The organism is Bradyrhizobium sp. 33ap4 (assembly GCF_032654765.1).
GTDB classification, from domain to species: Bacteria; Pseudomonadota; Alphaproteobacteria; order Rhizobiales; family Xanthobacteraceae; genus Bradyrhizobium; species Bradyrhizobium australafricanum.
In genome coordinates this window covers 1-55,182 of sequence record NZ_JAUMTJ010000049.1, presented here as the reverse complement: position 1 = coordinate 55,182, position 55,182 = coordinate 1, and the positions used below count along the sequence as shown (strand labels likewise).

Annotated in this window: 53 protein-coding genes, 1 tRNA gene and 1 pseudogene (1 of these 55 only partly in view); 31 read left to right on the top strand and 24 right to left on the bottom strand. The window is 64.8% G+C overall.

Annotated features, from left to right (window positions below; translation table 11 throughout):
• Positions 1-616: the 5' portion of a methylated-DNA--[protein]-cysteine S-methyltransferase gene (locus tag Q2M23_RS31180; RefSeq protein WP_057020364.1), read on the bottom strand. 281 nt of this gene lie to the left of the window's left edge; only the first 616 of its 897 coding nucleotides appear in the window; the start codon lies at positions 614-616; its stop codon lies beyond the left edge, outside the window.
• A 273-nt stretch (positions 617-889) separates the two neighbouring features.
• Positions 890-1,450, bottom strand: coding sequence for a DUF2244 domain-containing protein (locus Q2M23_RS31175; RefSeq protein WP_316398093.1), 561 nt, complete (start codon positions 1,448-1,450; stop codon positions 890-892).
• A gap of 22 nt (positions 1,451-1,472) precedes the next feature.
• On the opposite strand from Q2M23_RS31175, the gene nth reads away from it, so the two are divergent.
• From nth to Q2M23_RS31145, 6 genes are all read left to right on the top strand, one after another.
• The gene (gene nth / locus Q2M23_RS31170; RefSeq protein WP_200844514.1) at positions 1,473-2,246 is read left to right on the top strand and encodes an endonuclease III; all 774 of its coding nucleotides are present in this window, start codon (positions 1,473-1,475) and stop codon (positions 2,244-2,246) included.
• 106 nt (positions 2,247-2,352) lie between these two features.
• Complete coding sequence (locus Q2M23_RS31165) at positions 2,353-3,498, top strand: HlyD family secretion protein (RefSeq protein WP_316398092.1); 1,146 nt, start codon at positions 2,353-2,355, stop codon at positions 3,496-3,498.
• Entirely contained in the window at positions 3,485-5,113 is a 1,629-nt protein-coding gene (locus Q2M23_RS31160; RefSeq protein ID WP_316398091.1) for an MFS transporter, read from the top strand. The genes Q2M23_RS31165 and Q2M23_RS31160 overlap by 14 nt, the downstream gene beginning before the upstream one ends.
• A 140-nt stretch (positions 5,114-5,253) precedes the next feature.
• A complete protein-coding gene (locus Q2M23_RS31155; RefSeq protein ID WP_316398101.1) occupies positions 5,254-6,306 on the top strand; it encodes a type III polyketide synthase in 1,053 nt (350 codons plus the stop codon).
• Positions 6,303-6,815, top strand: a complete 513-nt coding sequence (locus tag Q2M23_RS31150) for an isoprenylcysteine carboxyl methyltransferase family protein (RefSeq protein ID WP_283066211.1) — start codon at positions 6,303-6,305, stop codon at positions 6,813-6,815. The genes Q2M23_RS31155 and Q2M23_RS31150 overlap by 4 nt, the downstream gene beginning before the upstream one ends.
• Positions 6,812-8,377, top strand: coding sequence for a DHA2 family efflux MFS transporter permease subunit (locus tag Q2M23_RS31145; protein WP_410469795.1), 1,566 nt, complete (start codon positions 6,812-6,814; stop codon positions 8,375-8,377). The genes Q2M23_RS31150 and Q2M23_RS31145 overlap by 4 nt, the downstream gene beginning before the upstream one ends.
• On the opposite strand, the gene Q2M23_RS31140 is transcribed toward Q2M23_RS31145, so the two are convergent.
• The 3 genes from Q2M23_RS31140 to Q2M23_RS31130 all read right to left on the bottom strand — a co-directional run bounded on the left by Q2M23_RS31140 (position 8,374) and on the right by Q2M23_RS31130 (position 11,895).
• Positions 8,374-9,126, bottom strand: a complete 753-nt coding sequence (locus Q2M23_RS31140; protein WP_316398090.1) for a sulfate transporter family protein — start codon at positions 9,124-9,126, stop codon at positions 8,374-8,376. The genes Q2M23_RS31145 and Q2M23_RS31140 overlap by 4 nt on opposite strands.
• 104 nt (positions 9,127-9,230) lie before the next feature.
• Positions 9,231-10,643 (bottom strand): MFS transporter, encoded by a 1,413-nt coding sequence (locus Q2M23_RS31135; RefSeq protein ID WP_316398089.1) that lies wholly within the window; start codon positions 10,641-10,643, stop codon positions 9,231-9,233.
• A gap of 328 nt (positions 10,644-10,971) precedes the next feature.
• Entirely contained in the window at positions 10,972-11,895 is a 924-nt protein-coding gene (locus tag Q2M23_RS31130) for a LysR family transcriptional regulator (protein ID WP_076833738.1), read from the bottom strand.
• A gap of 170 nt (positions 11,896-12,065) precedes the next feature.
• On the opposite strand from Q2M23_RS31130, the gene Q2M23_RS31125 reads away from it, so the two are divergent.
• Together Q2M23_RS31125 and Q2M23_RS31120 are read left to right on the top strand one after the other, a co-directional pair.
• On the top strand, positions 12,066-13,235 hold the full coding sequence (locus Q2M23_RS31125) for a CoA transferase (protein WP_316398088.1): 1,170 nt from the start codon (positions 12,066-12,068) through the stop codon (positions 13,233-13,235).
• A gap of 7 nt (positions 13,236-13,242) precedes the next feature.
• Entirely contained in the window at positions 13,243-14,190 is a 948-nt protein-coding gene (locus tag Q2M23_RS31120) for a hydroxymethylglutaryl-CoA lyase (protein WP_316398087.1), read from the top strand.
• A gap of 112 nt (positions 14,191-14,302) precedes the next feature.
• On the opposite strand, the gene nikR is transcribed toward Q2M23_RS31120, so the two are convergent.
• Positions 14,303-14,740, bottom strand: coding sequence for a nickel-responsive transcriptional regulator NikR (gene nikR / locus Q2M23_RS31115; protein ID WP_076833744.1), 438 nt, complete (start codon positions 14,738-14,740; stop codon positions 14,303-14,305).
• Between the two features lie 147 nt (positions 14,741-14,887).
• Here nikR and Q2M23_RS31110 point away from each other — a divergent pair, with 147 nt between their 5' ends.
• The gene (locus tag Q2M23_RS31110; RefSeq protein WP_316398086.1) at positions 14,888-17,092 is read left to right on the top strand and encodes a TonB-dependent receptor; all 2,205 of its coding nucleotides are present in this window, start codon (positions 14,888-14,890) and stop codon (positions 17,090-17,092) included.
• A gap of 3 nt (positions 17,093-17,095) precedes the next feature.
• Here the strand turns inward: Q2M23_RS31110 and Q2M23_RS31105 are convergent, their stop codons facing one another.
• Positions 17,096-17,962 (bottom strand): YiiX/YebB-like N1pC/P60 family cysteine hydrolase, encoded by an 867-nt coding sequence (locus tag Q2M23_RS31105; protein WP_316398085.1) that lies wholly within the window; start codon positions 17,960-17,962, stop codon positions 17,096-17,098.
• Between the two features lie 199 nt (positions 17,963-18,161).
• Here Q2M23_RS31105 and Q2M23_RS31100 point away from each other — a divergent pair, with 199 nt between their 5' ends.
• Positions 18,162-19,574 carry an NAD(P)/FAD-dependent oxidoreductase gene (locus tag Q2M23_RS31100; RefSeq protein WP_316398084.1) on the top strand — a complete coding sequence of 471 codons (1,413 nt, stop codon included), beginning with the start codon at positions 18,162-18,164 and terminating at the stop codon, positions 19,572-19,574.
• 274 nt (positions 19,575-19,848) lie between these two features.
• On the opposite strand, the gene Q2M23_RS31095 is transcribed toward Q2M23_RS31100, so the two are convergent.
• From Q2M23_RS31095 to pheS, 4 genes are all read right to left on the bottom strand, one after another.
• Complete coding sequence (locus tag Q2M23_RS31095; protein WP_316398083.1) at positions 19,849-20,793, bottom strand: MBL fold metallo-hydrolase; 945 nt, start codon at positions 20,791-20,793, stop codon at positions 19,849-19,851.
• A gap of 35 nt (positions 20,794-20,828) precedes the next feature.
• Positions 20,829-21,605: a sulfite exporter TauE/SafE family protein gene (locus Q2M23_RS31090; RefSeq protein WP_076833750.1), complete on the bottom strand. Its 777-nt coding sequence runs from the start codon at positions 21,603-21,605 to the stop codon at positions 20,829-20,831.
• A 215-nt stretch (positions 21,606-21,820) separates the two neighbouring features.
• A complete protein-coding gene (gene pheT / locus Q2M23_RS31085) occupies positions 21,821-24,229 on the bottom strand; it encodes a phenylalanine--tRNA ligase subunit beta (protein WP_316398082.1) in 2,409 nt (802 codons plus the stop codon).
• 163 nt (positions 24,230-24,392) lie between these two features.
• On the bottom strand, positions 24,393-25,475 hold the full coding sequence (gene pheS, locus Q2M23_RS31080; RefSeq protein WP_316398081.1) for a phenylalanine--tRNA ligase subunit alpha: 1,083 nt from the start codon (positions 25,473-25,475) through the stop codon (positions 24,393-24,395).
• 207 nt (positions 25,476-25,682) lie between these two features.
• On the opposite strand from pheS, the gene Q2M23_RS31075 reads away from it, so the two are divergent.
• Positions 25,683-26,093: a hypothetical protein gene (locus tag Q2M23_RS31075; protein WP_057020377.1), complete on the top strand. Its 411-nt coding sequence runs from the start codon at positions 25,683-25,685 to the stop codon at positions 26,091-26,093.
• Between the two features lie 16 nt (positions 26,094-26,109).
• On the opposite strand, the gene rplT is transcribed toward Q2M23_RS31075, so the two are convergent.
• From rplT to infC, 3 genes are all read right to left on the bottom strand, one after another.
• Positions 26,110-26,469 (bottom strand): 50S ribosomal protein L20, encoded by a 360-nt coding sequence (rplT, locus tag Q2M23_RS31070; protein ID WP_018269297.1) that lies wholly within the window; start codon positions 26,467-26,469, stop codon positions 26,110-26,112.
• Positions 26,470-26,543: 74 nt separating this feature from the next.
• Complete coding sequence (gene rpmI / locus Q2M23_RS31065) at positions 26,544-26,744, bottom strand: 50S ribosomal protein L35 (protein WP_008539890.1); 201 nt, start codon at positions 26,742-26,744, stop codon at positions 26,544-26,546.
• Between the two features lie 432 nt (positions 26,745-27,176).
• The gene (infC, locus tag Q2M23_RS31060) at positions 27,177-27,716 is read right to left on the bottom strand and encodes a translation initiation factor IF-3 (protein ID WP_026192043.1); all 540 of its coding nucleotides are present in this window, start codon (positions 27,714-27,716) and stop codon (positions 27,177-27,179) included.
• A 228-nt stretch (positions 27,717-27,944) separates the two neighbouring features.
• Between infC and Q2M23_RS31055 the strand changes: the two genes are divergently transcribed.
• Positions 27,945-28,739 (top strand): alpha/beta hydrolase, encoded by a 795-nt coding sequence (locus tag Q2M23_RS31055; protein ID WP_168856194.1) that lies wholly within the window; start codon positions 27,945-27,947, stop codon positions 28,737-28,739.
• A gap of 178 nt (positions 28,740-28,917) precedes the next feature.
• Positions 28,918-29,385 (top strand): nuclear transport factor 2 family protein, encoded by a 468-nt coding sequence (locus Q2M23_RS31050; RefSeq protein WP_316398080.1) that lies wholly within the window; start codon positions 28,918-28,920, stop codon positions 29,383-29,385.
• A 106-nt stretch (positions 29,386-29,491) separates the two neighbouring features.
• Here Q2M23_RS31050 and Q2M23_RS31045 read toward each other — a convergent pair whose 3' ends face one another.
• Genes Q2M23_RS31045 through Q2M23_RS31035 form a run of 3 tightly spaced genes read right to left on the bottom strand, consistent with a single transcriptional unit; the run spans position 29,492 to position 32,155 of the window.
• Positions 29,492-30,289 carry an acyl-CoA thioesterase domain-containing protein gene (locus Q2M23_RS31045; RefSeq protein ID WP_168856196.1) on the bottom strand — a complete coding sequence of 266 codons (798 nt, stop codon included), beginning with the start codon at positions 30,287-30,289 and terminating at the stop codon, positions 29,492-29,494.
• 34 nt (positions 30,290-30,323) lie between these two features.
• Positions 30,324-31,514: a tRNA epoxyqueuosine(34) reductase QueG gene (gene queG / locus Q2M23_RS31040; protein WP_316398079.1), complete on the bottom strand. Its 1,191-nt coding sequence runs from the start codon at positions 31,512-31,514 to the stop codon at positions 30,324-30,326.
• Positions 31,463-32,155 carry a glutathione S-transferase family protein gene (locus tag Q2M23_RS31035; protein WP_057020382.1) on the bottom strand — a complete coding sequence of 231 codons (693 nt, stop codon included), beginning with the start codon at positions 32,153-32,155 and terminating at the stop codon, positions 31,463-31,465. The genes queG and Q2M23_RS31035 overlap by 52 nt, the downstream gene beginning before the upstream one ends.
• Positions 32,156-32,418: 263 nt before the next feature.
• Here Q2M23_RS31035 and Q2M23_RS31030 point away from each other — a divergent pair, with 263 nt between their 5' ends.
• Complete coding sequence (locus tag Q2M23_RS31030; protein ID WP_316398078.1) at positions 32,419-33,225, top strand: undecaprenyl-diphosphate phosphatase; 807 nt, start codon at positions 32,419-32,421, stop codon at positions 33,223-33,225.
• A gap of 299 nt (positions 33,226-33,524) precedes the next feature.
• On the opposite strand, the gene Q2M23_RS31025 is transcribed toward Q2M23_RS31030, so the two are convergent.
• Entirely contained in the window at positions 33,525-34,493 is a 969-nt protein-coding gene (locus Q2M23_RS31025; RefSeq protein ID WP_168856198.1) for a complex I NDUFA9 subunit family protein, read from the bottom strand.
• 146 nt (positions 34,494-34,639) lie between these two features.
• Between Q2M23_RS31025 and Q2M23_RS31020 the strand changes: the two genes are divergently transcribed.
• Positions 34,640-34,726, top strand: a tRNA-Leu gene (locus tag Q2M23_RS31020).
• Between the two features lie 118 nt (positions 34,727-34,844).
• Here Q2M23_RS31020 and Q2M23_RS31015 read toward each other — a convergent pair.
• The 3 genes from Q2M23_RS31015 to styA form a co-directional block, all read right to left on the bottom strand.
• Positions 34,845-35,033, bottom strand: coding sequence for a hypothetical protein (locus tag Q2M23_RS31015; protein WP_316398077.1), 189 nt, complete (start codon positions 35,031-35,033; stop codon positions 34,845-34,847).
• A 174-nt stretch (positions 35,034-35,207) separates the two neighbouring features.
• Positions 35,208-35,735, bottom strand: coding sequence for a flavin reductase family protein (locus tag Q2M23_RS31010; protein ID WP_316398076.1), 528 nt, complete (start codon positions 35,733-35,735; stop codon positions 35,208-35,210).
• Positions 35,736-35,864: 129 nt separating this feature from the next.
• Positions 35,865-37,115, bottom strand: coding sequence for a styrene monooxygenase subunit StyA (styA, locus tag Q2M23_RS31005; RefSeq protein WP_316398075.1), 1,251 nt, complete (start codon positions 37,113-37,115; stop codon positions 35,865-35,867).
• 93 nt (positions 37,116-37,208) lie between these two features.
• Here styA and Q2M23_RS31000 point away from each other — a divergent pair, with 93 nt between their 5' ends.
• Both Q2M23_RS31000 and Q2M23_RS30995 read left to right on the top strand, forming a co-directional pair.
• Positions 37,209-38,105: a LysR family transcriptional regulator gene (locus Q2M23_RS31000; protein WP_057020387.1), complete on the top strand. Its 897-nt coding sequence runs from the start codon at positions 37,209-37,211 to the stop codon at positions 38,103-38,105.
• A gap of 255 nt (positions 38,106-38,360) precedes the next feature.
• Positions 38,361-39,571 (top strand): annotated as a pseudogene (locus Q2M23_RS30995) (GNAT family N-acetyltransferase).
• A gap of 40 nt (positions 39,572-39,611) precedes the next feature.
• Here the strand turns inward: Q2M23_RS30995 and Q2M23_RS30990 are convergent.
• Entirely contained in the window at positions 39,612-40,877 is a 1,266-nt protein-coding gene (locus Q2M23_RS30990) for an MFS transporter (protein WP_057020388.1), read from the bottom strand.
• Positions 40,878-41,323: 446 nt separating this feature from the next.
• Between Q2M23_RS30990 and Q2M23_RS30985 the strand changes: the two genes are divergently transcribed.
• Entirely contained in the window at positions 41,324-41,836 is a 513-nt protein-coding gene (locus Q2M23_RS30985; protein ID WP_316398074.1) for a hypothetical protein, read from the top strand.
• A gap of 46 nt (positions 41,837-41,882) precedes the next feature.
• Here Q2M23_RS30985 and Q2M23_RS30980 read toward each other — a convergent pair whose 3' ends face one another.
• Entirely contained in the window at positions 41,883-42,044 is a 162-nt protein-coding gene (locus tag Q2M23_RS30980; RefSeq protein WP_316398073.1) for a hypothetical protein, read from the bottom strand.
• 9 nt (positions 42,045-42,053) lie between these two features.
• On the opposite strand from Q2M23_RS30980, the gene Q2M23_RS30975 reads away from it, so the two are divergent.
• The 11 genes from Q2M23_RS30975 to Q2M23_RS30925 all read left to right on the top strand — a co-directional run bounded on the left by Q2M23_RS30975 (position 42,054) and on the right by Q2M23_RS30925 (position 51,864).
• A complete protein-coding gene (locus tag Q2M23_RS30975; protein ID WP_316398072.1) occupies positions 42,054-42,797 on the top strand; it encodes a hypothetical protein in 744 nt (247 codons plus the stop codon).
• The gene (locus Q2M23_RS30970; protein ID WP_316398071.1) at positions 42,722-44,101 is read left to right on the top strand and encodes an autotransporter outer membrane beta-barrel domain-containing protein; all 1,380 of its coding nucleotides are present in this window, start codon (positions 42,722-42,724) and stop codon (positions 44,099-44,101) included. The genes Q2M23_RS30975 and Q2M23_RS30970 overlap by 76 nt, the downstream gene beginning before the upstream one ends.
• 232 nt (positions 44,102-44,333) lie before the next feature.
• The gene (locus tag Q2M23_RS30965; protein ID WP_057020390.1) at positions 44,334-44,948 is read left to right on the top strand and encodes a ribonuclease D; all 615 of its coding nucleotides are present in this window, start codon (positions 44,334-44,336) and stop codon (positions 44,946-44,948) included.
• A gap of 154 nt (positions 44,949-45,102) precedes the next feature.
• The gene (gene lptC / locus Q2M23_RS30960) at positions 45,103-45,828 is read left to right on the top strand and encodes an LPS export ABC transporter periplasmic protein LptC (protein ID WP_057020391.1); all 726 of its coding nucleotides are present in this window, start codon (positions 45,103-45,105) and stop codon (positions 45,826-45,828) included.
• Positions 45,829-45,833: 5 nt separating this feature from the next.
• Positions 45,834-46,556 carry an LptA/OstA family protein gene (locus Q2M23_RS30955; protein WP_229193451.1) on the top strand — a complete coding sequence of 241 codons (723 nt, stop codon included), beginning with the start codon at positions 45,834-45,836 and terminating at the stop codon, positions 46,554-46,556.
• A 341-nt stretch (positions 46,557-46,897) separates the two neighbouring features.
• Positions 46,898-47,878, top strand: a complete 981-nt coding sequence (gene lptB / locus Q2M23_RS30950; protein WP_028341724.1) for an LPS export ABC transporter ATP-binding protein — start codon at positions 46,898-46,900, stop codon at positions 47,876-47,878.
• Positions 47,879-48,084: 206 nt separating this feature from the next.
• Entirely contained in the window at positions 48,085-49,740 is a 1,656-nt protein-coding gene (rpoN, locus tag Q2M23_RS30945) for an RNA polymerase factor sigma-54 (RefSeq protein ID WP_316398070.1), read from the top strand.
• Positions 49,741-49,925: 185 nt separating this feature from the next.
• Positions 49,926-50,525, top strand: a complete 600-nt coding sequence (gene hpf / locus Q2M23_RS30940) for a ribosome hibernation-promoting factor, HPF/YfiA family (RefSeq protein ID WP_028337939.1) — start codon at positions 49,926-49,928, stop codon at positions 50,523-50,525.
• Positions 50,526-50,756: 231 nt separating this feature from the next.
• Positions 50,757-51,218, top strand: a complete 462-nt coding sequence (ptsN, locus tag Q2M23_RS30935) for a PTS IIA-like nitrogen regulatory protein PtsN (protein ID WP_016843543.1) — start codon at positions 50,757-50,759, stop codon at positions 51,216-51,218.
• Between the two features lie 55 nt (positions 51,219-51,273).
• Positions 51,274-51,570, top strand: a complete 297-nt coding sequence (locus Q2M23_RS30930; protein WP_057020394.1) for a nucleotidyltransferase family protein — start codon at positions 51,274-51,276, stop codon at positions 51,568-51,570.
• The gene (locus Q2M23_RS30925) at positions 51,571-51,864 is read left to right on the top strand and encodes a DUF86 domain-containing protein (RefSeq protein WP_057020395.1); all 294 of its coding nucleotides are present in this window, start codon (positions 51,571-51,573) and stop codon (positions 51,862-51,864) included.
• A 147-nt stretch (positions 51,865-52,011) separates the two neighbouring features.
• Here Q2M23_RS30925 and Q2M23_RS30920 read toward each other — a convergent pair whose 3' ends face one another.
• Entirely contained in the window at positions 52,012-52,617 is a 606-nt protein-coding gene (locus Q2M23_RS30920) for a TetR/AcrR family transcriptional regulator (RefSeq protein ID WP_026192040.1), read from the bottom strand.
• A 365-nt stretch (positions 52,618-52,982) separates the two neighbouring features.
• On the opposite strand from Q2M23_RS30920, the gene Q2M23_RS30915 reads away from it, so the two are divergent.
• Together Q2M23_RS30915 and Q2M23_RS30910 are read left to right on the top strand one after the other, a co-directional pair.
• A complete protein-coding gene (locus Q2M23_RS30915; protein ID WP_016843541.1) occupies positions 52,983-53,786 on the top strand; it encodes an SDR family NAD(P)-dependent oxidoreductase in 804 nt (267 codons plus the stop codon).
• A gap of 36 nt (positions 53,787-53,822) precedes the next feature.
• A complete protein-coding gene (locus Q2M23_RS30910) occupies positions 53,823-54,953 on the top strand; it encodes a DUF5938 domain-containing protein (RefSeq protein ID WP_057020397.1) in 1,131 nt (376 codons plus the stop codon).
• Positions 54,954-55,182: the final 229 nt, after the last annotated feature.

The following is a 55,182-nucleotide window of genomic DNA, read 5'->3' as shown; positions in this document are numbered from 1 at the left end:
GCAGCGGCTGGTCCGCCCGCCACAACCTTGTATCGAACACGCGCTGCGCCAGCGCGGCGGTGCCGTCGGTGTCCTCGACATAGGTCGCGTTCGGCCAGCGCCGCTTCATGTCGGCGAATGCGGTCTGCTCGTCGCCGTGATCGGCGAAGGCAAGCCCCGCAAGCCCGCGATCCGTTGCGATCACGATCGCGGTGCCGAACGGCGAGGGATGGAAGCCGTAGCGCAGCGTCATGCCGCCGGCGCCGGTCTTCCATTCGCCCGGCGACATCGCCTCATGCGTGACGAACAGGTCGTGCAGCCGTCCCGGCCCTGACAGGCCGGAGTCGAGTGCCGCGTCGAGCACGCTGGCGGAATCGCGCAGCAGGTTCTTGGCGTGGTCCAGGGTCAGCGCCTGCATGAAAGCCTTCGGCGTCAGCCCGGCCCAGCGGCGGAACAGATGGTGCAACTCATCCGGCGTGACGGCGGCGGCATCGGCCATCGCTTCGATGGTCGGCTGTGTGCGCCAATGCTCCGAGATGAACGCGATGGCGCGCCGAACCGAGTCATAGTCGCGCAGCGCGGCGCTCTGGAGGCCCGGCTTGGCCAGGCGCTGGTCGTGTATGGCGAGTGTCATCATGGTGTCTGATTTAGGAGCCATGGCGCGTCCAAACCACCCGATTTCTGACAAGCATGATCCGGAAAAGTGGGGACCGGTTTTCCGGCAAGATCATGCTCAAAAGTAAGCTCGACTAGTGTCCCGAATCCGAAGTTCGTATCATTTGCCGCACCTTCGGAGCGAACTTCGGATTCGATAAGGACACTAGCAAACCTTTGATTCTAGTGTGCTTTATGAATGCGAAGTTCGTGAAAGTGGTTGCCGCGAAATCGCACGAACTTCGCATTCAGCACACTAGTGGATGGGGTTGTAAGTCGGGCCGCGTTTTGCGGCGTTGAGCGCCGCCGTCAAGGCCTTGGAGAAGCTGGCCTTTTCGTCCGGTCCGAGGAAGCTGCCAACGCTGACCCGGCGGCCCCGGGAGACCAGATAGAGCCGCTCGATACCGAACTCCTCATGCGAGATCTGTTCGAACCGCACCCAGAGCGGATTGAGCACCCATTCGGCCACATGACCGCGATGGCTGATCCTGCGCACCCGCAGTTCCGACGCCGTGACGGTGATCTCCTCGCTCGCCTTGGCGGTGCGGAAATTGACCTTGAACGCCCAATAGATCACCAGCGCGTCGAGGCCGAAGAAGCCGAAGATCGGCCAGGCGCCCAGCCACCAGAACACCGCGCCGGCAATGAAGCTGACCACGGTGACGAACGACATCAGCACGATAAAGCCGGTGCGATTCAGCGAGCGGTGCGGCGTCAGCAATGCCGAGAACAGTTTGGGCTCGGCCTCAGCGGCCTCAGCCGCGAGATCATTGGCCCTGCGGTCTTCGCCCGGATCAAAGTCGTTGCCTGCGGTCATGGCGTATCAGTATATCCGGTTCATGGCCAAAATCATCCGCTCTCAACGCGCCAGCACATCAAGCGTTCGTTCCGCACCGAAGAAGAAGCCTGCGAATGCGGCAAGGCTGCTGCCCAAACGCGGGGCAAAGAAGGCCGCCAAGCGAACCGTAAAGTCAAAGCCATGGACATCGGAGGAGGTCTACGAGGCCTTCGACCGGTTCCGCAAAGCCAATCCCGAGCCCAAGGGCGAGCTCGAGCACCTCAATCCCTACACGCTGCTCGTTGCGGTGGTGCTGTCGGCGCAGGCGACCGACGCCGGCGTCAACAAGGCGACGCGAGCGCTGTTCGCGGTCGCCGACACGCCGGACAAGATGCTTGAGCTCGGCGAGGACAAAGTGCGCGACTACATCAAGACCATCGGGCTCTATCGCAACAAGGCGAAGAACGTCATCGCGCTCTCGCAGAAGCTGATCGCCGAGTTCGGCGGCGAGGTGCCGCGCACGCGTGCCGAGATCGAATCGCTGCCCGGCGCCGGCCGCAAGACCGCGAATGTCGTGCTCAACATGGCGTTCGGCGAGCACACGATGGCAGTCGACACCCATGTGTTTCGCGTCGGCAACCGCACCGGGCTCGCGCCCGGCAAGACGCCGCTCGAGGTCGAGCTGGGATTGGAAAAAGTGATCCCGACCGAGTTCATGCTGCACGCCCATCACTGGCTGATCCTGCATGGCCGCTACACCTGCCTCGCCCGCGGTCCACGTTGCGACGTGTGTCTGATCAATGATCTCTGCCGGTGGCCGGAAAAGACCGTCTGAGGCATGATCGTCGTCATGTGCTATCAGGGCGTTCTCGAGCGAAGTGGATGCCGGTCCGCGTGATAGGTTCGTCGGCTATTCCGGTGCGTGATTGAGGGAGTGCGGTGTGGCAGAGCAGGTTGAAGATGGTCCGTCACCCGCCAGCCAGACCGCGCCTGCTGCGGCACCTGCCAAGCCGCAACCTTCGGCAAGCGGCTTCTGGAGCCGTTTCGCGATTCCGCTGTTTGTCGTGCTCGTCGCGCTGGTGTTCGTCGCGGTGGCGACCAGCCGCTGGGATGCCTGGGTCGGCAGCGCCACGATCCAGACCACCAATGATGCCTATGTGCGCGCCGAATTGACCCAGCTCTCCAGCCGCGTGTCCGGCGAGGTGCTCACCGTCGCCGTCTCCGATTTCCAGCACGTCAAGGCCGGCGATCTCCTGGTGCAGATCGATCCGGCCGATTATCAGGCGCAGGTGGCGCAGGCCGAGGCCGGCGTGGTCGGTGCTCAGGCCGTGCTCGACAACCTCAACAACCAGGTCGAGCTGCAATACGCAACCATCGCGCAGGCCGAAGCTGCGCGGCTGTCCGCGGAGGCGCAGCAGACTCTGGCACGCCAGGAGGAAGAGCGTCAGCAGTCGCTGTCGCAAACCGACGCCGGCACGCGGCAGCGGCTCGAGCAGGCGACCGCATCCTACGCCAAGGCGGAGGCCGACGTGCGCGCCAGCCGCGCTGTCATCGCGGCACAGCGCCATCAGCTCGAGGTCCTGCAAGGCACCAAGAAGCAGCGTGCCGCCGACCTCGACGCCGCCAAGGCGCTATTGGCATCGGCCAAGCTCAAGCTTGGCTACACCAAGATCGTCGCGCCGTTCGACGGCGTCACCGGCGAGCGCCAGGTCCAGCCGGGCGACTACGTCAACATCGGCGCCAATCTGATCAACGTCGTGCCGCTGCCGAACGTCTATGTGATCGCCAACTACAAGGAGACCCAGCTGACCAACGTCAAGCCGGGCCAGCCGGTCGAGGTCACCGTGGATACGTTCGCGGGCCAGAAGCTGCGCGGCGTCGTCGAGCGCATCGCGCCGGCGAGCGGATCGCAGTTCGCGCTGCTGCCGCCCGACAACGCCACCGGCAATTTCACCAAGGTGGTGCAGCGCATTCCGGTGCGGATCCAGTTCGACAAGGGCCAGCCCTTGCTCGAGCGCCTGCTCCCGGGCATGTCGGTCGTCACGCGGATCGACACCGGCGAGGCGGTCGCCAATGGCGGAAAGTGACGACCGCGACCGTGGTCCGGTCTCGCGCGGCGACGTCGCGCGCTATCCGCTGTTCGCGGTCGTCGCCGTGCTGCTCGGCGCGTTCCTGGCGAATTTCGACAGCCGCCTGACCTCGGTCGGCTTGCCCGATCTGCGCGGCGCATTCTCGCTCAGCTTTGACGAGGGCGCCTGGCTCTCCACGGCTGCCATCGGCTCGCAGATCTTCGTTGCGCCTGCGGTGGCCTGGCTTGCCACCGTGTTCGGCCTGCGCCGGGTGCTCGGCATTCCGAGCCTGGTCTATGCCGTGGTCTCGCTGACCATCCCGTTCGTGCGCGACTACACGACGCTGATCGCGCTCAGCATCGCCCACGGCATGCTGCTCGGCACCTTCGTGCCGGCGACGCTGATGATCATCCTGCGCAATTTGCCGATCCGATGGTGGCTGCCGGCGATTGCGATGTACTCGATCCGCGTCGGCTTCGCGCTCGACTCGTCGAGCTCGCTGGTCGGTTTCTATGTCGAGCACCTCGGCTGGCAGTGGCTGTATTGGCAGGGCGTGGTGATCGCGCCGATGATGGGGCTGATGGTGTATCTCGGCACTCCGAAAGAACCCGTCAATCGCGACCTGCTGCACCATGCCGATTGGGGCGGCATGCTGCTGCTCGGCGCCGGGGTGTCGATGGTCTATGCCGGGCTCGATCAGGGCAACCGGCTGGACTGGCTGTCGTCGGGCACGGTGATGGCGCTCTTGATCGGCGGCGGGCTGTTGATCGTCGCCTTCATGATCAACGAAATGATCGCGCGCCGGCCCTGGGCGCATTTCAACGTGCTGTTCTCGCGCAATGTCGGGCTCTCGCTGCTCGTCATCCTGCTGTACACGCTGACCAGCCTGTCGAATTCGTCGCTGGTGCCGAACTTCCTCGGCACTGTCGGCGCGCTGCGGCCGGAGCAGTCGGGCGTGCTGCTGTTCATCTACGGCGCGCTGCCGATGTTCGTGCTGGTGCCGATCTCGATCCTGCTGCTGCGCCACCTCGATCCGCGCATCGTCGTGGTTCTCGGCTTCTCGGCGTTCGCGGCCGCCAATCTCTGGGGCACGCAGCTGAGCCATGTCTGGGCGCGCGAGGATTTCGTCGGCATCGTCCTGCTCACGTCGATCGGGCAGGCGTTCACGCTGCTGCCGATCATCATCATGGCGCTGTCGAATTCCGATCCGTCGCGGGCGACGGCGTTTGCGGCCTATATCCAGATCATGCGCCTCGGCGGCGCCGAGATCGGCGTCGCGTTGATGGGGACCTGGCTGAGGGTCCGCGAGCAGATCCATTCCAACTATCTCGGACAGCATGTCCAGAATGGCGATATCGACGTCGTGAACCTGCTCAAGCGGCTTGCGGGTGAATTTTCCGGCCACGGCATCGGGACGGCGACGGGGCGCGCCGTCGGCACGCTGGCGGCGCTGGTGCAGCGCGAGGCCAACACGCTCGCCTATATCGACGGCTTCTGGCTGTGCTTCTGGCTCGCGATCCTGGCGCTGGTCCTGGTCGCCTTCATCACGCGCGCGCCGCAGGGCCCGTTGTCGCCGGCGCCGCTCGGCTTGGTGAAGAGCGCGATGCGCAGGCTAGGCGTCACCGCTTCCTGATTTTCGAAGAGGCGGCGCGGATATCGGCGCCGGGTCAATTTATAGTGAATGCGGCGCTCGCGCGATGTCGCAGGCGTGTTGAAATATTTTGCTCATCGCGCGGTTCCAAGAGCGGGGGAAATGGAGCCACGATGATCGAGATGAAGCAGACGGCCGCGCTTGTTTCCCTGGCGACGGCGGTTCCACCGCATCTATTCCATCAGGGACAGGTCCTGCAGGCCGCGCGCAATCTCCTCGCCGACCGCTATGCCGAATTCGAGACGCTCTCCAGCCTGTTCGCCAACACCGGCATCCAGCATCGCTACGGCGTCAAGCCGATCGAATGGTATCTCGAACGGCGCGGCTGGCCGGAGCGAACGCTGGCGTTCCTGGAGGGCGCGGAGACGCTGTACGTCGACGTGGCCCGCAAGGCGATTGCGCGCGCCGACCTGACCGGCGGGGACATCGATATCGTGGTCACGGTGTGCTCGACGGGTATAGCCACGCCGACGCTGGAGGCGCGCGTCGCCGGCAAGCTCGGTCTGCGGACGGATGTGTCGCGCGTGCCGGTGTTCGGCCTGGGCTGCGCGGGCGGCGTGTCGGGCCTGTCGATCGCGGCGCGGCTGGCCGAAGCGCGGCCGGGAGCGAACGTGCTGCTGGTTGCGCTCGAACTCTGCACGCTCGCGGTCCGGCACGACGAGCTCACCAAGGCAAATATCGTTGCGGCCAGCCTGTTCGGCGATGGCGCGGCCGCGATCGTGCTGCGTGCCGGCGACGGTGGCGCGACGCGGATCGAGGCGACGGGCGAAAAGCTGTGGCCGGATACGCTCGACATCATGGGCTGGACGGTCGATCCGGAAGGATTCGGCGTGGTCTTTCAGCGAACCATTCCGGATTTCGTCCGCGACCATGTTGGACCAGCCGTCGCCGAAATCCTGGCGCGGATGCAGCTGACCGCCGATGACATCGACCGCTTCCTCTGCCATCCCGGCGGCGCCAAGGTCATCGCCGCGCTGGAGCGGGCACTCGCGCTCGATCAGGGCACGCTCGATCACGAACGCGACGTCATCGCGGCTTGCGGCAACATGTCGGGCCCGACGGTTCTCTTTGTTCTCGAACGAGCCTGCGCCAAGGGATTGCCGCCGCGCTCGCTGCTCACGGCGCTCGGGCCGGGCTTCACGCTCAGCTGCGTTGCGCTCAGGCACGCGGCGTGAGCTTCGCGTCGGTTATCCTCTCGCTGGTCACGCTGCAGCGTCTCGGCGAGCTCGTGCTGTCACGTCGCAACACTGAGCGGCTTCTCGCACGAGGCGCGGTCGAGGTCGGCGCCAATCACTACCCGCTCATTGTCCTGGTTCACGCCGGCTGGCTGACCGCGCTGTGGATCTGGGGCCGCGACCAGGACGTCAATCTGGCCGCGCTGGCGGGTTTCCTGGTGCTGCAAGGCTTGCGGATATGGATCCTCGTCGCGCTGGGGCCGCGATGGACCACGCGAATCGTCGTGCTGCCGGGCGCGCCGCTGGTCGCATCCGGGCCGTACCGATATTTCCCGCATCCAAACTACGCCGTCGTGGTCGGTGAAATCGCACTTCTTCCCCTCGCGCTCCACCTGCCGCGATTGGCGCTGATCTTTACCCTCCTCAATCTCGCGGTGCTTGCGGTCCGGATTCGGATCGAGAACCGCGCGCTCTCCGTCTCCGAATGGCCACGCACAAGCACGCCATGAGCAAGGCGGATCACCGAACCGACAGCCCATCGGCTGCGACCTGGGCCGGCTTCCTCCTGATGTGCTTCGGCATGTTCATGGCGATTCTCGACATCCAGGTCGTCGCAACCTCGTTGCCGACGATCCAACGCGCGCTAGCGATCTCGCCGGCGGCGATGAGCTGGATCCAGACCGCCTATCTGATCGCGGAGGTGATCGCGATCCCACTGACCGGCCTCTTCACGCATGCGCTGTCGTTGCGATGGCTGTTCGCGCTTGCGGTGAGCCTGTTCACTGCCGCCTCGGTCGGCTGCGCCCTCAGCGGCGGCTTTGCCGCGCTGCTGGCGTTTCGCGTGCTGCAGGGATTTTCCGGCGGCGTGCTGATCCCCGCAGTGTTCTCCGCCGTGTTCACGCTGTTCCCGGCGCGGCTTCATCCGGTGGCCACCACGATCGGCGGCGTCGTCGCGGTGCTCGCGCCGACCGTCGGACCCGTCGTCGGCGGCTGGATCACGCAGACATGGTCCTGGCCATGGCTGTTCCTGATCAATCTGGCTCCGGGAACGGTGGCAGCCACAGTCACGCCGTTGCTGCTTCCGAGGGAAGGCGTGCAGCTTCGGGCGTTCTCCAGACTGGATAAATGGTCGCTTGTCCTGCTCGCAGCGACGCTCGCAAGCTTCATGATTGGTCTGAAGGAAGCGCCGCAACGCGGTTGGGCCTCGATGCCTTGCCTCGGCCTGCTGATCGGAAGCATCGCGGGATTGACGCTACTGATCCGGCGCACGCTTCGCGCGGCCTATCCGATCGCGCAATTGACGCTTTTCAGGCGGCGTCCGTTCGCGATCGGTTGCGCACTGAGCTTTTGCCTCGGCATTGGCCTGTATGGATCGACCTATCTGATGCCGGTATTCCTCGGTTTCGTCCGCCGCCATGACGCCTTCGAGATCGGCACGATCATGCTGGTCACGGGGGTTGCGCAGCTCGCCGCCGCGCCGCTTGCGGCGATCCTCGAAAGCCGCGTCGGCGCGCGGCGGCTGACCGGCGCGGGCTTCGCCTTGTTCGCGCTCGGCCTCGGCTGGAGCGCCATTCAGCCGCGCACGGCGGATTTTGGCGAGATGTTCTGGCCGCAGGTCGTGCGTGGCGTCGCGATCATTTTCTGCCTGCTACCGCCGACGCGCATTGCGCTGGGCGCCCTGCCGGAGGCGGACATTGCCGACGCCAGCGGACTGTTCAATCTGATGCGCAATCTGGGCGGCGCGATCGGGATCGCCCTGATCGATACCATCCTCTATGGGCGAAGCCCGATCTATGGCGAGGATTTCCGCCTGCGCCTGCTGGCGGGGGATGTCACTGCGGCGCAGGCGATCGGGCTCGATCCGAAGTTGCTGATCGACCGGCCGCCGGGTCTGCCGGACGACGCCACGGTGGCATTCATCCGGCCGTTGGTCGAACGGGCGTCGCTCGCACTCACCGTGAACGAAGCATGGGCGATGCTCGCCTGCGTGGCGATCGTCGGACTGCTGCTTGTACCCTTCGCAAGCGATCGGGTACCGGCATCGCTGCCCGGCCTTCCGGATAACACCTAGACCGAGGACACGTTGGTTCGCCGCGCCGGCTCGAGCAACTCGCGCCGCGGGCCCGACAGCCGCTTGTACATGTGCACCATGAAGGCCATGCCGAACAGCGGCGTCGCCAGATTGACGATCGGGATCGAGACGAAGGCGGCGATGAACAGGCCCGCGGTAAAGACTGTCGCCGCGTTCTCCTTGCGCATCGCCTTGGCGTCATCAGGCGAGCGGAACCGCATCGCCGCAAGCTCGAAATACTCGCGGCCGAGCAGCCAGGCGGTCGCGAGGAAGAAGATGATGAAGCCCGCGCCCGCGAACAGCACGAACGGCAGCGCGACCAGATAGACCAGGATCGTCAGCAGCGCGGTCTTGACGCCCTCGATCGTCGCGAGCGTCACCGGCAGCGCCACGCCGGGATGGTCGGCCGGATAATGCTCGCGCTCGACATGGTCGGCGACGTCGTCGACAAACAGGCTCGCCACCAGCGAGGTGATCGCCGGCATCAGGAAGATGCCGCCGAGCACGACGCCAAGGCCCGCCGAGATCGAGACGATCCAGGACAGCACGTGCAGCGTGGAATGGAAATTGGGGCCGAGCATGCCTTCGGCCCAGACCTCTCCATAGTCGGCAAACCAGCTCAGCAGCCGCTGCAATCCGATCGCCAGCACGGTGATCAGCACCAGCGCGAGCCCGATCGAGCGCCACAGGATCGAGCGCATCGGCGGCGACAGGATTTGCGAAAGCGCCTTGACGGCGGCGGCTAACATGACTGGGTTACCTCTGCACAAATGACCCGCGAGAGGTAGACACCCAATATGGCTTCGGCAAGTGCCGTTTGTGCCGCGGCGAGAGCGTTTTCGAGTGAATTGCTCTAGGCGTCGAGCGGCCTGCCGCGGACGTTCGGTCCCCAGACACCGATGGCAATGATCACGATGACCATCGCCGCGGTGATCAGGCCGAACACGCCGCCGACGCCGGCCTCCTTCAGCATGAACGCCACGATGAAGCCGGAGAAGGTCGCGCTGAGCCGGCTCATCGAATAGACGAGGCCCGCGGCGCGTGCCCGGATCGCGGTCGGAAACACCTCGGTCTGGTAGGCGTGATAGGCGTAGGACAGCGTCATGTTGGCCCCCGTCACCAGCACGCCGCTGGCGATCAGCAGCACCGGCTCGGTGAGCTGCGAGAAGGCGAGACCGAACACCGAGATCGCGGCGGCCGCGCCGCAGATGATCCATTTGCGCTCGAAGCGGTCGGCGAAGGTTGCGGCCAAGAGCGGCGCGAGCGGATAGGCGAAGGCGATGATGAAGGAATATTGCAGGCTCTTGGTGACGTTGATGCCCTTCTGCACCAAGAGCGCCGGAACCCAGTTGGAGAAGCCGTAGACGCCGAATGCCTGGCAGAGATTGAAGATCATGAACAGCACGACGAGCGAGGCGTAGGGCGGCCTGAACAGGTCGGCATAGCCGGTCTCGGCCGGCGCACCTGCCGGCGCCATCGCCGCCGTCGCGGTCGGGCGCGGCGCCGCCGTCGGCGATGCGGCTTCGAGCGTCCGCATGATTGTCTCGGCCTCGGCAGCGCGGCCATGGCGGGCCAGCCAGAGTGGGCTTTCCGGAACGTAGAGCCGCAGCACCCAGATGATCATGCTGGCGGCGGCGCCGATCAGCACGACCCAGCGCCAGCCGTCGATGCCGTGCGGCGAGAGCGGCACCAGCCACCACGACAGCGCGGCGACGATCGGCACCGCCGACAGCATCACCGCCTGGTTGATCGCAAACGCCCGGCCGCGCATCCAGCTCGGCACCAGCTCGGTGATGTAGGCGTCGATGGTGATGACCTCGATGCCGATCCCGATCCCGGCGATGAAGCGCCACAGCAGCAGGCCGCCGGGTGTGGTCTGGCACGCCATGATCACGGATGCGGCGCTGTAGAACAGCAGCGACCAGGTGAAGACCGCCTTGCGCCCGAAGCGATCGGCGAGGAAGCCGAGGCAGAACGTGCCGACGAACAGGCCGGCGAAGGTCGCCGCGACGAAGGCGCCGATCCCGGAGAAGCCGAAGAACGCCTGCGTCGTCGTGGTCATCAATCCGCTGCGGGCAAGGCCCGGCGCGATATAGCCGGTAAAGAACAGGTCGTAGATTTCGAAGCAGCCGCCGAGCGAGAGTAGAATCACCAGCCGCCAGACGTAGCCGGACGTGGGCAGCGCCTCGGGCCGTCGCGAAATCTGGTCGGGTCCGCTTGTCGTGGTGGCGAGATCGGCGACCGAGCCGAGTTCGACGGCGCTCATGATGGTCCTCCCCGAATGGTGCAACGGCCGCCCTTCTTGCGAAGGCGTGCCGGTCGCGCATGTTTGGCAGCCGGGAGCCAGAAATCCAGACGAACATATCGAAGGAATCGTTCGATATTTTCGAACTCAGGGGGGAGGGTTGCATTGATTCACCTTTCAAACGGCTTGTTCAACTGTCGGCCCTGCGAAAGCAGGAACCCATACTCCGCGGCGGGTGTCGTGAAAGGGACTCGTCGTCCCACTGGTGCGCAACTTTGCGGTTCGGTGGTTATGGGTCACTGCTTTCGCAGGGACGACACTGAACCTGTGCAACCACTGGGTCATACATTCAGATCAGCAGCGTCGCCTCCCAGGCACCGCGGCCCACCTGGTCTGCGATCAGGGCGCGGATCAGGCGGCACATCTCCTCCATGACGTAAGTCATTGGGCGGTTGCGCAAGCGGCAAAGATAGAGCGTGCGGGTCAGTTTTGGTTCGATGACTTCGCGCGCGACCAGCGATCGTGCCTTCAATGGCTCGCTGACGAAATGCGTCGTCGCGATCGTGCAGCCCAAGCCCGCGGTCAGCGCGCCGATCATGCCGCTGGTCGAGTTGAGATGCATGATCGCATTGGCCTCGAGCCGCTTCAGCAGCACGGGATCATCCAGCAGCGCGCGCGCCGATAGTCCGTACCGCAACAGGATCAGGGGCAGCCGCGTCACCTCCTCGAAGGTGATTGGCGTTTTCTTCCCGATCAGCTTCTCGGTGCCGACGCAGAACATCTGTTCCTCCAGCACCGGCTCGGCGACCAAGTCCTTTTCCGACGGCGGATTGTAGACCAGCGCGAGGTCGACCTCGGAGCTCAGCAGATGCAGCAGCGTCGCGCCGGAGAGACTCTCGGTCAGCGACAGCTTCAGGTTCGGATATTTCGTCAGCACGGTGCGCATCAGCGGCACGCCGATCGCCTTCATCCCGGAATTGGCCATGCCGATCGAGATATCGCCGGCGATCACGCTGGCGCCTTCCTTGATCTCGCGCTCGGCCGCCGCCATCGCGCGCAGGATGATGCGGGCATGTTCATAGAGCCGCTCGCCCGCCGCGGTCGGTTCCATGCCGCGTGGCTTGCGCTCGAACAGCGGCGTGGCGAATTCGGCTTCCAGATTAGCGATGTGGTGGCTGAGCGCGGATTGCGCGACGTTGGCCTGATCCGCCGCCCGCGACAGGTTGCGCTGCTCGTAAACCGCGATGAAATAGCGAAGCTGGCGCGAATCCATGAGGGTTCAGCGTTCTAGAACCACGAATACTCTATTCGACAGATTATATTTTTCAGATAGCGTGCGGAAGCCTAACCTGCGCCGATCACAAAGCGTTTTCGAGCGAAGCGGATACCGGTTCGCGTGAAGAAACGCGTCAGAACAAGAGCGCAACGAGCACGGAGAAACCGATGACCGGGAACGGACTGCCGCTGGAAGGCGTGAGGGTCGTCGAGATGACCCACATGGTGATGGGGCCGACCTGCGGCATGATCCTGGCGCAACTCGGCGCCGAGGTGATCAAGGTCGAACCGCCCGCCGGCGACAAGACCCGTTCGCTCGGCGGCATGGGCGTCTCGTTCTTCCCGCTGTTCAACCGCGGCAAGCGCAGCGTCGTGCTCGACTTCGCCAAGCCCGAGGACCGCGACACGATGCACCGGCTGCTTGCCAGCGCCGACGTGTTCCTGGAGAATTTTCGCGACGGCCAGCTCGACAAGCAGGGGCTCGGCGCCGAGGAGCTTCGCCAAAAATATCCGCAGCTGATCATCGCCGGCCACAAGGGCTTTCTGTCCGGTCCCTATGATCATCGGCCGGCGCTCGACGAGGTCGTGCAGATGATGTCGGGGCTCGCGGCGATGACCGGCACGCGCGACAAGCCGCAGCGCGTCGGCTCCTCCGCCAACGACATCATGGGCGGCATGTTCGGGGTGATCTCGATCCTCGCCGCGCTCTATCAGAAGCGTGGCGGCGACAGGAGCGGCGCTGACATCCGCATCGGCCTGTTCGAGAACTGCCTGTTCCTGGTTGCCCAGCACATAGTCGAGTACGAGATGACCGGACGCAAGCCGCGCTCGATGCCGGAACGCGAGCATGCCTGGCCGATCTACGACATCTTCGATACCGCCGGCGGCGATCGCATCTTCATCGGCGTCGTCACCGAAGGTCATTGGCAGAGCTTCTGCCGCGAGTTCGGCCTCACGGAATTCGCCGACGATCCGACGCTGCGCTCGACCACGGACCGCATCATGGCGCGCGACCAGATCATTCCGCGCGTTGCCGCGGTGATCAAGGATTGGAACGTGGCGGACCTCTCGGCGAGGCTCGACGCGCTTAACATCTGCTTCTCGCCGATCAACCGGCCGGAGGATCTGCTCGGGGATCCGCATGTGCTGCGTCCCGGCGGGCTGGTCAACAACGTGAACGCCGACGGCAAGCCGTTCCGCGTCCCCGCGCTGCCGCTCGAATGGAACGGCCGCAATATCGGCGAAGGTCTGAAGGTGCCGGTGCTCGGCGCCGATACCGAAGCGGTGCGCGCCGAGCTCGCACAACAGAAGATTTCATCAACCGGAAACGCTGCGTGAGGCTGACATGACCCGTGTCCACGATATCTATCCCACCGACAAGGTGAGCCTGCGCGAGGTCGGCCTGCGCGACGGGCTGCAACTCGTGAAGACGTTCCCGTCGACCGCGGCGAAACAGCGCTGGGTGCGCGATGAATACGCCGCCGGCGTACGGCATTTCGAGGTTGGCTCGTTCCTGCCGGCCAAGACCTTCCCGCAATTCGTCGATGTCCGCGACGTGGTCGCCTCCATCGCCGCGCTGCCCGGGGCGCACGGCGTCGCGCTGGCGCTGAACGAGCGCGGCGTCAACGAGGCGCTGGCCACCGGCGTTGCCGAAATCGCCTCGGTGGTATCGGCGACCGAGGAGCACAGCCAGGCCAACGCCAACCGCTCGCGCGAATCCGCGATCGAGAACATCAAGCGGCTTTGCGAGCTGCGCGATGCCAGCGCGCACAAGCCGCTGGTCAATGCCGCGATCTCGATGGCACTGGGCTGCTCGATCGTCGGTCCCGTCGATCCGAACGAGGTGCTGCGCCTCACCGAGAAGCTCTACGAGGTCGGCGTCGACATGGTCGCGATTGCGGACACGGTGGGTTATGCCGGGCCGAAGCAGGTCGGCGAGCTGACGCGGGGCGCGGTGAAGATCGCGGGATCGAAGCCGGTCTGCGTGCATCTGCACGACACCCGCGGCATGGGCATCGCGAATGCTTCCGCCGCGCTCGATGAGGGCGCCCGCGTGCTCGACGGCTCGCTCGGCGGCCTCGGCGGCTGCCCGTTCGCGCCGGGCGCCACCGGCAATGTCGTGTTCGAGGACCTCGTCTTCCTCTGCGAGAGCAAGGGATTTCCGACCGGCATCGATCTCGATCGCCTGGTCGAGGTGCGCGCGATCCTGAAATCGGAGATGCCGAACGAGGCGCTCTATGGTGGCCTCGCCCGCGCCGGCCTGCCGCGCGGCACCAAGGCGAGGGCGGCGTAGCGTATTCATTGCGTAGACCGGATGGAGCGAAGCGAAATCCGGGGCCTCGCGCCCGCGGACGGAGCTTCCCGGATTTCGCTGCGCTCCATCCGGGCTACGAGACGACACGCTCTCAATCGTGCCCGTGCCCCCGCTTGCGCGGCTTCTTGTCCGGGGCGGTCGGGATCATCACCACGCGGCCGTAACGCACGCCGCGTTCGGCGATGACGTGATCGGCGAGATGGCGGACCTCGCTGCTGGCACCCTTCAGCGCCGTCACCTCCATGCAGCTGTCGTCGTCGAGATGGACGTGCAGCGTCGCCAGCGACAGGTCGTGATGGCCATGGAAATTCTGCACCAGCCGCTTCGACAGATCGCGCGCGGCGTGGTCGTAGACATAGACCAGCGCCGCAACGCACTGCCCTGACGGCGCCTCTTCCGCGCTCTGCTGCAAGCCGGCGCGTGCGAGATCGCGGATGATCTCGGAGCGGTTCTGATAGCCGCGCGCCTCGGCGGCGGCGTCGATCTCCGCGAGCAGGTCATCCTCGATGGTGATGGTGATGCGTTGCATGGATTATCCGTGGTGGCTCGATTGCCTGGCGGTATGACATTTTTCTTGTAACGTCATACTGTGCTTGCTAGCGTCGCTTTGCCGAGGTTGGTTGGACTGGTGCGGTCGTCGCGTGACTGTAACAGGTATCATGCGGGGGCATGGGCGTTGCGTCGTACTGCATGGCGGATATTTCCCGCCGCCGCGTCCATTGCAGCATTTGCGCCGGCCGCCGAAGCGCAGGCGGTCGCCACCGTGCCCGGCCAGTTGCCGCCGGTGACGGTAACGTTGCCGGACCAGGCGCCACCCAGGCACGCCAGACCGTCCCGGCGTCCGCGCCATGTCGCCAGCGGCGGCCGCAAGCCTGCCGCGCTCCAACCAAGTCAACCCACCGCTGCGAGCGACGGAATCACCGGCGGCTCGGCGACCGTGTCCGAGTCCGATCTGCAACCGACCGCCGCCAGCGCGCGGCAGATCAGCGGCGACGAGGTGAATGCGCGGCCGATCTCGCGCGTCGGCGAAGTTCTGGAGGTGGTGCCGGGTCTGATCGTCACTCAGCATTCCGGCGAGGGCAAAGCCAATCAATATTTTCTGCGCGGCTTCAATCTCGATCACGGCACTGACCTCGCCATCACCGTCGACGGCATGCCGGTCAACATGCCGACCCATGGTCATGGCCAGGGCTATGCCGACATCAATTTCCTGATCCCGGAGCTGATCCGGTCGATGGATGTCCGCAAGGGTCCATACTACGCGGACAAGGGCGACTTCGCTTCCGCCGGCGCGGTCGACATCAATTATCTGAACGCACTGCCGAAGAACATCGCCGAGCTGACGGTTGGCAGCTTCGGCTATCTGCGCGCGATGACAGCCAGCTCGGCCAAGGCCGGCGATGGCACGCTGCTCGCAGCCTTCGAGGCCAACAAATACAATGGCCCGTGGGACGTGCCCGACGACATTCGCAAGCTCAACGGCGTACTGCGCTATAGCCAGGGTATCGCGACCGACGGCTTCTCGCTGACCGCGATGGCCTATTCCAATGGCTGGAATTCGACCGACCAGGTCGCGCAACGTGCGATCGACCAGGGCCTGATCGGCCGTTATGGCACGCTCGATCCGACCGATGGCGGCACCGCCAGCCGCTTCAGCCTGTCCGGCAACTGGGCGCAGTCCAGCGACTACGGGCAGAGCAAGCTCAACGCCTATGTGATCCGCTCGTCGCTGCAGATTGACAACAACTTCACCTATTTCCTCGACGACCCCGTCAACGGTGACCAGTTCAGCCAGACCGACAGGCGCACCGTCTATGGCCTCGACGCCAGCCATGCTTTCGACCTTCGTTTCGCCGGCGTCGATACGCAGACCCGGGTCGGCGTGCAGACCCGCTACGACGACATCAATGTCGGTCTGTTCAAGACCGTGCAGCGCGAGATCCTGTCCAGCGTGCGCAACGACCAGGTGCAGGAGGGCAGCGTCGCGCTGTGGGCCGATACCACCGCGCGCTGGACCGACTGGCTGCGCACCACGGTCGGCATCCGCGAGGATTATTTTGCCGGCCATGTGCTGAGCGACACGCCGCAGAATTCCGGCAACGCCCAGGCGGCGATGACGAGCCCGAAGGCCGGCATCGTGCTCGGCCCCTGGTCCAGGACCGAGTTCTACGGCAATGCCGGCTTCGGCTTGCATTCCAACGACATCAGGGGCGCGACCATCACCGTCGATCCCAATGACAAGGTGACGCCGCTCGAGCGCGTGCCGCTGCTGGTGCGCTCGAAGGGCGCCGAGCTCGGCATCCGCACCAGGGCGATCGACGGCCTCACCTCGTCGCTCGCCGTGTTCGTGCTCGATTTCGATTCCGAGCTGCTGTTCGTCGGCGATGCCGGCACCACCGAGCCGAGCCGGCCGAGCCGGCGCGTCGGCGTCGAGTGGACCAACCAGTACAAGCTCTTGCCGTGGGTGAGCCTCGATTTCGACCTCGCCTATACCCGCGCCCGCTTCACGGATGTCGATCCGGCCGGCAATTTCATTCCGGGTGCGCCGGCCTGGGTCGCCAGCGGCGGCGTCACCTTCGGCCGCGAGACCGGCTGGTTCGGCAGCCTGCGCGCCCGCTATTTCGGCCCGCGCCCGCTGATCGAGGATGACAGCGTGCGCTCGCTGTCGTCATTCATCGTCAACGCCCGCGCCGGCTACAAATTCGACAACGGGATGCGGCTGCAGCTCGACGTCCTCAATCTCTTCAACGCGCAAACCAACCAGATCGAATACTACTATCTGTCGCGGCTGCCGGGCGAGCCGATCGATGGCGTCGCCGACCGCCATGTGCATCCTGCCGAGCCGCTTGCCGTTCGGCTGACGCTTGCGGCAACGTTCTGATCGTCACACCGGCGCGCGACCTTCGGCGGTCATTTCCGCAGCCGGAAGCGCCGTCTCTTCGTCAGTCGCTTCAGGAACAAGCGGCGGCGACTTACGTTCTGGAAACACACCGAATTCGCCCGCCACCTCCTGGAGCGGCTTCTGCTTGTCGGCCCAGTGCAGGGCCGTATAGTCGAAACCGTGCACGATGGTGGGTTTGACGACTTCGAAATAGGGCGAGATGTCGAAATCGCGAGGCATGTAGAGCGAAGAATCGCGGATATGCAGGATCTCGCGGCGCGCCTTGCGGCTGGCGGCGCGCGTGATCTTGGGCAGGATCGGATAGCGCACGGCGTCGAACGCCTGCGCGATCAGCGCCGAGCAGATGATCTTGGTCGGATCGCCGGAGCCGAACGCGATCATGCGGCGGCGCCAGCGCTGCGGGATCGGCAGCGGAAACAGATAGCGCGCGAGATCGACGATGTTCTTGGTGTCGTAGCCGAAGCCGATGCGGTTGATGGCGTAGCGGCACACCGTGGTGCGGTCCTCGAACGACAGTCCGACCGGACGGCAGAGGCGGGTGTGGTAAGCGAGATATTTCGACAGCGGCGCGGAGGTCACGCCTTCGCCGATATTGGCCTCGATCAGCACATGCTGTTCGCCGTCAGGCTCGAACGCGCCGTCGATCGGTCCGACAAACAGCGCGGCGTGCGACCAGGTCGACTGCGTGAGGTATTTGATGATGCCGGAAATCCGGTTGTTGCCTTCGACCAGCAGCACGTCGCCGGGCTGCATGATGCTCCGCAGATGGTCCGGATCGCTCGGCGTGAACGGCTCGTAACCGGGGACTTCCTTCTGCAGGTTACCGACGGTATCGAGCATTACGCCCATGGATTCCCCCCAGCGGTTCTATGACCGCTTGTGTTTCACTTAATCATGGTCGCAAGCTGTTGCAATTTAGTTCATGCCATCGGCGGATCAATCATGATTGATTTACCATGATGGTTGCTGCGGTCGGTGAGATGCGGCACAGTTCGCGAAGCGTTCCCGTTCTCCGCAAGTCCCCGGAAACCATGCCAGAAGCTATGTCATGACCGTGACCCGCCGCGATTTCCTGTCGGCGTCCGCAGCTTTCGCGCTGGTGCCTGCGCTGGGCGGCCGGGTGCTTGCCGCGCAGCCGCCGCTGCGCGAGGCCGACATCGTCGTGATCGGCGCGGGGGCCGCAGGCATTGCCGCGGCGCGACGGATCGTTGCGGCCAACCGCAAGGTGATCGTGGTGGAAGCGGCAGGCCAGGTCGGCGGTCGCTGCCAGACCGACGCGTCGACATTCGGTGTGCCGTTCGACCGCGGCGCGCGCTGGATGCACAATCCCGAGACCAATCCGATGATCCGGCTGGCCCGCTCCGCGGGCCTCGACATCGTCACGGCGCCTGCGGGGCAGAAGATTCGCATCGGCCGGCGCTACGCCCGTCCCGGCGAGACCGAGGAGTTTCTGGCGGCGCTGGTGCGCGCCAATCGCGCGATCGACGACGCTGCGCGCAAGGCCGATATCGCCTGCGCCGCAGCGATGCCGAAGGACCTCGGCGATTGGGCCGGCACCGCGGAATTCCTGCTCGGGCCCAGTTTCTGCGGCAAGGATCTGAAGGATCTTTCCGCCGTCGACAAGGTGCGCGCGCAGGATCGCAACACCGCGATCGCTTGCCGGCAGGGGCTCGGGGCGCTGATCGCAAAGCTCGGCGAAGGACTGCCGCTGGCGCTGTCGACGCCGGCGCAGCGTATCCTGTGGAGCAATCGCGACGTCATGGTTGAGACGCCCTCCGGCAAGATCACCGCGCGCGCCGCCATCGTCACGGTGTCGAGCAACGTGCTCGCGAGCGGCAATATCAAATTCGCGCCGGAGCTTCCGAAGCGCGCGCTCGATGCCGCCGCCAAGCTCAGCCTCGGCAGCTACGATCGCATCGCGCTGCAGATCCCCGGCAATCCGCTCGGACTGTCGCGCGATGACGTCATCATCGAGCAGAGCAATTCGACCAAGACGGCGCTGCTCTACGGCAATATCGCAGGCTCCTCGCTGTGTACGATCGACGTCGCAGGCTCGTTCGGCCGCGACCTGTCGGCGCAGGGCGAGCAGGCGATGTCGGCTTTCGCGGTGGAATGGCTGACCAAGCTCTATGGCAGCGAGGTCGGCGCCGCCGTGAAGAAGACCAGCGCGACGCGCTGGAATGCACAGCCCTTCATTATGGGCGCGATGTCGGCTGCTGCACCCGGCGCACAATTCTCGCGCCGAATCCTGGCCGAGCCGATCGGCGCGATGTATTTCGCGGGCGAGGCCACCCATGAGACGCTGTGGGGCACCATCGACGGCGCCTGGGACAGCGGCGAGCGCGCCGCCGACGCCGCGCTGCGCAGGATCGGCGGGGCGAAGGAAGCGACACCGGCGCCCGCCGCGCCCGCCGCAAAACACAAGCGCCGCACGTCGCCTCGCTCCGGGGCGATGAATTGACGGTCGGGCGAGGTGACGGTTGAGCGCGGCCGGCCTTACCGTCGTGTGTGCGATGATTTGATTTGGTGGCGAGTGCTGCCGCACAACAGATGTCGTCCCTGCGAAAGCAGGGACCCATACGCCGCAGCAGATGTTGTGATCGGGACTCGTCGTTCCACCATCGTTCACCAATAACCGTTCGTGGTTATGGGTCCCTGCGTTCGCAGGGACGGCACCGAGTATGTTGCGCAGCAGGTGGTCATGAATCCGCATTCTCGCGACATGATTTGTCCGATCACACCGGCAGCTTCAGCTCCATTAGATCCTTGGCCACCACGATGCGGCCGGAATAGTTCTTCTTCACGTCCCTCGTCCAGTCATCGTCGGTGACCTGCCGATCGTCGCCGGGGACGAAGTGACTGAGCACCAGCGTCTTCACGCCGGCGGCGGCTGCGATGCGGCCGACGTCCTCGGTCGAGGTGTGGCTGTCGAGCAGATGCTTCTTCAGCGTGGCGCCGTTCTTGGTCGTGGCGACCAGGCGATCGACCGCGGGGACATAGAGACACTCGTGCACCAGCACGTCGACGCCCTTGGCAAATTCGGCGAGCTTCGGGTTGTAGGCGGTGTCGCTGGAGAACACGATGGTGCCGTCCGGGGTCTCGAACTTGTAGGCGAAGTTATCCGTGATCGGCGGATGCGGCGTGCGGAACGCGGTCACGGTGATGTCCGATGTCTTCAGCACCACACCGTCGTCCCTGATGTCTTTCGCGATCAGCAGCTTGCGCGGGTCCGGGCGGCCTTCGTCCTCGATCCGGGTCTCGACGTCGAACTTGTTCAGCTCCCAATATTCCTTGGTCATCGCCTCGATGCCCTTGGGGCCGAACGAATGGATCGGCGTCGAGAGGCCGGCCGCCCAGGCGTTGTAGAACAGATTGCCGTATTCCAGATTGTGATCGGAATGATGATGGCTGATGAAGATGTACTTGACCTGCGGGATCGGCACGCCCGCGCGCACAAGCTGGCGGCTGACGCCCATGCCGCAATCGATCACGAACGGGGTATCGTTGACGACGACGAGATTGGCAGGGTTCGAAGCGCCGTTGCCGACGCGCGGCCCGCCCTTGGTGCCGAGGAACACGATGCGGGTCCGCGCCTTGTCGGTTTGCGCGCGCACGCCCGGTGCCGCGAGCACGGCGGCGCTGCCGAGCACCAGTTTCAATGCGTTGCGGCGATCGATCATCGGTGTCTCCCTGGTCTCTTTTTTGTGCTGCGACCCTAGCCGCCGCGCAGGATGCCATCAAGCGCCGGCAGGCCGACGATGACGGCAGCCGCGATCAGCGCGTAGCAGATCGCGCGAAACACATTTTCGCTCGCCTTGCCGAACAGCGCGGCGCCGAACCAGACTCCGATGCCGTAGATCGGGCCGACGATCAGCGAGAACTTGACCGATTCGATCGTGATCAGGCCGGTGAACCAGTAGCTGACCAGCGAGAAGAAGTCCGAGGCACCGAAGAACAGCACGATATTGGCGCGCGAGATCACCGACGAGATCGGGCGGCCCAGCCAGTAGGCGACGATCGGCGGGCCGCCGGTCTGCGCGAGGCCGCTGCAGAAGCCGGAGAGGCCGCCGACGCCGACGGAGAGGGCGACGTGCTCCTTGCCGTGATAGCGCCAGCCCGACAGCAGCAGTGCGAGCAGCACCGCGACGAAGCAGGAGATGATCCAGCGCGTCGTGACAGGCTCGAGCACGGTCAGGAAATAGGTGCCGATGGGGACGCCGACCAGCGCGCCGGCGACCATGACCGCGGTCGCCTTGCGGTCGGCGTGGGTCCAGGCGTTCGGCAGCAGCGGCGTGGCGGCGATGAAGTCGATGACGAGCAGCAGCGCCGCCACCAGCCGCGGCGCCGCGACGCTGCTCGCGAGCGGCATGAAGATCAGCGCCGAGCCGAAGCCCGAGAAGCCGCGCGCCGTGCCCGACACGAAGGCGATCGCGCAAATCGCGAGCGCGATGCTGGTCGAGATGTCGGAGGGGATCAGGCTGAAGGAGGTCATGAAAGGATAACGAGATTCGACTAGCTGGCTGGCAATTCAAAGCGCCCCTACTCAGACCCGTCATCCCCGCGCAAAGGCTTCGCCTTTGTCGCTGGAGGTGCGAGCAGAGCGAGCCTCGAAGGATGCACGGCCACAGGCGGGGCCGTCGACCCTTCGAGACGGCCGCTACGCGGCCTCCTCAGGGTGACGGTGCAATAGACCGCCTGTGGTTCACATCACCCGCGCAGCGTGCCGCCGGTCTTCTTGGTCACATCGGCGACGACCTTGGCGGCGACCGCGTCGATCTCCTGGTCGGTCATGGTCTTCTCGCGCGGCTGGATCGTCACCGCGATCGCGATCGACTTCTTGTCGGGGTCGATGCCCTTGCCTTCGTAGACGTCGAACACGGTCACATCAGTGATCAGCTTCTTGTCGACATTCTGCGCCGCGCGGACGATGTCGCCCGCCTTGACGCCGCGATCGACGATGAAGGCGAAGTCGCGCGACACCGGCTGGAATGCCGAGAGCTCCAGCACCGGCTTGGCGCGCGTCGCCCGCTGCTTGCCTTGCGGGATGCGCTCGAGGATCACCTCGAACACGATCATCGGGCCGTCGGCGCCGAGCGCCTCGGCCGCACGCGGATGCAGCTCGCCGAAAGTGCCGAGCACGTTCTGCGGGCCGATCTGGATGGTGCCGGAGCGCCCCGGATGCAGCCAGGCCGGACCGCCGGGGACGATCTGCAGCGCCTGCATCGGCGCGCCGGCGGCCGCCAGCACGGCGAAGGCGTCGGCCTTGGCATCCATCGCATCCGCCGCAGCCGAGCCGGTCCAGTGCCGCCCGATCCCCTTCGCCGAGGCGAAGCCATGGCGCACGCCGGAGGCGGCGACCAACTGGTCCTCCGGGCGGTCGCCGCGGAACACCTGGCCGACCTCGAACAGTGCCACATCGGGATAGCCACGATTGATGTTGGCCTGAACCGTCGCGACGAGGCCCGGCAGCAGGCTCGGCCGCATGTCGGAGAGATCGGCCGCGATCGGGTTGGCAAGCACGAGCTCGCTCTGGCCGCCGCCGAACAGTTTTGCCGCGTCATTGGTGATGAACGACCAGGTCACGGCTTCCACCATGCCGCGCACGCCGAGCGCGCGCTTGGCACGGCGGGTGCGCAGCTGCATCGGCGTCAGCACCGGCTTGCGCGGCTCCTCGCCGCGCTCGAACGGCGTCATCGGCACCTTGTCGACGCCGACGATGCGCACGATCTCCTCGACGATGTCGGCCTTGCCGTGCACGTCGGTGCGCCAGGACGGGATCGCGATCTTCACCACGGGGCCGTTGCCGGCCAGCATGAAGCCGAGCCGGGTGAGGATCAGCTTCACCTCGACCAGCGGCACCTCGATGCCGGCGAGGCGCTTCACTTCACTGAGCGGGAAGTCGATGACGCGATCCTCGCCGAACTGCTTGCCGACCACGACGTTCTCGGACGGCGTGCCGCCGCACAGCGCCAGCACCAGCTTGGTCGCGAGCTCGAGCCCGGGCACCATGAAGGCCGGATCGACGCCGCGCTCGAAGCGATAGCGCGCGTCCGAATTGATGCCGAGCTTGCGGCCGGTCTGCGCGATGTTGATCTCGTTCCAGAGCGCCGATTCGATCAGCACGTCGGTGGTGTTGTCGTCGCAGCCCGAGGCTTCGCCGCCCATGATGCCGGCGAGCGATTCGACGCCGTGCTCGTCGGCGATCACGCAGATGTTGCTGTCGAGCGTATAGGTGCGGCCGTCGAGCGCGAGCAGCGTCTCGCCGTCCTTGGCGCGGCGGACGGTGAGGTTGCCCTGCACCTTCTTGGCGTCGAACACGTGCAGCGGGCGGGCGCGGTCGTAGGTCATGAAGTTGGTGATGTCGACTAGCGCGTTGATCGGGCGCAGGCCGATCGAGGTCAGCCGCTTCTGCAGCCATTCCGGCGACGGGCCGTTCTTCACGCCGCGCACCAGCCGCAGCGCGAAGCCCGGACACAGCGTGGCGTCTTCCACCTTCACCTCGACCGGGCAGGGGAATTCGCCCTTGATCGGCCTGATGCCGGGGTCTTTGAACTTGCCCATGTCGGCGGCGGACAGATCGCGCGCGATGCCGTGCACGCCGGTGCAGTCCTGCCGGTTCGGCGTCAAATTGATCTCGATGGTGGGATCGCCGAGCCCGGCCCAGTCGGCATAGCCCTTGCCGAGCGGCGCGTCCGCCGGCAGCTCCATGATGCCGTCGTGATCCTCGGAGATCTGCAATTCCGCCGCCGAGCACAGCATGCCGCGGCTCTCGACGCCTCTGATAGTGCCGACGCCGAGGGTGATGTTCTTGCCGGGGATGTAGGTGCCGGGCGGCGAGAACACGCTGATCAGCCCGGCACGCGCATTCGGCGCGCCGCACACCACCTGCACCGGCTCAGCCCCGTCGCCGGTGTCGACCATGCAGACACGCAGCCGGTCGGCATTCGGATGCTGCTCGGCCGAGATCACACGCGCGATGGTGAACGGCGCCAGCGCCTTCGCCTTGTCCTCGATGTTCTCGACCTCGAGCCCGATCATGGTGAGCTTGTCAGCGAGCTTGTCGAGCGGCTCGTCGGTCTCGAGATGTTCCTTCAGCCAGGAGAGGGTGAACTTCACGGCTGCATGCCTCGGTTCTTGTTGGTGTTGACTAGCGTGCTTGCGACGGCGGCAGGGCTCCCTCCCCCTTTGCGGGGGAGGATTGGGGAGAGGCGTAAGCCACTTGCTCGGAAGGACGTTGCGCTGTCGGAGAGAGCGCGACGTAGGTCAAGGAGAACCTGACTCACGTACTCAGCCCTCCCGCGATCGACGGGATGTCGAGCGGCTTGAAGCCGTAGTGGCTGAGCCAGCGCACGTCGCTGTCGAACAATTGGCGCAGGTCGGCGATGCCGTATTTCAGCATCGCGATGCGGTCGATGCCCATGCCCCAGGCAAAACCCTGGTAGACGTCGGGATCGAGGCCGCAGGCGCGCAGCACGTTGGGGTGCACCATGCCGCAGCCGAGAATCTCCAGCCAGTCCTCGCCCTCGCCGAAGCGGATCTCGCCCTTGTCGCGGCGGCACTGGATGTCGACCTCGAGCGACGGCTCGGTGAACGGGAAGAACGAGGGCCGGAACCGCATGTTGATGTGGTCGACCTCGAAGAACGCCTTGCAGAACTCGTGCAGGATCCATTTGAGGTGGCCGAGATGCGAGCCCTTGTCGATCACCAGGCCCTCGACCTGGTGGAATTGCGGCGTGTGCGTCGCATCCGAATCGATGCGATAGGTGCGGCCCGGGCAGATCACGCGGATCGGCGGCTGCTGGGTCAGCATGGTGCGCACCTGCACCGGCGAAGTGTGGGTCCGCAGCAGCATGCGCGAGCCGTCCTCCTTCGGGTTGAAGAAGAAGGTGTCGTGCATCTCGCGCGCCGGATGGCCTTCGGGGAAGTTCAGCTTGGTGAAGTTGTAGTCGTCGGTCTCGATGTCGGGACCTTCGGCGACCGCAAAGCCCATGTCGGCGAAGATCGTGGTGAGCTCGTCCCAGACCTGGCTCAGCGGATGGATGCGGCCGGTCTCCGCCGGCGCCTCGCGCAGCGCCAGCGTGACGTCGATGGTCTCGGCGGCGAGGCGCGCATCGAGCGCGGCCGCTTTCAGCACGTCGCGCCTGGCCGCGAGCGCCTGCGTCACCGCATCCTTGGCGAGGTTGATCTTCGCGCCTTCGGTCTTGCGCTCCTCCGGCGACATCTTGCCGAGGGTGGCGAGCAAGGCCGAGATCGAGCCCTTCTTGCCGAGCGCCGAGACGCGGACCGCCTCGAGGGCGGCCTCGTCAGCGGCTGAGGCGATCTGGTCGAGGATGGATTGTTCGAGCGTTGCGAGGTCGGACACGGTCAATTCCTGCGCTTGAGCGGAGCATGACCCAGTGGGAAGAACCGCTACCCGAACCGATACCATGCGCCAAAATTCGGCTGGGTTGTCGCCGCCCGAAGGCGGTAACGTCAAGCGAAAAGCCGGTCATTTCGAGCCGGTGGCCGGCAGCATTGAACCCCGCGCGGAGGCCGGGCTACCCAAGGGGAGTTCAAGGAGGCCCACGCGATGTTGCTGCGATCTTGCCTGGCCGTGCCGGCGGTGCTGTTGATGCTCACCACGGCGCATGCCGCGACCGAGGAATGTCCCGCCAAATCGACCCAGATGGACGACATCATCGCGGAGCTTCAGAAGGCGCCGAGCTGCAACCGCGCGATGAAGATCTTCGAGGCGTGCGAATACGGCGCCAGCGGAGACGTCCAGTTCGGCGCCGTGGTCGAGAAGAGGTGCGAGGGGGACTTCCTGTCCGGCCTCGGAGCGTCGCAGAAGAAGGCCTATGCCGGCCAGCTCAAGCGCTGCGACCACAAATACGACCACGAAAGCGGCACCATGTACCGCTCGTTCACGGCGTTCTGCCGGGCGATCGTCGCCCAGCGCTATTCGCAGAAGGCGCTGAAGGCGGGCCCCAAATCGCGTTAGGGCCGCCCCGCCAGGATCAGGCGGCCAGCGCGGCCTTGGCCTTCTCGGCGATCGCCTGGAACGCAACCGGCTCGTGGATCGCGAGATCCGACAGCACCTTGCGGTCGACGACGACGCCCGACTTGGAGAGGCCGTTGATAAACACGCTGTAGGTCATGCCGAACGGACGGACCGCGGCGTTGATGCGCTGGATCCAGAGCGCGCGGAAGGTGCGCTTCTTGCGCTTGCGGTCGCGGAAGGCGTACTGGCCGGCCTTTTCGACGGCCTGCTTGGCGACGCGGATGGTGTTCTTGCGGCGGCCGTAATAGCCCTTGGCGGCCTTGTAGACTTTCTTGTGCTTGGCGTGAGCGGTCACACCGCGTTTGACGCGAGACATGACGGAAATCCTTGATCTGGAAGAGGTGACGGGGCGCCGCGCAGTCGCGGCGAGGGTTCAAGCGATCGGTGCGATCAGGCGTTCGGCAAGAAGTACTTCTTGACGTTGTCGCCGTCGGTCTTGAACAGCACGCGGGTGCCGCGGAGCTGACGGATTTGCTTCTTCGTCCGCTTGATCATGCCGTGGCGCTTGCCGCGCTGGGCGTGCATGACTTTGCCAGTGGCGGTCACCTTGAAGCGCTTTTTAGCGCCCGACTTGGTCTTCAACTTGGGCATTTGGCTCTCCTGTCGCACAGCACGAAAATCGCCCCGAGAGGCGTCCGGCCGGCTAAAATGCTCGTTAGAGCGTTGAAAGTGCTAAGGTTTTTTCCGAATTGAAAGAACCTGCACCAGACGTCGCCACGGCAGCCCTTGATCAGCCGGGCGGCGAAGGCCCGGCTTATGACAGAGGATCGGCGGTTTTGCAACGTTTGCGGCGCGAAATCGGGGTCGGAACCGTCTTCCCCTTCCCCCTGAAAGGGGGAAGGTCGGGATGGGGGTCAGCCGCAAGCGATCCCGTCTGCGGGGACAGCAAATCCCCACCCGCTTTGCTCGGCGAGCAAAGCGACCTCCCCTTTTCAAGGGGAGGTGGATCCGGGCTACGGAAACGAAACAGCCCGCCAGATCGCCTGACGGGCCATTTCATTTCAACAAAGCGACAAATTCGAACTAGCGTGGCGCCAGAACCATCACGACCTGGCGGCCCTCGAACTTCGCGTCCTGCTCGACCTTGGCGAATTCGGCGACGTCGGCCTTCACCTTGTCCAGCAGCTTGGTGCCGATCTCCTGGTGCGCCATCTCACGACCGCGGTAGCGCAAGGTGATCTTGACCTTGTCGCCTTCCTCGAAGAAGCGCTGCATCGCGCGCATCTTCACGTCATAGTCGTGATCGTCGATCATCGGGCGGAGCTTGATCTCCTTGATCTCGACGACCTTCTGCTTCTTGCGAGCTTCGGCAGCCTTCTTCTGCGCGGAATACTTGTACTTCCCGTAGTCCATGATCTTGCAGACGGGAGGGCTGGTATTCGGCGAAATCTCGACGAGATCCATGCCGGCTTCCATGGCCATCTTGATGGCCACCATGGTTTCGACGGTGCCCTGATTGACACCCTCCGCATCGATCAGCTGGATCTGTGCGTTGCGAATCTCGTCATTGGTGCGCGGCCCTTCTTTGGCGACTGTGGGCGGGGCTCTATTGGGACGGCGAATGGGTAACTCTCCAAAGTTGTGAAAGGGAAGGCGGATATTTTGAAGCAAGATGCTGCAACGGGCAAGCGAACTCGCTTCTTAAGCGGCAAAACCGCCAATTGCGAGGCATTTTGGCCACGCCCGGCACATATAGCGGGCTCGTCTGCTCCGCAAGGCAGGGGTCGCAGCCGTTGACCGGTGCCGCGCGACAATTGAAAAGCAGATGTCTGACACGCGAGTGACCGAACCATGAGCCAAACCGCCGCATCGGAACAGGAACCTGCCTTCATCGAGGTCGGCGAGGGCAGCGAGGCGCGCCGGATCGCGGTGCGGGCCCGTGCCGGCAGCAATCCCGGGCTGTTCTGGCTCGGCGGCTTCAAGTCCGACATGGCCGGCACCAAGGCGCTGGCGCTCGATGCGTGGGCGGCCGAGCACGGCCGCGGCTGCGTCAGGTTCGACTATTCCGGCCACGGCGAATCCGGCGGCGATTTCGCCGACGGCACCATCGGCCGCTGGCTCGAGGAGAGCGTGGCCGTGTTCTCGCAGTTCTGCAGTGGGCCGCAGGTCGTGATCGGGTCCTCGATGGGCGGCTGGATGGCGCTGCTGCTCGCACGCGAGATTGCCAGGCGCGGGAACGGGAAAGCACAGCTCGCCGGCCTCGTGCTGATCGCGCCGGCGCCCGACTTCACCGAGGAGCTGATGTGGAAGGCCTTCTCGCCGGAGGTCCGCGCCGAGATCGAGGCCAAGGGCATGTGGCTGCGTCCGTCCGACTATGGCGACGGCACGCCCTATCCGATCACACGCAATCTGATCGAGGAGGGCCGCAAACATTTGCTGCTCGGAAGCAAGATCGACGTCGGCTGCCCGGTGCGCATCCTGCAGGGCGCGCAGGATCCCGACGTGCCGTGGAAGCACGCCTTCGCGCTGGTGCACCGCCTGCCGGCTGAAGATGTCGTGCTCACCATGATCCAGGACGGCGACCACCGCTTGTCGCGTCCGCAGGACATCGCCCGCATCATCGTCGCGGTGGCGGAGATCGGCTAAGCTTTTTTCCTTCTCCCCTTGTGGGAGAAGGTGGCGCGGACGATGTCCGCGCCGGATGAGGGGTTCTCTCCGCGGACACAGACCCCTCACCCGTCTCGAATGAGCTCTCGCTCATTCGATCCACCCTCTCCCACAAGGGGAGAGGGAAGAAGAAGCGAGGAGCCGGGAGAGGATACCAATGGACACGACAACAATGCTGCGCGCGTTCTGCGACGCGGTCGAGCAGCGCAACGGCAAGGCCTTCGCTAGCCTTTTCACCGAGGACGGCGTCTATCACGATGTGTTCTACGGTGCCTTCAAGGGCCACGGCAAAATCGGCGAGATGATCGACGACTGGTTCTACCGGACCGCGACCGATTTCCGCTGGGTGATGCATGATCCCGTGAGCGATGGCACAACGCTCTACGCGCGCTACACGTTCAGCTACCGCTCGACCTTGCCGGAAGCCAAGGGCGCGCGTGCGATGTTCGAGGGCGTCGCGATCATGCGGCTGCGCGACGGCAAGATCACGGAGTACCACGAGATCGCCAACACCGCGCCGGCCTTCGTCGATTTGAACTTCGCGCCGGAGCGGATCGCCAAGATCGTCGGCAAGCAGGGCGCGGAGCTGAAAGCGCGGCCGGAGATGCAGCGGCATCTGGCGTGAGGACTCTCCGTCGTCATTGCGAGGAGCGAAGCGACGAAGCAATCCACGCCTCGGCAAGCCGAGACATGGATTGCTTCGCTTCGCTCGCAATGACGACGGTGAGAGCCTACGGCGGCGGCGGATTGGTCATCGGCTTGCGCTGGGCGAGCGCGGCCACCGTGGAGGTGCCGATCGGACCCTTCTCGTCATAGAGCCAGCATTCGCCGATCGCGATGCCGTCCGTGGCGTGATGGTTGACGACCTCGAAGCCGATCCAGTTGGTCGCCGGCAAACGATGCAGATAGATCGTGACGTCGCTGTTGATGTAGCCGAGCCCCTGGTCGCCGGCATTGGCGAAGGGGCTGGCGAAATCCGCGCCGGTCGCGACATGGACGAACGGCGTCATCTTCACGCCCGCGACGAGCTCGCGCACCTCGCTCATCCAGAGCCGTCGCTCGCCGAGCGAGCCCATATGGCCGACGATCGGCCGCGTCTCCCATTTGCCGTTCATGCCGAGCCTCGGATCGGTCGGCTTCGGAATCTCCGATGGCGCCGGCACCTGCCAGTTCGGCGGCGACCACACATTGCCAGGTGCATTTTCCGTCCTGCGCAACAATTGGCAGGAGGCGCGCGCCATGCTGGTGCCGCCGGAGACAAACTCGGCCTCGATCATCTTGATGCGCATGCCGTCGCGCACGAGCTTCGTCGTCACCTCGATCGGCGTCGTGATGTTGGGCAGCCGGAACATGTCGACCGTCAGCCGGGCGGGGACGAAATCGTCGGAGCCGTGGCGCTCCTCGATGACGAAGGCGAGGAGGCCGATCACGACGCGGCCGTGCAGGGATTCCGGACTCCACGGTCCGTTCGCAACGGCCGTCGGCATGAAGCCGTCGCCGTGCCTGGTGAAGAAGGGCTGGTTTGTCATGGCGTGCGACCATGACGGGAATGGCGCGATGAAATCAAGAGGCGGTGGCCGCGCGCCACTCCTGCTGCACGGTGACGTCGGGCTCGCCGCCAGCCCGCGACGCCAGCGCCGCGAATGCTTCGCGGGCGGTCAGTTGCGACAGCGCCCACACCGCGGCGCCGCGCACCAGCGGGCTCGCGTCGTCGAGCAAACGCCGCGCTTCAGCGGCAAGGCTTGCGTCACCGGAGTTGCCGATCGCGATCAGCACATTGCGGATGAAGCGGTCGCGGCCGATGCGCTTGACCGGCGACTTTGTGAACAGCGCGCGGAAGGCGGCATCATCGAGCCGTGCGAGATCGGCAAGCGCGGGCGCCCGCAGCGCATCGCGCGCGGCGAGCTTCTGCTCGCGCCCCGCTTGCGCGAACTTGTTCCACGGACACACCGCGAGACAATCGTCGCAGCCATAGATGCGGTTGCCGATGCTCTTGCGGAATTCGTGCGGGATCGGACCCTTGTTCTCGATCGTCAGATACGAGATGCAGCGCCGCGCATCGAGCTTGTAGGGCGCGGGGAACGCCGCGGTCGGACAGATGTCCTGGCAGGCGCGGCAGCTGCCGCAATGATCGGCCTCGGCAACATCGCGCGGCAGCTCGGTAGCCGAATAGATCGCGCCGAGAAACAGCCACGAGCCGAATTCGCGCGACACGAGGTTGGTGTGCTTGCCCTGCCAGCCGATGCCGGCTGCCTGGGCAAGCGGCTTCTCCATGACAGCGGCGGTGTCGACGAACACCTTCACCTCATCGCCGGTGATCGTGGCGAGCCAGCGCGCCAGGACCTTCAGCCGCTTCTTGATCACGTCATGATAGTCGTCGCCCTGCGCATAGACCGAGATCGCGCCATGCGACCGGCGTGCAAGGATGTCGAGCGGGTCGTCGTCGGGCCCGTAATTGACGCCGAGCATGATGATCGAGCGCACGCCGCCCCACAGCACGCGCGGATCGGTGCGCCGCTCCGGATTGGCCGCGAGCCAGTCCATGTCGCCATGGCCGCCGGAGCCGAGGAATTCGAGGAAATATTTTCCGGCCTCGCTGGTCGCATCAGGCGCGGTGAAGCCGACGGCGTCGAAGCCGAGCGCATGCGCCTCGCGCTGAAGCGCTGCCTTGAGATCGGAAGGGGAGAGCCTGACCGCCGGGTTCAGAAGTCGAGATCCACATAGGTGCGCGACGCCGGCACCCCCGCCAGCCATTCGCTGAGCAGCGGGCGGAACGACGGGCGGGACTTCACCCGCGCGTACCACGACTTTGCCGCGTCGTCCTCGCTCCATGGCACGTCGCCTAGATAGTCGATCGCCGAGAGATGCGCCGCGGCGGCGAGATCCGCGTAGGTCAGGCGGTCACCGGCGAGATAGTTCCGCGTCTTCGCCAGCCAGCCGATATAGCTCAGATGATAGCGCACATTGACCTTGGCGGCGCGCATGATGTCGGGCGCCGGCGGGCCGCCGCCATTATCCTCGCTCATGAACCGCTTGTAGATCCGCTCGGTCACCAGCGGGTTGGAGGCTTCCTCGAAGAATTTCTCGTTGAACCACGCCATCAGCCGGCGCACCTCGACGCGCTCGGCCGTCGACGTCGGCAACAGCCGCCGATCGCCGGCATCGAGGCCGTGCGTCTCGTCGACATATTCGGCGATCACAGGCGCACCCGGAATCGGCGGAAAGCTCTCGGCGATCAGTACCGGCGTGGTGGCTGCCGGATTGAGCGCCAGGAACGCCTCGCGCCGTTCCCACACCCGTTCCTCCACAAGACGCAAATCGAGCCCATACTCGCCGAGCACGAGCCGAATGAAGCGCGAATGCGGACAGAACGGATGGTGATACAGCGTGTACATGAAGCCCTTGGTAGTTTCGCGGCGCTTAAGAAATCATCAACCTGTGCGGCCTGGACCTGTGCTTTGGCCAGACCAGTTCCGGTCGTCTCTATGTCGCGTCAGCACGCAAACCGGTAGCCACCCCCGCAGATGGCGCGGGTCACAAAAACGCTATAGCTCAGCAAATCGGTCGGGTAACCCATTGTTTGACGATTTTTTGCGATTGCGGCCAATGTGCGAATAAGCGAGAAGAATCCCGTTTTCCACACAGGGCAGGCCACAACATGATGACGGATATGCTGCGGGCGGTGATTCTCGGCATCATCGAGGGCGTCACGGAGTTCCTGCCGGTCTCCTCGACAGGTCACCTGCTGCTTGCGGAGCGCTTCTTCAATCTGGGCGAAGGCAATTTCTGGAAGAGCTTTGCGATCCTGATCCAGCTCGGAGCGATCCTCGCGATCCTCGCGCTCTACTTCGTCAAATTGTGGCGCGTGGCGCTTGGCATGTTCAGCAATCCCGACGACCGCCGCTTCGTGATCGGCGTGCTGGTGGCGTTCCTGCCCGCGGTCGTGATCGGCCTGATCGCCGGCAAATACATCAAGGAGTTCCTGTTCAATCCGTGGGTGGTCTGCTTCACGCTGATCGTCGGCGGCGCCGTGTTGCTGTGGGTCGATCAGCTCGATCTCAAAGTGTACGAGGACGATGCGACCCGCTTCCCGCTGCTGATGTATTTCTGGATCGGCGTCGCGCAGTGCCTGGCGATGATTCCCGGCGTGTCGCGCTCGGGCGCCAGCATCGTGGCGGCGATGCTGCTCGGCGCCGACAAGCGCTCGGCGGCGGAGTTCTCGTTCTTCCTCGCGATCCCGACCATGGTCGGCGCGTTCGCCTATGATTTCTACAAGAACCGGGCCGACTTCACCTCCGACAATCTCAGCGTCATCGCGGTCGGCTTCGTGGTGTCGTTCATCACGGCGATGATCGTGGTGCGGGCCTTCCTCAACTTCGTCACCCGCCGCGGCTTCACCTTCTTCGCCTGGTGGCGCGTGATCGTCGGCACGCTCGGCCTGATCGCGCTGGCGATGGGACGGTAAGGCGCGATGGACACCATCCCATCACCGTCACCCTGAGGAGGCCGCAAAGCGGCCGTCTCGAAGGGCGACGGCCCTGATCCTGGCCGTTCATCCTTCGAGGCTCGCCCAGCGGCGCAATTGCGCCGCAAGGCTCGCACCTCCAGCGACAAAGGCAAAGCCTTTGCGCGGGGGTGACGGGGAAGGGATTGGTAGCGTGGGAAAAACGTAGTGGTGCCGTGCCGGCTCGCGCGGAGCCTGTCATCGGGCGCGCGTTCGCGCGACCCGTTGGCTTGGCCGGGACGACAGGTGGAGAGAGCTGCCTACGCGCTCTTCTTCTGGAACTGACCCGTCGCGCGGAAGCGCCAGAGATATTGCGGGGCGATCGCTTCCATCGAATCCGGCGAGATGCCGAGGCCTGCGAAGGTCAGGCCGGCGGCCTTGGCGGCGTCGGACACCACATTGTCCGAACGCAGCATCTCGACCTGGTCCGGCGTCAGCGTGAACGGCCCCGGCGCGAACTGCAGGAAGTACGACTGGAACTTGGCGAGGCCGAACGGTAGCGGCGCCAGCATGCGATCGCGCTGGGTGATCTTGAGGATGATCTGCATCACCTCGCGCATGGTCAGCACTTCCGGCCCGCCGAGCTCGTAAGCTGCGCCCTGCTTCGCCTTGCCTTCCACGGCATGGACCACGGCGTCCGCGACGTCGCCGACATAGGCCGGCTGCACCGTGTTGACCCCGCCGCCGACCAGCGGCAGCACCGGTGACATCCGTGCCAGCGCCGCAAAGCGGTTGGTGAACTGATCCTCGGGCCCGAACAGCAGCGACGGCCGCATGATGGTGGCCGACGGCAACGCCGCCAGCACCGCTGCCTCGCCGCCCGCCTTGGCGCGGAAATAGCTCGAGGGCGAATCCGCGTCGGCCCCGATCGCCGAGACATGGACCATCCGCCCGCCGGCCGCGGCCGCCGCCTTGGCGATGGTCTCGGCGCCCTTCACCTGCACGGCATCGAAGCTCTGCCCGCCGCCCTCGGCCAGGATGCCGACCAGGTTGATGGCAATATGCGAATCACGCATCGCCGCCTCGACCGAGGCCGGGTAGCGCACATTGGCCTGGACGGCATGGATCTGCCCGACCCGGCCGAGCGGCTGCAGATGGCCGGCTAGCTCGGGCCGCCGCACCGCGACTCGGACGCGGTAATCGCGCTTGCAGAGCGCCCGGACCACGTTCCGCCCCAGAAAACCCGATCCGCCGAAGACCGTGACCAGCGTGTCCAGGTTCGATGCCATGGGGTGATTCCTGTGGGATTCGAGAGCGATTGACGTAGGTTAACCGTCTGGCGATACGCCATCGGCCTTATCCTGTACAGGGTATTTGAATTTCCAATCGCGAATTTGACAAGCGCGCAACCGATCCTTACTAAGCCGCTCCACATGCCCAGGTGGCGGAATTGGTAGACGCGCTGGCTTCAGGTGCCAGTGGCTTAACGGCCGTGAAGGTTCGAGTCCTTTCCTGGGCACCACCCCCTTTTTAAGCGATTGAAATCGCTCAGTATCCGGGGGGGTGGGTGCGGGCAAGCCGTCACCCAGCGAGGGTAGAGGCGAGACAGCGATTCTACCGTTGGCCCTCATTTCTCGTCGTTAGACGCGACGGACGTAATCTCGTTCGATCCAAATCGAGTGCATGTAGCTGGACTCCTCGACCACCTCGCCGACTTCGAGTTCGACCAGTTCTCCCTTGAGATCGACGGTCGGAAAATGGCGGCCGAGACACCTCGTGAAGAATGTCCGCGTTCCCGTGTATTCCGGTAGCGTATCTGGAATCGCCACGACTTCGACTCTGTCCCCGATCTTCATTCCACCATCTCAGGACGGGCTTGACGAGCTTGGCAGGCACCCTGCTCAACTGGCGCTTGCGATCGTTCCCCCGTGGCGCCACCGCTCCAGTGCGCCGCAAATTTCGGGTTCTCCAGGGGTCGTCGCGCGAAGGCTTCGCGCTTCGCCTTAGATCGCCCATCCGTCGGCGGGATAGGCGACTGCCTCCGCGGGCTCGATCGTCATGCCGAGCCCGTTGCAGAATCGGCTGGAATAAAAGGCGAGCGGGGAACCGTCTCGCTGCCGGCACCAGCGGACCTCGCCAATGAACAGCGTGTGGTCGGCGACGTCAATTGACCGGACCACGTCGCAAGCGAACTGGGCGATCGCTTGCGACAGGACCGGAAACTCTTCCCGTTCGACCAGCGATGGCGAGCTTTCGGCCCGCGGCCCGCCGGAGAAGTGCGCGCAGAGTGCGAGATCTTCCGCGTGAAGGACATTCACGGCGTAACGCTTCGAATCCATGATCGCCTGCCAGGTCCGCCCTCGCATCACCGAGACCAGCACGGTCGGCGGTTTGGTGGAGACGGTCGTGAAGCTGTTGGCCGTCATGCCGACCGGAGTGCCGTCGCGGTCGATGCTCGCCACGACTGTCACGCCTGTGGGGAATCGCGCAGCGGCCGCCCGGAAGCTCGCCGGATCGGGATGCGGGTTCATCGATCGCGCTCCATGGCGAAACGGCAAGAGGTCGCGCCTTTCGGCGTGTGGTTCGAGAGATGGTTTGTCGGCACGCAGTCGCGGCCTGGTGCAAGTGGACCGTACGGCCGGCTCGCGATCATTGTTGCGTCAGGCAGCGAGCGGCGCGCGCCTGTCGATCCAAGCGTGGATGCGCTTGTCGGTCGCGACACGATCCCACTGACGCTCCGGGTAGTTGAAATTATCGGTGAACTCGTCGCAGAGTTCTCGGTCCTGCGCCATGGTGAGGATCAGCCGACCCATCGCCTCGGACGGCGGCCGCAGCATCAGATTCGTCCAGCGCGCAGCCGCGAACACGCGATTTTCGCGGGCGCGATCCACCTCCTCAATGAAGCGTGCGTCGAAGGCCACCGTTTCCACGATCGCCTTGCCGAGTTCGAAGGCGGCGTAGGAGGCGATGTTGGCGCCTTGGCCCATCAGCGGGTCGACCACTGAATGTACGTCGCCCAGCGCGACGGCGAATTTCTCACCATCGAAGGCGACCGACGATTGCCGCACGGTCGGCACCACCGCGCCTTGCAGCAGGTCGAGCGGCTGGGCAAGCCCGAAGCGATGGGTGTCGATCCGGTTGTAGGTGTGCGGATGATGCTTTTCCAGCTTGTCGAGAATTGTCTGGCGGAAGGCTGCAGGGTCCGCGTCGTAGCTCAGCGAGACCAGATCGGCCATGTCGCCGCCGGGAATGTTCTCCATCAGGAGCGCCGTCTTCATGCCGCTGAATGACAGCGTCGGAATGACGATCATCTCGCCATGTCTGGGCGACACCGAGAGCGTGACACCGCGCGGGTCGTCACCGTCCGGGCTGCCGTGATCGACGCCGTCATAGAGGCCCACGCAGAGCAGGCGCTGTGGCTGGCTGTAGGGGGACAACTCCGGCCGATGGGCGAACATTCGCCCGAGCGCACCTTTGCCGGTCGACACGACGAGAAGGTCAAAGCGTGAAACCAGAGCCGGGATGTCGTCGTCCTGGATGCTGGCATATTCGATGCTGCCGCCGCGATGCTCGAAATCCCTCATCAGCGCGGGCAGGTACATGCGGTAATCCACTGCCCGGCTCGGCTTCTTGAACGCGCCGCGAAACAGCAGCCCGTTGCCTGGGAAATTAAAGAAATGGTCGTGGTGGTGGTAGATCGTGGCGGCGTCATCCCAATGGTTCACGCCTAGTTCGTTCTCACGCGCGATGGTGACGCTGTGATGGGCGACCGTGTTCATCAGCCGCGCCGAGGCGTACTGCTCCGGAGTGCGGTCGGTCAGCACCGTCGCCTGGATCCCATGCTGTTGGAGATAAAGAGCCAGATGCAGGCCCCCGATTCCGGCGCCGACGATCCCGATCGATTTGTTCATTGTTGATCCTCCCTGGTTACCGAGAGGCTAGACCGGATCGACTGTGTCCATGTAGGGAATGATAAGAATATTACAAATTCCTGGGAGGAATGCATGGATCGAATCGATGCGCTGCAAACCTTCATTCGCGTGATGGAGGCCGGCAGCTTCAGCCAGGCCGCGAGCGATCTGGGCCTCGGACAGCCGGCCATCAGCAAGCGCGTGGCGTTGTTGGAGGCGGAGTTCGGCTGCCGGCTGTTCGTCCGCACTACGCGCAAGGTTCGTCCGACGCCGGAGGCCGATCGCGTGCTCAAGCTCGCCAAGGATATCGTCGCGCTGTTGGAAAGTGCCAGCACGCCGGCGCAGAGCCGGGTTCGCAGTCCGTCGGGGACCTTGCGAATCACTGTGCCGACCTCGTTCGGTCGCTACTTTTTCCGCGGCATTTTCGCAGAGTATCTTCGCCGCTATCCCGACGTGCGGCTCGATGCGAGCTTCACCGAGCAGTTCGTAGACCTGGTGGAGACCGGGACGGAGCTGGCAATTCGGATCGGAATGCTGAACTCCAGCTCGCTGGTGGCGCGGCGCGTCGGCACCATCAAGCGCCTCCTGGTGGCGGCCCCTTCACTGCTCGCACGGCATCAAGCCCCGCTCCTCCCCGACCATCTGCGCCGCATGCCGAGCGTAACGTATTCACGCTTGTCGCCGCGGAATCAGTGGACGTTCGAAGCCGAGACCGGCCGCCATGTGGTCGAGATCGCGCCGTCCATGACCTGTGACGACGCCGACGTGATGACGCTCGCGACGGTTGAGGGGCTCGGCGTCGCGGTGCTGCCAAGCTGGTGCGCCGTCGAACACATCGCCGCAGGCCGGCTTGTTCATCTGCTGCCGGATTATGCGGTACCATCGCTACCGATGCATCTCGTCTATCCTGACCCGCATTGGATGTCGCGCCGCGCGAGACTATTCCGCGATCTGATCATTGAGCGTGCCGACATGTTTGCGATTGGCTGAACACGTCGGCCGATGCTGGGAATTTGAGAACGCCGGCGATCGCCGCCGCAGCCCCTGCCGTCACACGATCCGTCGGCCCGCGCGTCGCGCGAAGCGACAGCTTCATGACCAACGAATAAACGATGGAGGTAATCCCAGTTCTCTCGTCCTGCGGCATTTTGCCAATTTTGTCCCGGCATCGAATTACGCTCAGATCGGGCGCCGACTGGACGGCCCCAGCCGCGCTCCGACTATGCACCACGACAGAGCTTGGCGATGATCGCGATCGAAAGCCGGACGGCGCGAGCTCAATCAGCGCGCATCGCCGCCGTCGACGTCGTCCATGATCTCGACGCCGCCGAGATGATCTGGCGGAGTCTTGAGAACTCGAGTCATTCCATCACGCCCTTTCAGCGGTTCGACTTCCTCGCCCCCTGGCAGCGTGAGGTCGGTGAGCGCGCGGGACTGTCGCCTTTCATCGTCATCGCGCGTGACGGCGATGGCCAACCACGGGGCTTGCTCCCGCTTGCTCTGCAAACGGTTCTCGGCGTCCGCCGCGCGAGCTTCATGGGCGGCGAGCACGCAACCTTCAATATGGGCCTGTGGGAGCGTGGGTTCGCCTTGGGTGCCACGAAGGCCGATCTCCACGCATTCATGGCGATGCTCGCCAAGCGTGACAAAGTCGACGTGCTGGCGTTGCGCCAGCAGCCGGCGCAGTGGCGCGGCGTGCAAAACCCGCTGGCGCTGCTGCCTCATGAGCCCCTGGTCTTGAACTGCCCGATGCGCACAATCGAGCCGGGCGCAACGGCCGCGAACCTGATCGGCAATGCCTCCCGCCGCATGAAGCTCAAGCAGCGCAAACTGCTGGAGCTGACCGGCTACCGCTATCACGTTGCCTCCACTGATGCCGACATTGCCCGTCTGCTCGACTGGTTTTTCCGCGTGAAGTCGGAGCGGTTGGCCGAGCGGAAGGTGTCCAATGTGTTCGCCGAAGGCGCGGTGGAGAACTTCATCCGCGCCGCCTGCACGACAAGGCTGTCCCACGGCGGCCGTGTCATCGAAATCCATGCGCTCGAATGCGACGAGGAAGTGATCGCGATCTTCGCCTTGGCTGCCGATGGCCACCGCTTCTCGACGATGTTCAACACCTATACTTTGTCAGACAACGCGAAATCAGTCCCGGCCTGCTCCTGATGCAGGAAATCATCCATCATTTTGCCGGCCGGCACTATCGCGCCTTCGACTTCGGCCTCGGCTCGCATGAGTACAAGCGGCTGTTCTGCAAGGACGACGAGCCATTGTTCGACAGTTTCATTCCGCTCACCAGGCTCGGCCGACAGGCCGCCGGAGTGATGTCCGCGGTGGACCGCACCAAGCGGCTGGTGGAACACCACCCGAAGCTCCGCGGTGTTGCGCAGCGCCTTCGCAAGGCCTTGCTTGACAAAGCATTCTGCGCAATTCCTCTCGTTTCCTCGCTTCAAATGTAGCTGCCGAAGCCCGCGTAGCCGGAACGAGCGGCCCCTGCCGTCACACGATCCGCCGGCCCGCGCGTCGCGCGATCGGCCGCTGCACGAAATACATCGCGATCATCGAAATGATGGTCGTTGCGACGACGATGTAGCCTAGCCGGTCGAAATGCAGCAGCGAACCGTCGGGATTTTCCGCGATGATTGCCGCCGCAAAGACCGAGCCCAGCCCGCCCGACAGCTGCTGCACCGAGGCCGAGATCGCGCTGAACGATCCGCGCTGGCTGGCGTCGGGAATCGCCGACATCAGCGCCTGGGACGGGATCATGCGCGAGAAGATGCCGATGAACATCAGCACATTGACCAGGATCGCGGTCAGCAGCGAGACGTGGCCGAGGTTGGTGTAGATCAGCACCATGATGACGGACACCACGCAGCCGAACACGAAGGTCGGATATTTGCCGAACGCATCGCTGGCGCGGCCGACCAGCGGCCCGATGATGATGCTGAACAGGCCCGAGACGAGATAGATCGTCGGCAGGTGGACGATGTCGATGCCGAGATTGTGCACGGTGAAGGCGCTGCCGAACGGCATCAGCATGAAGCCGCCGGTCGCGAGCAGCGTGGTCACCAGGAAAGCCAGCGTGTAGCGCGGCTGGCCCACGGTCGCGATCAGATGGCGGAACGGATTGCTGTCGTGCTGCAATTTGAGATGGGCATCGACCGGCTGCATCGCGATCGCAATCGCCGCGATCGCCGCAATCGACAGGCCGACAATGGCCACGAAGCAGATGTGCCAGTTAAAGTGATTGGCCAGGAACAGGCCGGCCGGGACGCCGAGCACCTGGCTCGCGGCGAACGCCGTCTGCAGGATGCCCATGGCGCGGCCGCGCTGTTGCAGCGGGAACAGGTCGGTGACGATGGCAAGCACGACGGAGCCGATCACCCCGCCGAACACGCCGGTGACGATGCGGCCGAGCAGCAGCACGTGAAAATTCTGCGCCAGCGCGCAGAGCACGGTGCCGAGCATGAAGCCGACATAGAAGAACAGCAGCAGCCGCTTGCGGTCGAAGCGATCGGCAAAGCCGGCGGCGAGGACGCCGGAAATCCCGGCCGCGAACGCGTAGGCCGAGACCGCGACGCCGAATTGCCCGGCCGTGATGTTCAGCGACGGCATCAGAATGGCGCCGAGCGGCGACATGATGATGAAGTCGAGGATCAGCGTGAATTGCGTGAAGGCGAGCAGCGCGATCAGGAACGATTGGTAGCGCGAGAAGCCGCGCTCCTGCTGGTCGTCGATCGGCGCGGCGATGGTCTGGTCGGACATAAGGCTCATTTCATTTGGGACGGCGGGTTCGGGCTGGCAACAAATAGGGTCGGCGCGGCCCGATTTCATGGGGCGCGCGGGCAACAGTTCCCTCGAAATTGAACGCGTCGCGGCAATGACTTGGCCCCGACTTGGCCGCGTGCCCACGTCGAACTTGGCGAGAAAATGGGGACAGCGGCGCACCCGAGACGCCATGGCGATTTTGTTTCCGGTTGTGTCGGTCGATAACTGCAACGGGTGAATGCTGTACTTCACAACCTTGAAAGCCTACGCACGTCAAGGATGTGAATCATGCGGATGCATCTCATGGTTCCGTCTGTGGCGACCGCGCAACAGGTCGCTGCAAATCGTTTCAAGTTTGAATGGAGCGATCGGCGGAGCTGAGAGCGGGGCGGGGGTGGCGGGAGGCCGGGCGCTCGGCTTCGCGCCGACGTTGGAGTAAGGGCATGGTTTCCTCGCGGCTCGCGGCGATCCTGTCGTGCACGGCTCTAAGTGGCGGTTGCCTGTTGTCCACGTCGCCGGCGTTTGCCGCCTGCGACAGTCTCGCGCCGGCGAGCGGGCAGACGGTAACCTGCTCGACCGCAGCGCCGAATCCCTCGCCGGCCGGCGTGCAGGCCGCTGCCGGCAGCTCGAACGTCACCGTGAACGTGCTGCAGGGCGCCGGCATCACGCCCGGGGCCGGAGCGACCGCGATCGGGCTTGTCTCCGGCAGCGCCGCCACCAATATCGGCACGCTGACCATCAGCGGCGGTGGCACCGGGATCTTCGGCAGCGGCGACGGCAACGTCTTCACCAACGGCGCATCGGGCGTGATCACGACCTCGGGCGCCGGCAGCAATGTGATCGCCGCCAGCAGCAACGGCAACACGCTGATCAACAACGGCACGATCACGACGCAGAGCGGCACCTCGCGCGGCCTTGCCATCACCGGTCTCACGCAGCACACAACAACACGCTGATTAATACCGGGACGATCACCTCCCAGGGCCCGCAATCGCACGGCCTTTATGTGCAGACCGGCGACAGCAACACCTTCACCAATAGCGGCACCATCACCACGCCCGGCGTAGGCGCCCGTGCGATTTTCTCCGCCGGCCAGTTTGCGACCATCACCAACACCGGCACGCTGCTGACGACCGGCGGCGATGCGGGCGGCACCGCCGACAACACCGTGTCATGCAGGGCAATGCCGGCGTGTTGCGCAACAGCGGCACGATCGAGGCGCGCGGCGTCAATGCCGACGGCGTGTTCTCCAACACCGCCGGATCGTCGTTCACCGCCCGGATCGAGAACCTCGCCGGCGGCAAGATCATCAGCCAGGCGGGACCCGCGATCCGCACGCTCAACGGCGCCACCACCATCGTCAATGCCGGCCTGATCGCCGGCAGCAGCGGTACGGCGCTCGCGGGCGGCGGCGGTGCGGTGACGATGATCCTGCAAACCGGCTCGCAGATCGTCGGGCTTGCCGACGGCGGGGGCGGCAACCAGGTGCGGCTGCAAGGCAGCGGCACGGTAGATAATGCGTTCGCGCGATTCCAGACGCTGACGATGGAGGGCAATGACTGGACCTGGGCCGGCACCGGCACCTTCGCCAACACCTTCGACAACAGCGGCTCGCTGACGCTGCAGACGTCGCTGACCGGCAATGTGTCGATCGCGGCCGGCACCAGCCTGCTGGCCGGCAATGGCGCCAATCCGTCGATCACGCCGTTTCCGGGCGGCCCGCCGATCACCGTCACCAATGCCGGCGTCATCAACCTGACCAATGGCGGCGCTACCGCGGCGAACAGCCTGACCATTGCCGGCAACTTGTCGGCAATGGCGGCGGGCTCTATCTGCGCACCGTGCTCGGCGGCGATGGCTCACCGTCGGATCGGCTCGTCATCTCCGGCGGCAATGCGTCGGGCTCGACCGCGGTGACCGTCACCAATGCCGGCGGCGCGGGCGCATTGACCACCGCCGACGGCATCATGGTGGTGCAGGCCGTCAACGGCGGCACCACGGCTGCGGGCGCGTTCGGCCTCTCCAACGCCGTCGTAGCGGGCGCGCACGAATATCTCTTGTTCCGCGGCGGCGTCTCCGCCGGCAGCGCCGACAACTGGTATCTGCGCTCGACATTGTTGCCCGGCACGGCCTCGCCTGCGCCGCTGGCTGCGCCCGCGCCGGCGCCGCCTTTATCGCCCAACGTGGTGCCGCCGCCTCCGGGGCCGCCTGCGGAGGATCTGTCGTCGCTGACGCCGCCGCCGGCGGGCGCCGCGCCGGTCCAGCTCTACCGTGAGGAGGTGTCGGTCTATTCGGCGCTGCCGCAGGTGGCGCAAAAGCTCGGGCTGGCGACGCTCGGCACCTTCCATCAGCGCCAGGGCGATCAGGCCTTGCTGACCAGCGGCGGCGAACAGCCGGCGGCGTGGGCGCGTGCCTATGGCTCGCACAGCTCGCAGAGCTGGGCCGGCACGATCAGCCCCGCCTTCGACGGCACCATGGCCGGCGTGCAGGTCGGCGTCGACATCCTGCGCTTCCAGTCCGCGCCCGAGCATCATGATCGCGCCGGCTTCTTCTATGCGTATGGCTGGGCCAGCGGCAACATCAGCGGCTTCGCGCTCGGCCTGAACGACGTCCGCACCGGCACGCTCTCGATCGACAGCCAGAATATCGGCGGCTACTGGACCCATGTCGGCCCGTCGGGCTGGTATGTCGACGCCGTGCTGATGGGCAGCTTCTTCGGCGCAAGCCCGCAGTCGGATCGTCAGGTCGGCGCACGGGTGTCGGGCACCGGCGTCGCTGCATCGCTGGAAGCCGGCGCGCCGATCCCGCTGAACAGTTTTCTCGCGATCGAGCCGCAGGTGCAGCTGATATGGCAGCGCCAGTCGTTCGACAGCTTCAACGACATGTTTTCGAGCGTCGCGCTCGGCAGTGCCGATACGTTGACCGGGCGGCTCGGCGTGCGCATTCCCTCAACCTTCGTCGCCGGCACGACCGAACTGCGTCCGTATCTCGAGGCCAATCTCTGGCACACGGCCGCGAACGACCGCAGCATCGCCTTCGCGACGACGGACCTGATCGGCGTGCAAAGCCGCGGCACCGCCGTCGAGATCGGTGCCGGCGTCTCCGCGCAGCTCAATCGCACGATCAGCGCCTATGCGAGCGCCGACTACACGACCTCGGTGGACAGCCTCCATCGCGAGGACATCACCGGCCGCTTCGGCCTCCGCGTCAGCTGGCAATGATGGCGCGCCCTCGTGGGGGCGCGCGGCGGGGACAGCAACCCATTGTCTCCGCTGCACAATGGCGGTACACCCTGAACTATCTGTGCCGGAACAATTAAGGATTCCCGCTGCTCGTGTCCGGCCCTGACGGGCCCCGATACCAATGCGCGATCCGAAGACTGGCGCATGCTCGCCTGTCGGCGGATTGGACGGTAGTTTATTCCGACAGCGATTCGACGAGGTTTTTGACAGCATGACCATCCGCCTGCATCGCGGCGACCTGCCCGATCTGTCCCGCTACACCGATTCGGTGGCGATCGACACCGAGACCATGGGGCTGCATCCGCACCGTGACCGGCTCTGCGTGGTGCAGATGTCGAGCGGCGACGGCACCGCCGACGTGATCCAGATTCCGAAGGGCCACACCGATTCGCCGAACCTGAAGGCGCTGCTCGCCAATCCCAAGATCACCAAGATCTTCCATTTCGCACGGTTCGACGTCGCGGTGCTCTACAACACGTTCGGCGTGATGCCGACGCCGGTCTATTGCACCAAGATCGCCTCGCGGCTGTCGCGCACCTACACCGATCGCCACGGCCTGAAGGATCTGGTGCGCGAGGTGCTGAACGTCGAATTGTCGAAGCAGCAGCAGTCGAGCGACTGGGGCGCGCAAAGCCTCAGCGAGGCCCAGCTCGCCTACGCGGCCTCCGACGTGCTGCACCTGCATGCGCTGCGCGACAAGTTGAATGTCATGCTCGCGCGCGAGGGACGGACCGATCTCGCCCAGGCCTGCTTCGATTTCCTTCCCGCCCGTGCCAGGCTCGATCTCGACGGCTGGGAGGCCGAGGACATTTTCGCCCATTCATGATGAGCGCCGAATTCGTCGCGGCCGGGGCAGTTCCGCCCCGTTTCGGCCAAACTGTTCACGCGTGGTCCGGTGCAGGGGCGCGAGGTGAGGTCCGGGCTGCATATTCGGGCGGCTCCGGCTAGAATAGGGGCAGTTTCGCGCCTCTGGAGCTCAGGTGAATTCGGTTCAGAATCCAGCCTATGTCACGGGCCTCGAGGCGCGCTTTGCCGCCGCCGCGCGGCACAGTCGCATGGTGCGGATTCTGCGCGTCGCGGTTCCCGCGATGGTCGGGCTGGCGATGGCCGTGATCATCTACATCGCACTCTTCAATCCGTTCCACGACCTGATCCCCAAGCTGCCGCTCGAGATGGATAACCTCGTCGTGTCCGGCACCAAGATCACGATGGAAGCGCCGCATATCGCCGGCTTCTCCAACGACGGACGGCCCTACGAAATGTGGGCCAAGGCGGCGATCCAGGATGTCACCGATCCCGACCATGTCGAGCTGAAGACGATCCGCGCCAAGGTGGCGCAGCAGGATCGGTCGACGGTGACGATGGATGCGCGCACCGGCTTCTTCGACAACAAGAAGCAGCTGCTCGACTTGCGCCAGGACATCTTCCTGCAGTCGTCCACCGGCTATGAGGCGAGGCTGACGCAGGCCTTCGTCGACATCAACAAGGGCAACGTGTCGTCGGACGAGCATGTCGACGTCAAGCTGCTCGACGGCACGCTGACCGCCGACAGGCTCCGGATCTACAACAGCGGCGAGCTGGTGCGGTTCGAAGGCAATGTCGTGATGAATCTCGACAAGCTTGGTGACAACAATGCTGCCCCGCCTGCCGAGCCCGCTCCACCGCCGCCGCCGCCGAAGCCGCGCAAATCCGCCAACACGAAATGATTTTGATGATGAGACGTTTTCCGCACGGCATGGCAATTGCGGCGTTCCTGCTCGCGCTTTTCTCCGCGAGTGCCGCGTTCGCGCAGGGCTCGATGAGCGGCGTGCCCAACGCTATGCAGGGCTTCTCGCAGAACCGCGACCAGCCGATCCAGATCGAGGCTGCTTCGCTCGAAATGCGCGACAAGAAAAAGGAGGCGACCTTCGCCGGCAATGTGAAGGTCGTGCAGGGCGACACCACCATGACGTCGAAGACGCTGGTCGTGTTCTACGAGGATAAATCGACCCAGGCGCCGGCGCCCGCCCCGGCCGGCACCAAGGGGGCAAACGCCAAGGGCGCCGCGCCGATGCAGACGGCAACCCCGGGCCCCGGCGGCGCCTCCTCGATCAAGCGGCTGGAGGCGAAGGGCAATGTCGTCGTGACCCAGAAGGATCAGGTCGTCACCGGCGAGACCGCGATCTTCGACACCAAGACCAATCTGATCACGATGCTTGGCGGCGGCGGCAGCCAGGTGGTGCTGACCCAGTGCCAGAATGTGCTGCGCGGCGACCGCCTTTTGGTCGACATGACCACCGGCGTCTCGCGCGTCGAAGCCGACAATGGCAAGGTGCAGGGCCTGTTCATCCAGTCGCCGGGCGGACAGAGCGGCAAGTGCGGCACGCCGGCCGCCCCCGGCTCAGCCCCGGCCCCGTCGCCGATGCAGCTGCTTCCGGGCGGCAAGTCCAAGTAAGCTTCACGTAAGGTCAAGCAGAATCAATCAGTTAGATAATATTCTGCGGCCGCGTGGTTGAAGCCGGCGGGGCGAGACTGTATCTACTGCAGCGGCCCGGCCGAACAATGCGCCTCGAGGGGAATATGTCGGCCGGGACAGGGGCATCCATTCATTCAAGGCGCGGGTGATCGCGCTTTGCCGTGTTGTTCGAGCATGATCTCCGCGCAAACGCGTCCGCTTTTGTCGCGCGGGAAGGCCGGTATTCAGATTTCCGGCTCATGCTTGCGGCTTCGCACGCGAATCGATCGATGCGCAGGCGAGGTCGCGGGATCACCGTGAAAGGCTGAAGCGAAGCGGGGATGGTGGATTTTCTCGGCATGTTCCGGCGGCGCTCTGCGAAACGCAGTACCGGATTTGCGCGCTCGCATGACGACATCACGGCGCTCGATGACCAGTTCGGCGAGATGCTGACGTCTCCAGTGCGTGACGCGCCGCCGATGGCGCGCGCCGCGTCGGCTCCCGGCGTCGAGCTGCCGCGATCCCAACCGGCAGCAGCGCCGGCGCGTGCGAGGCCGGCCAGGAACAGCGCTCCCGCCGCGCCGCAGCTGATCAAGCGGCCGGGTTATCTGGCTGTGCATAGCGTGGAAAAGAGCTTCGGCAGCCGCCAGGTCGTGCGCGGCGTCAGCATCTATGTGCGCCGTGGCGAGGCGGTCGGCCTGCTCGGGCCCAACGGTGCCGGCAAGACCACCGTGTTCTACATGATCACCGGGCTGATCAAGGCCGATCGCGGCGCGATCGAGCTCGATGGCCACGACGTCACCAAGCTGCCGATGTATCAGCGCGCGCGCCTTGGCATCGGCTATCTGCCGCAGGAAGCCTCGATCTTCCGCGGCCTGTCGGTCGAGCAGAACATCCGCGCGGTGCTCGAGGTCGTCGAGCCCTCGAAGAAGAAGCGTGAGCACGAGCTGGATTCGCTGCTCGACGAGTTCAACATCACGCGGCTGCGCAAGAGCCCGTCGATTGCGTTGTCCGGCGGCGAGCGCCGCCGCGTCGAGATTGCGCGCGCGCTGGCGACGCGCCCCAATTACATGCTGCTCGACGAGCCGTTCGCCGGCATCGACCCGATCGCGGTCGGCGACATCCAGGACCTCGTCCGCCATCTCACCAACCGCGGCATCGGCGTGCTCATCACCGACCACAATGTCCGCGAGACGCTCGGGCTGACCGACCGCGCCTATATCGTCTATGCCGGTGAAATCTTGACTGAGGGAAGCCCGGAGGAGATCGTTAATGATCCCGATGTACGTCGGCTTTACCTTGGCGAGGAATTCCGCTTGTAGCGCATGATCCGCCAAAGTGTGAAGCGGTTTGGCGATAAGATCATGCGCTAATTAAAGAATTTGACGCGCGATCGGACGCAAAACCGGGGCGTCCACTTTTTGCTGATCGCGCTTATCGCTATTTTCCAATCCGTCAAGCCGTGTACAAGGGCTTCGGACTAATATAAGCAAGAATCGAGCCAACTTTTAGGATCGTTCTTGCCTCCATGGCGCTGACCCAAAGACTAGAGTTCCGCCAGTCGCAGTCGCTGGTGATGACGCCGCAGCTGATGCAGGCGATCAAGCTGCTGCAGCTGTCGAACCTTGATCTGTCAGCCTTTGTCGAGGAAGAGCTGGAGCGCAATCCGCTGCTGGAACGGGCCGCCGACGGACCGGAGCCGCCGGTGGCCGGCGAGCCCGCCATGGAGCGGCCGGACTACGGCGATTCCGACGGTTCCAGCAGCTATGGGGACGATGGCGACGCCTCCGACAAGGCCGCAGGCCCAGGCGGCGAGGCCGGCTTCGAGCCCGGCCAGGAGGAATGGCTGAACCGCGACCTCGGCAGCCGCGCCGAAATCGAGCAGACGCTCGATACCCGCCTCGACAACGTGTTTTCCGAGGAGCCGGCGGAGGCGGCGGCGCGCGCCGCACAGGATGCGCCGCCATCGGTCTACACCGAATGGGGCGGCGGCGCCTCCAGCGACGACGAGTACAATCTCGAAGCTTTCGTGGCCGCCGAGCTGACGCTTGCCGACCACCTCGCCGAACAGCTCGCGGTGGCGTTCTCGGCGCCGGCGCAGCGCATGATCGGGCAGTATCTGATCGACCTGGTCGACGACGCCGGCTACCTGCCGGCCGATCTCGGCCAGGCCGCCGAGCGGCTCGGTGCGTCGCAGCAAGCGGTCGACGAGGTCGTCGCCGTGCTGCAGAAGTTCGATCCGCCCGGCGTATGCGCGCGAAACCTGAGCGAATGCCTCGCGATCCAGCTGCGCGAGCTCGATCGCTACGATCCGGCGATGCAGGCGCTGGTCGAGCATCTCGACCTGCTCGCCAAGCGCGACATCGCGGCCTTGCGAAAGCTCTGCGGCGTCGACGACGAAGACATCACCGACATGATCGCCGAGATCCGCCGGCTCGACCCGAAGCCCGGACTGAAGTTCGGCACCGCGCGAACGCAAACCATGGTGCCCGACGTCTATGTGCGTCCGGGTCCCGACGGCGGCTGGCATGTCGAGCTCAACAGCGACACTCTGCCGCGCGTGCTGGTCAACCAGACCTATTACGCTGAACTGTCGAAGACGATCCGCAAGGACGGTGACAAGTCGTATTTCACCGATTGCTTGCAGAACGCGACCTGGCTGGTCCGCGCGCTCGATCAGCGCGCCCGCACCATCCTGAAGGTCGCGACCGAAATCGTCCGCCAGCAGGATGGCTTCTTCACTTATGGCGTCGCGCATTTGCGGCCGCTCAATCTGAAGGCGGTCGCGGACGCGATCCAGATGCATGAATCGACGGTGTCGCGCGTCACCGCCAACAAATACATGGCGACCAATCGCGGCAGTTTTGAATTGAAGTATTTTTTCACCGCCTCGATCGCGTCGGCCGACGGCGGCGAGGCGCATTCGGCCGAAGCGGTGCGTCATCACATCAAGCAATTGATCGACGGCGAGGCCGCGTCGGCGATCCTGTCCGACGACACGATCGTGGAACGTTTGCGCGCCTCGGGCATTGATATCGCCCGCCGTACCGTCGCGAAGTATCGCGAGGCGATGCGGATACCATCCTCGGTGCAGCGCCGCCGTGACAAACAGAGCATGCTCGGTAATGCCCTTTCGGCTCCTGCCTCCTCGTCCGACCGGTCGCGCGACACGGCCTCCGTTTAGGTTACTTCTTGAGCGTGACCCCGTTCGGGTACGGACCGGGCCATGCGCTCGTTGCGTTCGCGCCAAATCGGGATAGTCTCAATCTTTCCAGGTCGAACGTCGTCCAGAAAGGGAGGTAACCGGAAGCCCAGCAAGCATCATGCTCCTGCAAGAGTGATCGAGGCATCCAGCAATTGAGGCATCAAATGACCCTTCGAATCTCGGGAAAGAGCATCAGCATCGGCGAGGCGCTTCGCGCGCGCGTCAGCGAGCGCACCGACGAGGTCCTGCGAAAGTATTTTGATGGCAACTATTCGGGTCACATCACGCTGAGCAAGGATGGCTTCGGCTTCCGAACCGATTGCGCGCTGCATCTGGATTCCGGCATCACGCTGGAAGCCGAATCCAACGCCACCGACGCCTATGCCAGCGCGGACGCCGCGCTCTTGATGATCGAGAAGCGCCTGCGCCGCTACAAGAGCCGGCTCAAGGATCGCTCCGCCCGCAAGACCTATGCCGCGACTGCCGCGCTTGCCGAATTGAACGGCGTCGGGCTCGACGCGCCGAGCTACGTCATCGAGGCGCCCGAGAACGAGGACGAGGTCACCGAATACAGCCCGGTGATCATTGCCGAGGCAACCACCGCGCTGAAGCGGCTGTCGGTCAGCGAAGCCGTGATGGAGCTCGATCTGACCGGCGCCTCCTGCCTGGTGTTCCAGCATGGCGGCAGCGGCCGGTTGAACATCATTTACCGCCGTACGGACGGCAATGTCGGCTGGGTCGATCCGCCGGCGGTGAGCCCTTGAGGATAGTTGGCAGATGGCATTGACGTCCGAAGCCGGCCCTGCTTATGGTCCGCCGCCTCTAGGAACAAGGGGGGCGGAACAGGGTTCGCAGGTGTTGGCACCGCCGATACGTTGGAGTAGAAGCCCTGCCAACCGGACCCGGGCTAAGCCCGCATCCCACCTCATCTTCTTGACGCCGCCGCTGTAAAGCCTATTTCGCAACCTGACGGTCATTCACCTCGGAACGTCCCAATGCCGATTACCGATTTGGTCGCACCCGAGGCGATTCTCCCGGCTTTGAAAGTCATCAGCAAGAAGCAGGCGCTGCAGGAACTCGCCGCGCGTGCCTCCGCGCTGACCGGGCAGAATGAGCGCGCCATCTTCGAGGTGCTGCTGCAGCGCGAGAAGCTCGGCACCACGGCGGTCGGCTATGGCGTCGCCATTCCGCACGGCAAGCTGCCCAAGCTGGAGAAGCTGTTCGGCTTCTTCGCCCGCCTCGAACGCCCGATCGATTTCGAGGCGATGGACGGCCAGCCGGTCGATCTGATCTTCCTGCTGCTCGCACCGGAAGGCGCCGGCGCCGACCACCTCAAGGCGCTGGCGCGGATCGCCCGCCTGCTGCGCGACCAGGACGTCGCCAAGAAGCTGCGCGCCTCGCGCGACGCCCAGGCGATCTACTCGGTGCTCGCACTGCCGCCGGCGAGCGCGGCGTAAGTCCGCCTGCCGTACGATTTTGCGGGCGCTTGGCGGCCCGTGGTATAGTTCGTTCATGACGCGAACCGAAGCCCTCAGGAAGCTCCGTGACCAGGCCGATGCCATCAAGGCACTCGGGGCGACTTCGCTGTATCTATTTGGTTCGACTGCGCGCGACGAGGCTCGTGCAGGGAGTGATATTGATCTTTTCGTGGACTACGATCCTCGCAGCCGGTTCAATGCTCTCGACCTGGTCGCGACCAAGCGACTGCTCGAAGAGAGTCTCGGCGTCGAAGTCGATCTCACCACACGCAAAGGACTTCATCCACTGATTCGAGAGCGGATCGAGGCGGAGGCAACGCGGGTTTTCTGAATGATCGTGCGCTCCCCCTTGCTTCGTATCCACGACATGCTCGAAAGCATCCGTGGCATCGAAAAGGCGTTGGCAGGAAAATCCATCCGCGACTACGAGCGCTCGTGGCTGCTGCGCTCCGCAATTGAACGCGGAATCGAAGTCATTTCGGAAGCGAGCCGCCACCTCGGCAGCGAGTTAAAGGCTCAGCACGAGAATGTCCGCTGGAAAGACATCGCAGGCATAGGCAACATCTTGCGGCATGATTACCAGCGCGTTGACGCCACGAGGTCAAGGATGATCTACCACCGCTGAAGGCCGCGCTGTTGGCGCTCAAGGCTTCATTGGAGTAGTCCGTAGCCCGGATGGAGCGAAGCGCAATCCGGAGCTACTCTAACTGCGGATAGTTCAGTCCCGGATTACGCTGCGCTCCATCCGGGCTACGGAGCGTTCGCAAACCTCTCAGCAGATCGTCGGCAGCAGACGGCGAACCTCGTCGAGCAGATCGGGGATTGCCTTCTCGTCATTGGCGAGATGCCGGAGCAGCGCGCTCTGGAACAGGCCGTCGAACAGCGCGTACAGCGCCGCCGGTGACGATGCCGGCCGCTTGTTGCCGAGCTCGGCGTAGCGCGTGGCGATGCGCCAGATCATCGCTTCCAGGCTCTTGTCGATCTCGAGCACGTCCTTGCGGAACGCCGGCTCGAACATCGCCTGCGAGCGCAGATCGTACCAGAGCCGATGCATGCGCGCTTCGTTTTCGAGCGTGGCCGCGAGCTTGGCGAGAAAACCTTCGGTCAATTCGTCGCGGCTGCGTGCTGTCGTCACCACCTCGTCATAGCGCGTCACGCATTTCGCCTTGTAGTGGCGGACGCAGCAGCAGATCAAATCAAGCTTGTCGCTGAAGTAGTAGTGAAACACGCCGTGCGTGAATGCGGAGTTTTGCGCGATCTCGCGCAGGCTGGTGCGCGCGAAGCCGAGCTCGCCAAGCGTCTCCAGCGCGGCCTCCGCGAGCTCGACGCGCCGCGCGTTGAACTTCTCGTCGCGCAGCGCCTCGGCCGCTACAGCCACCCGTTGGGCCGCTCCTGTCGCTTGCCGCGCCATTCCGTGCCTTCCCTCTGCTTCTTCCCTCGAGCAACTATACCGCGGCGACCGCGGCGCGCTCCATCTCTTCACAACCATCCTCTTTGACACTTGTCAAATTCAGACTTGACAAGTGTCAAGTTCCTGGACGAGGGTTGGCGAAATAATTTGGACAACCGTCAAGACGGCTGACCAATCGACGAACCAGGAGGAAATGCACCGCCGGGGCGCGCCAACGCTGCGCCCTGCCGACGCCGGCCGCGATCACCATTGCGCTCCAAATGCGCAGGCCCCGGCCCGCGCTGCCTCTGTCAGCACCACCATCAATCGGCAAGCAAAGGGAGGACTACGTCATGAGTGGGAAGAGCCTTGAAGGCAGGAAAGCCCTGGTCACCGGCGGCGCCCGGGGGATTGGCGCGGCGATCGCGCAGGCATTGGCGCGGTCCGGCGCCGCGGTCATGATCGGTGACATTCTGGATGACGCCGGCAAGGCCAGCGCCGCCGAGATCGCCAAGGCCGGGGTCAAGACCGGCTTCGTCAAGCTCGACGTCACTGACGATGCGCAATGGGAGCGGGCCGCCGCAGCGACGGTCGAAACTCTCGGCGGCTTCGACATCCTGATCAACAATGCGGGCATCGAGATCACGTCGCTGGTCGCCGACATCAAGGCCGAGGACGCGCGCCGCATGTGCGACGTCAACATCGTCGGCACCGTGCTCGGCATGAAGCACGCCTTCCGCGCGATGCGGCCGGGCGGCGCCGCGGGCAAGGGCGGCGCGGTCGTCAATATCGCTTCGGTCGCGGCGACGATCGCCTTCCCGAGCATCGCGGTCTATTCCGGCACCAAATCCGCGGTCGACCGCATGACGCGGGTCGGCGCGATGGAAGCCGGCAAGCTCGGCTATGGCGTGCGCGTCAACTGCATCTATCCAGGCCTGATCCCGACCGACATGGGCCTGCAGCTTGCCAACGACATCGTGAAGATCGGTCTCGCGCCTGACGTCAACGCCGCCGTCGGTTCGGTGGTGGAGCAGACGCCGCTCGGCAAGCTCGCGGAGGTCTCCGACATCGCCGACGCCGCCGTGTTCCTGTGCTCGAACGATGCGCGATTCATCACCGGCATCGGCCTGCCGGTCGATGGCGGCATGGGCATGTAGCAACAAAGCCGACAACAAGCATTTCGGAGGATCGCAATGAGCGACAAGAAGCCCGTCATCGTCTATGGCGCTTCCGGCTATACCGGCCGGCTGGTCTGCGAATATCTGCGCGAGTACAACATCCCCTTCATCGCCGCTGGCCGCAGCGCCGAGAAGCTCAACGCCGCGATGAAGTCGAACGTGGCCGGCATCGAGACCGCCGACTACGAGGTCGTGTCGGTGCCGCACACCGTGGCCGCGCTGACCGAATTGTTCAAGGGCGCCTCGGTGGTGCTCAACACCGTGGGCCCCTTCGCCAAGTTCGGCGGCGAGGTGGTGCAGGCCTGCCTGGCTGCCAGGTGCCACTATACGGATACGACCGGCGAGCAGGACTGGCTGATCACGCTCGAGCACGAGTTTGGCACGAAATTCGCCAATGCCGGCCTGTTGCTGGCGCCGGGCATCGCGCAGATGTACACCACCGGCGAGATCGCCGCGCAGCTGTGCCTGGAAACGCCCGGCCTCGACACACTCGATATCGCCGTGTTCTGGGGCGGCAGCCCGACCATCGCCTCGACGCAGACCATCCTGGTCAACGCCGCGATGGCCAAGGCCTACTACCTGGAGCAGAACAAGTACGTCGAGCATCAGCCCGATGCCGGCCTCTACAACCTCGCCATCCCCGGCCAACACGAGCTGGCGCTGGCGCTGCCGTGGGGCGGCACATCGCACCCGGTGTGGTTCAAGCAGGATCCGCGCGTCGCCAACGTGAAGGTGCTGGGCGGCGTGTTCAATCGCGCGCTGATGCTGGGCGTGCCGCAGATCGTCGCCGCCGCGCTGGAGGCGACCAAGGACATGAAGCCCGACGAGCGCTACGCCGCGCTGGCACAGACCGCTGCCGGCGTGATGAACACCATGCCGCCGCGCGAGAACCCGCGTGTCAACAAGTCGCTGGATTCGGTGTATGCCTCCGGCCCGCTGGGGCGCGCGCACTGCGTCATCTACGGCAACAGCAACTACAAGCAGACCGGCATGTTGCAGGCCTATGCTGCCGCGCACCTGCTGCAGCAGCCGCCCAAGCGCGTAGGCTTCGCCTCCGGCTGTCAGGCGTTCGGTCATCGCGAGCTGCTCGGGCAATTGCGCAGCTTCGGCCTGGTCGGCAAGCCGGTCCTGACCGTGCATGATTGAGCTTGAGCCCCGCCCGGATCGGGGCTCGACACTCCGTTCCCTGAAGCGTTTTCGTTTTGCTCGAAAACGCACCTTCCGCGGGTGACGCAGTAGCGCGTCACCCGCCCCTTGCGCGAGACCTGCCATGCGCTTCATCGATTATCTCGATAAGGGTGCAAGTCGGATCGTAGCCATGTCGTTCTGTGAGCCAAGGAGTTGAGTGTTATAGTTGTCTTCCTAAGACCGCTTG

What these genes read in the sequence shown, in the direction of transcription:
- Q2M23_RS31030 (WP_316398078.1), top strand. Translation starts at nt 32,419, where the DNA reads ATGATGACGGATATGCTGCGGGCGGTGATTCTCGGCATCATCGAGGGC.
- Q2M23_RS31010 (WP_316398076.1), bottom strand. Translation starts at nt 35,735, where the DNA reads ATGAACCCGCATCCCGATCCGGCGAGCTTCCGGGCGGCCGCTGCGCGA.
- styA (WP_316398075.1), bottom strand. Translation starts at nt 37,115, where the DNA reads ATGAACAAATCGATCGGGATCGTCGGCGCCGGAATCGGGGGCCTGCAT.
- nikR (WP_076833744.1), bottom strand. Translation starts at nt 14,740, where the DNA reads ATGCAACGCATCACCATCACCATCGAGGATGACCTGCTCGCGGAGATC.
- Q2M23_RS31125 (WP_316398088.1), top strand. Translation starts at nt 12,066, where the DNA reads ATGACCGGGAACGGACTGCCGCTGGAAGGCGTGAGGGTCGTCGAGATG.
- Q2M23_RS30915 (WP_016843541.1), top strand. Translation starts at nt 52,983, where the DNA reads ATGAGTGGGAAGAGCCTTGAAGGCAGGAAAGCCCTGGTCACCGGCGGC.
- Q2M23_RS31000 (WP_057020387.1), top strand. Translation starts at nt 37,209, where the DNA reads ATGGATCGAATCGATGCGCTGCAAACCTTCATTCGCGTGATGGAGGCC.
- Q2M23_RS31175 (WP_316398093.1), bottom strand. Translation starts at nt 1,450, where the DNA reads ATGACCGCAGGCAACGACTTTGATCCGGGCGAAGACCGCAGGGCCAAT.
- Q2M23_RS30985 (WP_316398074.1), top strand. Translation starts at nt 41,324, where the DNA reads ATGGTTTCCTCGCGGCTCGCGGCGATCCTGTCGTGCACGGCTCTAAGT.
- hpf (WP_028337939.1), top strand. Translation starts at nt 49,926, where the DNA reads ATGACCCTTCGAATCTCGGGAAAGAGCATCAGCATCGGCGAGGCGCTT.
- Q2M23_RS31090 (WP_076833750.1), bottom strand. Translation starts at nt 21,605, where the DNA reads ATGACCTCCTTCAGCCTGATCCCCTCCGACATCTCGACCAGCATCGCG.
- Q2M23_RS30975 (WP_316398072.1), top strand. Translation starts at nt 42,054, where the DNA reads ATGCAGGGCAATGCCGGCGTGTTGCGCAACAGCGGCACGATCGAGGCG.
- Q2M23_RS30910 (WP_057020397.1), top strand. Translation starts at nt 53,823, where the DNA reads ATGAGCGACAAGAAGCCCGTCATCGTCTATGGCGCTTCCGGCTATACC.
- Q2M23_RS30990 (WP_057020388.1), bottom strand. Translation starts at nt 40,877, where the DNA reads ATGTCCGACCAGACCATCGCCGCGCCGATCGACGACCAGCAGGAGCGC.
- Q2M23_RS31025 (WP_168856198.1), bottom strand. Translation starts at nt 34,493, where the DNA reads ATGGCATCGAACCTGGACACGCTGGTCACGGTCTTCGGCGGATCGGGT.
- ptsN (WP_016843543.1), top strand. Translation starts at nt 50,757, where the DNA reads ATGCCGATTACCGATTTGGTCGCACCCGAGGCGATTCTCCCGGCTTTG.
- Q2M23_RS31035 (WP_057020382.1), bottom strand. Translation starts at nt 32,155, where the DNA reads ATGTACACGCTGTATCACCATCCGTTCTGTCCGCATTCGCGCTTCATT.
- Q2M23_RS31075 (WP_057020377.1), top strand. Translation starts at nt 25,683, where the DNA reads ATGTTGCTGCGATCTTGCCTGGCCGTGCCGGCGGTGCTGTTGATGCTC.
- rpmI (WP_008539890.1), bottom strand. Translation starts at nt 26,744, where the DNA reads ATGCCCAAGTTGAAGACCAAGTCGGGCGCTAAAAAGCGCTTCAAGGTG.
- queG (WP_316398079.1), bottom strand. Translation starts at nt 31,514, where the DNA reads ATGGCTGGCGGGGGTGCCGGCGTCGCGCACCTATGTGGATCTCGACTT.
- rplT (WP_018269297.1), bottom strand. Translation starts at nt 26,469, where the DNA reads ATGTCTCGCGTCAAACGCGGTGTGACCGCTCACGCCAAGCACAAGAAA.
- Q2M23_RS31120 (WP_316398087.1), top strand. Translation starts at nt 13,243, where the DNA reads ATGACCCGTGTCCACGATATCTATCCCACCGACAAGGTGAGCCTGCGC.
- rpoN (WP_316398070.1), top strand. Translation starts at nt 48,085, where the DNA reads ATGGCGCTGACCCAAAGACTAGAGTTCCGCCAGTCGCAGTCGCTGGTG.
- Q2M23_RS31145 (WP_410469795.1), top strand. Translation starts at nt 6,812, where the DNA reads ATGAGCAAGGCGGATCACCGAACCGACAGCCCATCGGCTGCGACCTGG.
- Q2M23_RS30925 (WP_057020395.1), top strand. Translation starts at nt 51,571, where the DNA reads ATGATCGTGCGCTCCCCCTTGCTTCGTATCCACGACATGCTCGAAAGC.
- Q2M23_RS31130 (WP_076833738.1), bottom strand. Translation starts at nt 11,895, where the DNA reads ATGGATTCGCGCCAGCTTCGCTATTTCATCGCGGTTTACGAGCAGCGC.
- Q2M23_RS31095 (WP_316398083.1), bottom strand. Translation starts at nt 20,793, where the DNA reads ATGATCGATCGCCGCAACGCATTGAAACTGGTGCTCGGCAGCGCCGCC.
- Q2M23_RS30930 (WP_057020394.1), top strand. Translation starts at nt 51,274, where the DNA reads ATGACGCGAACCGAAGCCCTCAGGAAGCTCCGTGACCAGGCCGATGCC.
- nth (WP_200844514.1), top strand. Translation starts at nt 1,473, where the DNA reads ATGGCCAAAATCATCCGCTCTCAACGCGCCAGCACATCAAGCGTTCGT.
- Q2M23_RS31155 (WP_316398101.1), top strand. Translation starts at nt 5,254, where the DNA reads ATGAAGCAGACGGCCGCGCTTGTTTCCCTGGCGACGGCGGTTCCACCG.
- Q2M23_RS31100 (WP_316398084.1), top strand. Translation starts at nt 18,162, where the DNA reads ATGACCGTGACCCGCCGCGATTTCCTGTCGGCGTCCGCAGCTTTCGCG.
- Q2M23_RS30955 (WP_229193451.1), top strand. Translation starts at nt 45,834, where the DNA reads ATGATGAGACGTTTTCCGCACGGCATGGCAATTGCGGCGTTCCTGCTC.
- Q2M23_RS31055 (WP_168856194.1), top strand. Translation starts at nt 27,945, where the DNA reads ATGAGCCAAACCGCCGCATCGGAACAGGAACCTGCCTTCATCGAGGTC.
- Q2M23_RS31160 (WP_316398091.1), top strand. Translation starts at nt 3,485, where the DNA reads ATGGCGGAAAGTGACGACCGCGACCGTGGTCCGGTCTCGCGCGGCGAC.
- lptB (WP_028341724.1), top strand. Translation starts at nt 46,898, where the DNA reads ATGGTGGATTTTCTCGGCATGTTCCGGCGGCGCTCTGCGAAACGCAGT.
- Q2M23_RS31050 (WP_316398080.1), top strand. Translation starts at nt 28,918, where the DNA reads ATGGACACGACAACAATGCTGCGCGCGTTCTGCGACGCGGTCGAGCAG.
- Q2M23_RS31045 (WP_168856196.1), bottom strand. Translation starts at nt 30,289, where the DNA reads ATGACAAACCAGCCCTTCTTCACCAGGCACGGCGACGGCTTCATGCCG.
- Q2M23_RS31135 (WP_316398089.1), bottom strand. Translation starts at nt 10,643, where the DNA reads ATGAGCGCCGTCGAACTCGGCTCGGTCGCCGATCTCGCCACCACGACA.
- Q2M23_RS30965 (WP_057020390.1), top strand. Translation starts at nt 44,334, where the DNA reads ATGACCATCCGCCTGCATCGCGGCGACCTGCCCGATCTGTCCCGCTAC.
- Q2M23_RS31140 (WP_316398090.1), bottom strand. Translation starts at nt 9,126, where the DNA reads ATGTTAGCCGCCGCCGTCAAGGCGCTTTCGCAAATCCTGTCGCCGCCG.
- Q2M23_RS31105 (WP_316398085.1), bottom strand. Translation starts at nt 17,962, where the DNA reads ATGGGCGTAATGCTCGATACCGTCGGTAACCTGCAGAAGGAAGTCCCC.